Annotated in this window: 62 protein-coding genes, 13 tRNA genes and 4 rRNA genes (2 of these 79 running past the window's edge); 75 read left to right on the top strand and 4 right to left on the bottom strand. The window is 56.0% G+C overall.

Going from position 1 to position 55,086, the window contains the following annotated elements:
- From rpsL to EAV92_RS16465, 42 genes are all read left to right on the top strand, one after another.
- A protein-coding gene (rpsL, locus tag EAV92_RS16670) for a 30S ribosomal protein S12 (protein WP_123042135.1) crosses the window boundary here: on the top strand, positions 1–37 show its 3' portion. The gene continues 386 nt to the left of window position 1, outside the view; the window shows 37 of its 423 coding nt (coding positions 387–423); the start codon falls outside the window, past its left edge; it ends in the stop codon at positions 35–37.
- A 43-nt stretch (positions 38–80) separates the two neighbouring features.
- The gene (gene rpsG, locus EAV92_RS16665; RefSeq protein WP_123042134.1) at positions 81–551 is read left to right on the top strand and encodes a 30S ribosomal protein S7; all 471 of its coding nucleotides are present in this window, start codon (positions 81–83) and stop codon (positions 549–551) included.
- 17 nt (positions 552–568) lie between these two features.
- Positions 569–2,644 carry an elongation factor G gene (gene fusA, locus EAV92_RS16660; protein WP_123042133.1) on the top strand — a complete coding sequence of 692 codons (2,076 nt, stop codon included), beginning with the start codon at positions 569–571 and terminating at the stop codon, positions 2,642–2,644.
- Between the two features lie 99 nt (positions 2,645–2,743).
- Complete coding sequence (tuf, locus tag EAV92_RS16655; RefSeq protein ID WP_123042132.1) at positions 2,744–3,934, top strand: elongation factor Tu; 1,191 nt, start codon at positions 2,744–2,746, stop codon at positions 3,932–3,934.
- Positions 3,935–4,276: 342 nt separating this feature from the next.
- Entirely contained in the window at positions 4,277–4,585 is a 309-nt protein-coding gene (gene rpsJ / locus EAV92_RS16650) for a 30S ribosomal protein S10 (protein ID WP_116065558.1), read from the top strand.
- Positions 4,586–4,635: 50 nt separating this feature from the next.
- The gene (gene rplC, locus EAV92_RS16645; protein WP_123042131.1) at positions 4,636–5,262 is read left to right on the top strand and encodes a 50S ribosomal protein L3; all 627 of its coding nucleotides are present in this window, start codon (positions 4,636–4,638) and stop codon (positions 5,260–5,262) included.
- A 30-nt stretch (positions 5,263–5,292) separates the two neighbouring features.
- Complete coding sequence (gene rplD, locus EAV92_RS16640) at positions 5,293–5,916, top strand: 50S ribosomal protein L4 (RefSeq protein WP_123042130.1); 624 nt, start codon at positions 5,293–5,295, stop codon at positions 5,914–5,916.
- Entirely contained in the window at positions 5,916–6,209 is a 294-nt protein-coding gene (rplW, locus tag EAV92_RS16635) for a 50S ribosomal protein L23 (RefSeq protein ID WP_123042129.1), read from the top strand. Before rplD ends, rplW begins: the two co-directional genes overlap by 1 nt.
- A 32-nt stretch (positions 6,210–6,241) precedes the next feature.
- Positions 6,242–7,072, top strand: a complete 831-nt coding sequence (gene rplB / locus EAV92_RS16630; protein ID WP_123042128.1) for a 50S ribosomal protein L2 — start codon at positions 6,242–6,244, stop codon at positions 7,070–7,072.
- 63 nt (positions 7,073–7,135) lie between these two features.
- Entirely contained in the window at positions 7,136–7,417 is a 282-nt protein-coding gene (gene rpsS / locus EAV92_RS16625) for a 30S ribosomal protein S19 (RefSeq protein ID WP_123042127.1), read from the top strand.
- A 62-nt stretch (positions 7,418–7,479) separates the two neighbouring features.
- On the top strand, positions 7,480–7,818 hold the full coding sequence (rplV, locus tag EAV92_RS16620) for a 50S ribosomal protein L22 (RefSeq protein WP_123042126.1): 339 nt from the start codon (positions 7,480–7,482) through the stop codon (positions 7,816–7,818).
- 13 nt (positions 7,819–7,831) lie between these two features.
- Positions 7,832–8,497, top strand: coding sequence for a 30S ribosomal protein S3 (gene rpsC / locus EAV92_RS16615; protein WP_123042125.1), 666 nt, complete (start codon positions 7,832–7,834; stop codon positions 8,495–8,497).
- Between the two features lie 2 nt (positions 8,498–8,499).
- The gene (gene rplP, locus EAV92_RS16610) at positions 8,500–8,937 is read left to right on the top strand and encodes a 50S ribosomal protein L16 (protein WP_123042124.1); all 438 of its coding nucleotides are present in this window, start codon (positions 8,500–8,502) and stop codon (positions 8,935–8,937) included.
- Positions 8,924–9,121 (top strand): 50S ribosomal protein L29, encoded by a 198-nt coding sequence (gene rpmC, locus EAV92_RS16605; RefSeq protein WP_123042123.1) that lies wholly within the window; start codon positions 8,924–8,926, stop codon positions 9,119–9,121. The genes rplP and rpmC overlap by 14 nt, the downstream gene beginning before the upstream one ends.
- A 38-nt stretch (positions 9,122–9,159) precedes the next feature.
- The gene (gene rpsQ / locus EAV92_RS16600) at positions 9,160–9,423 is read left to right on the top strand and encodes a 30S ribosomal protein S17 (RefSeq protein WP_123042122.1); all 264 of its coding nucleotides are present in this window, start codon (positions 9,160–9,162) and stop codon (positions 9,421–9,423) included.
- A gap of 36 nt (positions 9,424–9,459) precedes the next feature.
- Positions 9,460–9,828, top strand: a complete 369-nt coding sequence (rplN, locus tag EAV92_RS16595; protein ID WP_123042121.1) for a 50S ribosomal protein L14 — start codon at positions 9,460–9,462, stop codon at positions 9,826–9,828.
- Positions 9,829–9,870: 42 nt separating this feature from the next.
- Positions 9,871–10,224, top strand: a complete 354-nt coding sequence (gene rplX, locus EAV92_RS16590; protein ID WP_241158293.1) for a 50S ribosomal protein L24 — start codon at positions 9,871–9,873, stop codon at positions 10,222–10,224.
- 35 nt (positions 10,225–10,259) lie between these two features.
- Entirely contained in the window at positions 10,260–10,802 is a 543-nt protein-coding gene (gene rplE, locus EAV92_RS16585) for a 50S ribosomal protein L5 (protein ID WP_123042120.1), read from the top strand.
- Between the two features lie 38 nt (positions 10,803–10,840).
- A complete protein-coding gene (locus EAV92_RS16580; RefSeq protein WP_123042119.1) occupies positions 10,841–11,026 on the top strand; it encodes a type Z 30S ribosomal protein S14 in 186 nt (61 codons plus the stop codon).
- A 30-nt stretch (positions 11,027–11,056) separates the two neighbouring features.
- Entirely contained in the window at positions 11,057–11,455 is a 399-nt protein-coding gene (gene rpsH / locus EAV92_RS16575) for a 30S ribosomal protein S8 (protein ID WP_123042118.1), read from the top strand.
- 30 nt (positions 11,456–11,485) lie between these two features.
- Positions 11,486–12,028 (top strand): 50S ribosomal protein L6, encoded by a 543-nt coding sequence (gene rplF, locus EAV92_RS16570; RefSeq protein WP_123042117.1) that lies wholly within the window; start codon positions 11,486–11,488, stop codon positions 12,026–12,028.
- A 64-nt stretch (positions 12,029–12,092) separates the two neighbouring features.
- Positions 12,093–12,461 carry a 50S ribosomal protein L18 gene (rplR, locus tag EAV92_RS16565; RefSeq protein ID WP_123042116.1) on the top strand — a complete coding sequence of 123 codons (369 nt, stop codon included), beginning with the start codon at positions 12,093–12,095 and terminating at the stop codon, positions 12,459–12,461.
- 27 nt (positions 12,462–12,488) lie between these two features.
- Positions 12,489–12,986 carry a 30S ribosomal protein S5 gene (gene rpsE / locus EAV92_RS16560; protein ID WP_123042115.1) on the top strand — a complete coding sequence of 166 codons (498 nt, stop codon included), beginning with the start codon at positions 12,489–12,491 and terminating at the stop codon, positions 12,984–12,986.
- 13 nt (positions 12,987–12,999) lie between these two features.
- The gene (gene rpmD / locus EAV92_RS16555; protein ID WP_123042114.1) at positions 13,000–13,179 is read left to right on the top strand and encodes a 50S ribosomal protein L30; all 180 of its coding nucleotides are present in this window, start codon (positions 13,000–13,002) and stop codon (positions 13,177–13,179) included.
- Positions 13,180–13,229: 50 nt separating this feature from the next.
- Positions 13,230–13,673, top strand: coding sequence for a 50S ribosomal protein L15 (gene rplO / locus EAV92_RS16550; RefSeq protein ID WP_123042113.1), 444 nt, complete (start codon positions 13,230–13,232; stop codon positions 13,671–13,673).
- The gene (gene secY, locus EAV92_RS16545; protein WP_123042112.1) at positions 13,673–14,971 is read left to right on the top strand and encodes a preprotein translocase subunit SecY; all 1,299 of its coding nucleotides are present in this window, start codon (positions 13,673–13,675) and stop codon (positions 14,969–14,971) included. Before rplO ends, secY begins: the two co-directional genes overlap by 1 nt.
- A 21-nt stretch (positions 14,972–14,992) precedes the next feature.
- Positions 14,993–15,637 (top strand): adenylate kinase, encoded by a 645-nt coding sequence (locus EAV92_RS16540; protein WP_123042111.1) that lies wholly within the window; start codon positions 14,993–14,995, stop codon positions 15,635–15,637.
- A 6-nt stretch (positions 15,638–15,643) separates the two neighbouring features.
- A complete protein-coding gene (map, locus tag EAV92_RS16535) occupies positions 15,644–16,390 on the top strand; it encodes a type I methionyl aminopeptidase (RefSeq protein ID WP_123042110.1) in 747 nt (248 codons plus the stop codon).
- 23 nt (positions 16,391–16,413) lie between these two features.
- A complete protein-coding gene (locus tag EAV92_RS16530) occupies positions 16,414–16,758 on the top strand; it encodes a KOW domain-containing RNA-binding protein (protein ID WP_241158292.1) in 345 nt (114 codons plus the stop codon).
- A 2-nt stretch (positions 16,759–16,760) separates the two neighbouring features.
- A complete protein-coding gene (gene infA / locus EAV92_RS16525) occupies positions 16,761–16,976 on the top strand; it encodes a translation initiation factor IF-1 (RefSeq protein ID WP_035121186.1) in 216 nt (71 codons plus the stop codon).
- Between the two features lie 88 nt (positions 16,977–17,064).
- Entirely contained in the window at positions 17,065–17,178 is a 114-nt protein-coding gene (rpmJ, locus tag EAV92_RS16520; protein WP_003333770.1) for a 50S ribosomal protein L36, read from the top strand.
- 19 nt (positions 17,179–17,197) lie between these two features.
- Positions 17,198–17,566, top strand: coding sequence for a 30S ribosomal protein S13 (gene rpsM, locus EAV92_RS16515; protein WP_123042109.1), 369 nt, complete (start codon positions 17,198–17,200; stop codon positions 17,564–17,566).
- Between the two features lie 18 nt (positions 17,567–17,584).
- Complete coding sequence (rpsK, locus tag EAV92_RS16510; protein ID WP_123042108.1) at positions 17,585–17,983, top strand: 30S ribosomal protein S11; 399 nt, start codon at positions 17,585–17,587, stop codon at positions 17,981–17,983.
- A gap of 194 nt (positions 17,984–18,177) precedes the next feature.
- On the top strand, positions 18,178–19,122 hold the full coding sequence (locus tag EAV92_RS16505) for a DNA-directed RNA polymerase subunit alpha (protein WP_123042107.1): 945 nt from the start codon (positions 18,178–18,180) through the stop codon (positions 19,120–19,122).
- Between the two features lie 34 nt (positions 19,123–19,156).
- Positions 19,157–19,522, top strand: coding sequence for a 50S ribosomal protein L17 (rplQ, locus tag EAV92_RS16500; protein ID WP_123042106.1), 366 nt, complete (start codon positions 19,157–19,159; stop codon positions 19,520–19,522).
- Between the two features lie 86 nt (positions 19,523–19,608).
- Positions 19,609–20,430: a tRNA pseudouridine(38-40) synthase TruA gene (gene truA / locus EAV92_RS16495; RefSeq protein WP_123042105.1), complete on the top strand. Its 822-nt coding sequence runs from the start codon at positions 19,609–19,611 to the stop codon at positions 20,428–20,430.
- Between the two features lie 194 nt (positions 20,431–20,624).
- Positions 20,625–21,062, top strand: a complete 438-nt coding sequence (gene rplM / locus EAV92_RS16490; protein ID WP_123042104.1) for a 50S ribosomal protein L13 — start codon at positions 20,625–20,627, stop codon at positions 21,060–21,062.
- A 15-nt stretch (positions 21,063–21,077) separates the two neighbouring features.
- Entirely contained in the window at positions 21,078–21,470 is a 393-nt protein-coding gene (gene rpsI / locus EAV92_RS16485; protein ID WP_123042103.1) for a 30S ribosomal protein S9, read from the top strand.
- 202 nt (positions 21,471–21,672) lie between these two features.
- Positions 21,673–22,365, top strand: a complete 693-nt coding sequence (locus EAV92_RS16480) for a phosphoadenylyl-sulfate reductase (protein WP_123042102.1) — start codon at positions 21,673–21,675, stop codon at positions 22,363–22,365.
- A gap of 47 nt (positions 22,366–22,412) precedes the next feature.
- Positions 22,413–23,591, top strand: coding sequence for a sulfate adenylyltransferase (gene sat / locus EAV92_RS16475; RefSeq protein WP_123042101.1), 1,179 nt, complete (start codon positions 22,413–22,415; stop codon positions 23,589–23,591).
- A 156-nt stretch (positions 23,592–23,747) separates the two neighbouring features.
- A complete protein-coding gene (gene cwlD, locus EAV92_RS16470; RefSeq protein ID WP_241158573.1) occupies positions 23,748–24,443 on the top strand; it encodes an N-acetylmuramoyl-L-alanine amidase CwlD in 696 nt (231 codons plus the stop codon).
- A gap of 51 nt (positions 24,444–24,494) precedes the next feature.
- The gene (locus EAV92_RS16465) at positions 24,495–25,619 is read left to right on the top strand and encodes an Mrp/NBP35 family ATP-binding protein (protein WP_123042100.1); all 1,125 of its coding nucleotides are present in this window, start codon (positions 24,495–24,497) and stop codon (positions 25,617–25,619) included.
- Between the two features lie 76 nt (positions 25,620–25,695).
- On the opposite strand, the gene gerD is transcribed toward EAV92_RS16465, so the two are convergent.
- Positions 25,696–26,391 carry a spore germination lipoprotein GerD gene (gene gerD, locus EAV92_RS16460; RefSeq protein WP_123042099.1) on the bottom strand — a complete coding sequence of 232 codons (696 nt, stop codon included), beginning with the start codon at positions 26,389–26,391 and terminating at the stop codon, positions 25,696–25,698.
- A gap of 135 nt (positions 26,392–26,526) precedes the next feature.
- Here gerD and EAV92_RS16455 point away from each other — a divergent pair, with 135 nt between their 5' ends.
- Positions 26,527–27,138, top strand: coding sequence for a KinB-signaling pathway activation protein (locus EAV92_RS16455; RefSeq protein WP_164472816.1), 612 nt, complete (start codon positions 26,527–26,529; stop codon positions 27,136–27,138).
- Between the two features lie 4 nt (positions 27,139–27,142).
- Here EAV92_RS16455 and pdaB read toward each other — a convergent pair whose 3' ends face one another.
- On the bottom strand, positions 27,143–27,928 hold the full coding sequence (gene pdaB / locus EAV92_RS16450) for a polysaccharide deacetylase family sporulation protein PdaB (protein WP_123042097.1): 786 nt from the start codon (positions 27,926–27,928) through the stop codon (positions 27,143–27,145).
- Between the two features lie 114 nt (positions 27,929–28,042).
- On the opposite strand from pdaB, the gene EAV92_RS16445 reads away from it, so the two are divergent.
- From EAV92_RS16445 to EAV92_RS16345, 21 genes are all read left to right on the top strand, one after another.
- Entirely contained in the window at positions 28,043–28,654 is a 612-nt protein-coding gene (locus EAV92_RS16445) for a stage II sporulation protein M (RefSeq protein WP_164472815.1), read from the top strand.
- A 134-nt stretch (positions 28,655–28,788) separates the two neighbouring features.
- The gene (locus EAV92_RS16440) at positions 28,789–29,010 is read left to right on the top strand and encodes a hypothetical protein (protein ID WP_123042095.1); all 222 of its coding nucleotides are present in this window, start codon (positions 28,789–28,791) and stop codon (positions 29,008–29,010) included.
- Positions 29,011–29,319: 309 nt separating this feature from the next.
- Positions 29,320–30,872 (top strand): 16S ribosomal RNA (locus EAV92_RS16435).
- A gap of 133 nt (positions 30,873–31,005) precedes the next feature.
- Positions 31,006–31,122 (top strand): 5S ribosomal RNA (gene rrf / locus EAV92_RS16430).
- 38 nt (positions 31,123–31,160) lie between these two features.
- Positions 31,161–31,237: transfer RNA gene (locus tag EAV92_RS16425), tRNA-Ile, on the top strand.
- A gap of 16 nt (positions 31,238–31,253) precedes the next feature.
- Positions 31,254–31,329, top strand: a tRNA-Ala gene (locus EAV92_RS16420).
- Positions 31,330–31,440: 111 nt separating this feature from the next.
- Positions 31,441–34,370: ribosomal RNA gene (locus EAV92_RS16415) — 23S ribosomal RNA — on the top strand.
- An 87-nt stretch (positions 34,371–34,457) separates the two neighbouring features.
- Positions 34,458–34,574: ribosomal RNA gene (gene rrf / locus EAV92_RS16410) — 5S ribosomal RNA — on the top strand.
- The 16S, 23S and 5S rRNA genes sit together here with 9 tRNA genes alongside, the layout of an rRNA operon.
- Before the next feature lie 45 nt (positions 34,575–34,619).
- A tRNA-Asn gene (locus EAV92_RS16405) sits at positions 34,620–34,695 on the top strand.
- A gap of 1 nt (position 34,696) precedes the next feature.
- Positions 34,697–34,772, top strand: a tRNA-Thr gene (locus EAV92_RS16400).
- 24 nt (positions 34,773–34,796) lie between these two features.
- Positions 34,797–34,871: transfer RNA gene (locus EAV92_RS16395), tRNA-Glu, on the top strand.
- 3 nt (positions 34,872–34,874) lie between these two features.
- Positions 34,875–34,950 (top strand) — tRNA-Val (locus EAV92_RS16390).
- A gap of 25 nt (positions 34,951–34,975) precedes the next feature.
- Positions 34,976–35,050: transfer RNA gene (locus tag EAV92_RS16385), tRNA-Gln, on the top strand.
- Positions 35,051–35,058: 8 nt separating this feature from the next.
- Positions 35,059–35,134: transfer RNA gene (locus EAV92_RS16380), tRNA-Lys, on the top strand.
- A 17-nt stretch (positions 35,135–35,151) separates the two neighbouring features.
- Positions 35,152–35,234 (top strand) — tRNA-Leu (locus EAV92_RS16375).
- Positions 35,235–35,419: 185 nt separating this feature from the next.
- Positions 35,420–36,286: a sugar phosphate isomerase/epimerase family protein gene (locus tag EAV92_RS16370; protein ID WP_123042094.1), complete on the top strand. Its 867-nt coding sequence runs from the start codon at positions 35,420–35,422 to the stop codon at positions 36,284–36,286.
- Positions 36,287–36,446: 160 nt separating this feature from the next.
- Positions 36,447–36,521 (top strand) — tRNA-Gly (locus EAV92_RS16365).
- Between the two features lie 6 nt (positions 36,522–36,527).
- Positions 36,528–36,604, top strand: a tRNA-Arg gene (locus EAV92_RS16360).
- A gap of 33 nt (positions 36,605–36,637) precedes the next feature.
- A tRNA-Pro gene (locus EAV92_RS16355) sits at positions 36,638–36,714 on the top strand.
- A 10-nt stretch (positions 36,715–36,724) separates the two neighbouring features.
- A tRNA-Gly gene (locus tag EAV92_RS16350) sits at positions 36,725–36,798 on the top strand.
- A 136-nt stretch (positions 36,799–36,934) separates the two neighbouring features.
- On the top strand, positions 36,935–38,875 hold the full coding sequence (locus EAV92_RS16345; RefSeq protein ID WP_123042093.1) for a hypothetical protein: 1,941 nt from the start codon (positions 36,935–36,937) through the stop codon (positions 38,873–38,875).
- 122 nt (positions 38,876–38,997) lie between these two features.
- On the opposite strand, the gene EAV92_RS16340 is transcribed toward EAV92_RS16345, so the two are convergent.
- Positions 38,998–39,234: a DUF2188 domain-containing protein gene (locus EAV92_RS16340; protein ID WP_123042092.1), complete on the bottom strand. Its 237-nt coding sequence runs from the start codon at positions 39,232–39,234 to the stop codon at positions 38,998–39,000.
- 326 nt (positions 39,235–39,560) lie between these two features.
- Here EAV92_RS16340 and ppc point away from each other — a divergent pair, with 326 nt between their 5' ends.
- The 7 genes from ppc (at position 39,561) to glmM (ending at position 48,361) form a co-directional block, all read left to right on the top strand.
- Positions 39,561–42,353 (top strand): phosphoenolpyruvate carboxylase, encoded by a 2,793-nt coding sequence (gene ppc, locus EAV92_RS16335; protein ID WP_123042091.1) that lies wholly within the window; start codon positions 39,561–39,563, stop codon positions 42,351–42,353.
- Between the two features lie 85 nt (positions 42,354–42,438).
- Positions 42,439–43,356 carry an EamA family transporter gene (locus EAV92_RS16330; protein WP_164472814.1) on the top strand — a complete coding sequence of 306 codons (918 nt, stop codon included), beginning with the start codon at positions 42,439–42,441 and terminating at the stop codon, positions 43,354–43,356.
- Positions 43,353–43,925: an RNA polymerase sigma factor SigW gene (sigW, locus tag EAV92_RS16325; RefSeq protein WP_420888784.1), complete on the top strand. Its 573-nt coding sequence runs from the start codon at positions 43,353–43,355 to the stop codon at positions 43,923–43,925. The genes EAV92_RS16330 and sigW overlap by 4 nt, the downstream gene beginning before the upstream one ends.
- Before the next feature lie 114 nt (positions 43,926–44,039).
- Positions 44,040–44,654: a zf-HC2 domain-containing protein gene (locus tag EAV92_RS16320; RefSeq protein WP_123042089.1), complete on the top strand. Its 615-nt coding sequence runs from the start codon at positions 44,040–44,042 to the stop codon at positions 44,652–44,654.
- Between the two features lie 150 nt (positions 44,655–44,804).
- A complete protein-coding gene (gene cdaA / locus EAV92_RS16315; RefSeq protein WP_123042088.1) occupies positions 44,805–45,653 on the top strand; it encodes a diadenylate cyclase CdaA in 849 nt (282 codons plus the stop codon).
- Complete coding sequence (locus EAV92_RS16310) at positions 45,646–47,004, top strand: CdaR family protein (protein WP_123042087.1); 1,359 nt, start codon at positions 45,646–45,648, stop codon at positions 47,002–47,004. Before cdaA ends, EAV92_RS16310 begins: the two co-directional genes overlap by 8 nt.
- Positions 47,005–47,020: 16 nt before the next feature.
- Positions 47,021–48,361 carry a phosphoglucosamine mutase gene (gene glmM / locus EAV92_RS16305; protein ID WP_123042086.1) on the top strand — a complete coding sequence of 447 codons (1,341 nt, stop codon included), beginning with the start codon at positions 47,021–47,023 and terminating at the stop codon, positions 48,359–48,361.
- Between the two features lie 68 nt (positions 48,362–48,429).
- Here the strand turns inward: glmM and EAV92_RS16300 are convergent, their stop codons facing one another.
- A complete protein-coding gene (locus EAV92_RS16300) occupies positions 48,430–48,801 on the bottom strand; it encodes a hypothetical protein (RefSeq protein WP_123042085.1) in 372 nt (123 codons plus the stop codon).
- A gap of 533 nt (positions 48,802–49,334) precedes the next feature.
- Between EAV92_RS16300 and glmS the strand changes: the two genes are divergently transcribed.
- From glmS to EAV92_RS16275, 4 genes are all read left to right on the top strand, one after another.
- Positions 49,335–51,167, top strand: a complete 1,833-nt coding sequence (gene glmS, locus EAV92_RS16295) for a glutamine--fructose-6-phosphate transaminase (isomerizing) (RefSeq protein WP_123042084.1) — start codon at positions 49,335–49,337, stop codon at positions 51,165–51,167.
- Positions 51,168–51,580: 413 nt separating this feature from the next.
- Positions 51,581–53,176: a response regulator transcription factor gene (locus EAV92_RS16285; protein WP_123042082.1), complete on the top strand. Its 1,596-nt coding sequence runs from the start codon at positions 51,581–51,583 to the stop codon at positions 53,174–53,176.
- Complete coding sequence (locus EAV92_RS16280) at positions 53,173–54,948, top strand: sensor histidine kinase (protein ID WP_123042081.1); 1,776 nt, start codon at positions 53,173–53,175, stop codon at positions 54,946–54,948. Before EAV92_RS16285 ends, EAV92_RS16280 begins: the two co-directional genes overlap by 4 nt.
- A 119-nt stretch (positions 54,949–55,067) precedes the next feature.
- Positions 55,068–55,086: the 5' end (the start) of an ABC transporter substrate-binding protein gene (locus EAV92_RS16275; protein ID WP_123042080.1), read on the top strand. Its footprint extends 1,415 nt past the window's final position; 19 of the gene's 1,434 nt are visible here — the first part of the coding sequence; its start codon is at positions 55,068–55,070; the stop codon falls past the right edge of the window.

Raw genomic sequence — 55,086 nt, 5'->3', positions numbered from 1 at the left:
ATACGGCACGAAACGTCCGAAAGCCAAGAAATCCTAATCGCCCATAGCGATTCATCACGAATGAGAAAGGAGGAGCTTAAATGCCTCGCAAAGGACCTGTTCCGAAACGGGATGTTCTCCCGGATCCGATTTATAACAGCAAGCTCGTTACCCGTCTGGTCAACCGCATCATGATCGACGGTAAGAGGGGCGTTGCGCAGCAAATTTTGTACAATGCGTTCAACCTGATTCAGGAACGCTCCGGCAAAGATCCGATGGAAGTATTCGAAGCTGCCATCAAAAACATCATGCCGGTACTGGAAGTTAAAGCCCGCCGCGTCGGCGGCGCCAACTACCAAGTTCCGATCGAAGTGAAACCGGAGCGCCGCACGTCGCTCGGACTTCGCTGGCTCGTCAACTACTCCCGCAACCGCGGCGAGAAGACGATGGAAGAACGTTTGGCCGCTGAGATCCTCGACGCTTCCAACAACACGGGAGCGGCAGTTAAGAAGCGCGAAGACACGCACAAAATGGCGGAAGCGAACAAAGCGTTCGCCCACTACCGCTGGTAATCGAAGGGAGACCAACCATGGCAAGAGAGTTCTCCTTGAAAAATACGCGTAATATCGGCATCATGGCGCATATTGACGCGGGCAAGACGACCACCACGGAACGGATCCTGTTCTACACCGGACGCGTTCATAAGATCGGCGAAGTGCACGAAGGCGCCGCTACGATGGACTGGATGGAGCAAGAACAAGAACGCGGCATCACGATCACGTCTGCCGCAACGACCGCTCAATGGAAAGGTCATCGCATCAATATTATCGACACACCGGGTCACGTTGACTTTACGGTAGAGGTCGAGCGCTCCCTTCGCGTATTGGACGGAGCCGTAGGCGTATTCAGTGCCAAAGAAGGCGTCGAGCCGCAATCCGAAACGGTATGGCGTCAAGCCGACCGTTACGGCGTACCGCGGATCGCGTACGTAAACAAAATGGACATCATCGGTGCGGACTTCTTGAACGTCGTCAGCGACATGAGAGAACGTCTCGGCGCCAATGCCGTTGCCATCCAATTGCCGATCGGCGCGGAGAACGACTTCGTGGGTATGATCGACCTGGTTGAAATGGTCGCTTACACCTACAAAGACGATCTCGGCAAAGAACCGGTACAAGGCGAAATTCCGGCCGACCTCAAGAGCAAAGCCGAAGAGCTTCGCGCGGAACTCGTGGAGAGAGTCGCCGAGCTTGACGAAGAGCTCATGATGAAGTATCTGGAAGGTGAAGAAATCACCATTCCGGAACTGAAGACGGCTCTTCGCAAAGGCGTCGTGGACGTGAAAATCTTCCCCGTCGTCTGCGGTTCCTCCTACCGCAACAAGGGCGTTCAGCCGATGCTGGATGCCGTTGTCGATTACCTGCCTGCGCCGATTGACGTTCCGGACATTAAAGGACATCTCGACGACGGTACGGAAACGACGCGCAAATCCGCCGACGACCAACCGTTCTCGGCACTTGCGTTCAAAATCATGACCGACCCGTTCGTCGGCAAGCTGACGTTCTTCCGCGTATACTCCGGTATTCTGAATTCCGGTTCTTACGTCGTGAACGCAACGAAAGGCAAGCGCGAGCGCATCGGCCGTATCCTTCAGATGCACGCCAACAGCCGTCAAGAAATCAGCGAAGTTTACGCTGGTGACATCGCGGCTGCGGTCGGCCTGAAAGATACGACGACCGGCGACACGCTGTGCGACGAGAAGAACCCGGTTATCCTCGAATCGATGAACTTCCCGGAGCCGGTTATCCAGCTCGCGGTCGAGCCGAAAACGAAAGCCGACCAAGACAAAATGGGTATCGCGCTCCAGAAGCTCTCCGAGGAAGATCCGACTTTCCGTGCCCACACGGACGAAGAAACCGGACAAACGATCATCGCCGGCATGGGCGAGCTCCATCTGGAGATTCTCGTCGACCGCATGCTTCGTGAGTTCAAGGTCGAAACGAATGTCGGTAAACCGCAGGTTGCTTACCGCGAGACCTTCAAGTCGCCTGCGCGCGTCGAAGGCAAGTTCGTTCGCCAGTCCGGCGGCCGCGGTCAATACGGCCATTGCTGGGTGGAGTTCGAACCTTTGGAACCGGGCACCGGCTACATCTTCGAGAGCAAAGTCGTCGGCGGCGCTATTCCTCGCGAATACATCGCCCCGATCGGCGCAGGTATCGAAGAGTCGATGAAGAACGGCGTTCTCGCGGGCTTCCCGCTGGTTGACGTCAAAGCGACCGTCGTCGACGGTTCGTACCATGACGTCGACTCCTCCGAGATGGCGTTCAAAATCGCCGGCTCCATGGCGCTTAAAGCAGCGAAGGACAAGTGTAACCCCGTCCTGCTCGAGCCGATCATGAAAGTCGAAGTTACCGTTCCGGAAGAGTACTTCGGTGACGTAATGGGCATGCTGAGCTCCCGTCGCGGTCGCATCGAAGGTACGGATTCGCGTTTCGGCGCGCAAATCATCCGTGCTAAGGTGCCGCTGTCCGAGATGTTCGGCTACTCCACGACTCTCCGTTCCGGTACGCAAGGACGCGGTGTCTTCTCGATGGAACTGTCGCACTACGAAGAAGTTCCGAAGTCGATTTCCGAAGAGATTATCGCCAAGTCCAAAGGTGCATAAGTTTCAAAATGAGATAGCGGATGGGCCAAGGAAGCGCGGTAACGCGCTTCCGGCCCTCCATCAATAAATCCTTTTTACTTAATAAGGAGGCAAAAACCAATGGCAAAGGCAAAGTTTGAACGTAACAAACCGCACGTTAACATCGGTACGATCGGTCACGTTGACCATGGTAAAACGACCCTGACGGCTGCCATCACGACCGTTCTTTCCAAAAAGTACGGCGGCGCTGCAGTAGCGTTCGACCAAATCGACAAAGCTCCGGAAGAGCGCGAGCGCGGAATCACGATCTCCACCGCTCACGTTGAGTATGAAACTCCGAACCGCCACTATGCTCACGTTGACTGCCCTGGACACGCCGACTATGTTAAAAACATGATCACCGGCGCTGCTCAAATGGACGGAGCCATCCTGGTCGTTTCCGCTGCTGACGGCCCGATGCCGCAAACGCGCGAGCACATCCTGCTCTCCCGCCAAGTAGGCGTTCCTTACATCGTCGTATTCCTGAACAAATGCGACATGGTTGAAGACGAAGAGCTGCTTGAACTGGTTGAAATGGAAGTACGCGACCTGCTGAACGAGTACGAGTTCCCGGGCGACGACACTCCGATCATCCGCGGCGCTGCTCGTGAAGCTCTGCAAAACCCGGAAGGTCCTTGGGCCGACAAAATCGTTGAGCTGTTCGAGCAAGTCGACAGCTACATCCCGACGCCTGAGCGCGCTACCGACAAGCCTTTCCTGATGCCTGTCGAGGACGTGTTCACGATCACGGGCCGCGGTACGGTTGCTACGGGACGCGTTGAGCGCGGTATCGTTAAAGTAGGCGACGAGGTTGAAATCGTCGGTCTGCAAGAAGAAACCCGCAAAACGGTTGTTACGGGCGTTGAAATGTTCCGCAAGCTGCTTGACCAAGCGCAAGCCGGCGACAACATCGGCGCATTGCTCCGCGGTGTTGACCGCAAAGACATCGAGCGCGGTCAAGTTATCGTTAAACCGGGTTCGGTTAAGCCGCACACCGAGTTCACTGCTCAAATCTACGTTCTGACCTCTGCTGAAGGCGGCCGTCACAAGCCTTTCTTCACGGGCTACCGTCCGCAGTTCTACTTCCGGACGACGGACGTAACGGGCATCATCAACCTGCCGGAAGGCACGGAAATGGTTATGCCGGGCGATAACATCACGGTTACCGTTTCCCTGATCTCGCCGATCGCTATCGAAGAAGGCACGCGCTTCGCTATCCGCGAAGGCGGCCGTACGGTTGGCGCTGGCGCGGTTGCTTCCATCCAGAAGTAATCGACTTGAGGCATCCCTTCGGGGATGCCTTTTTGCTTGTGCGATAAAGGCGGGATGATACCGAATCTCTTCTTTATAATAGAAGCAAAAATTCCGTGACCAGCTCGCATAACCAGAAGGCGAACCGTCAAAACACATCAGTTGAAAATAACTTAAAATTTTGTTGCATTCGCCCGGCCGGGTCGCTATAATAGTGAATGTTGGTCTGCGACTGTGCGATGATGTGAGAGGTTGCCGACACACCCGGCCCCTTTGCCATAGAGTGGTGATTCGGGGGTCGTCGGGTTTTCTCACGGAGTATGTCCGATTCCAAAATTGGACGAATGAGGAGGGAATTTTACTATGGCGAAGCAAAAAATCCGTATCCGCTTGAAAGCCTACGACCACCGCGTGCTGGATCAATCCGCGGAAAAAATCGTAGAGACGGCGAAACGTACCGGTGCTGGTGTATCGGGTCCGATTCCGCTGCCGACCGAAAAGCAGATCATCACGATCCTGCGCGCGGTGCACAAGTATAAGGATTCGCGTGAGCAATTCGAAATGCGCACGCACAAACGCCTGATTGACATCGTCAATCCTACGCCGCAAACGGTAGACGCGCTGATGCGCCTTGACCTGCCGTCCGGCGTCGACATCGAAATCAAGCTGTAATCCAATCCACAGAGACTGTGTCTCATACAGAAGGGAAAAGAGGTGTCAACATGAAAGGAATCTTGGGACGTAAACTCGGCATGACTCAAGTGTTCGCGGCAGACGGTAGCGTAGTGCCGGTCACGGTTATCGAGGCAACGCCGAGCGTCGTACTGCAAAAGAAAGACGCTGCAAACGACGGTTACGAAGCGATCCAACTCGGTTTCGCCGACAAGCGCGAAAAGCTTTCGAACAAACCGGAGCAAGGCCATGCGAAAAAAGCCAACACGGCGCCCAAGCGCTTCGTCCGCGAAATCCGCGGTGCTGACCTGAACGGTGTCGAAGTTGGCCAAGAGATCAAAGTCGACATTTTCGAAGAAGGTCAATTTGTTGACGTAACGGGTATCTCCAAAGGTAAAGGAACGGCTGGCGCGATCAAGCGTTGGGGCATGTCCCGCGGCCCGATGGCGCACGGTTCCAAATACCACCGCGGTAACGGTTCTCTCGCGACGATCCGCGACGCGAACCGCGTACCGAAAGGCAAGAAAATGCACGGCCGTATGGGCGCCGAGACGATCACGGTTCAAAACCTTGAAATCGTGAAAGTCGACGCGGAGCGCAACGTTCTGCTGATCAAAGGCTCCGTACCGGGACCGAAGAACACTTATCTTAAAATTCGCGCATCGGTGAAGAAATAATCTTTATCGTTAAAGAAAGGAGGACCACACATGCCTAAAGTGTCTGTATACAACGTGGAAGGCAGCCAAGTCGGCGAAATCGAACTGGCTGACGGTATCTTCGGCATCGAGCCGAACACCCACGTCCTGCACAGCGCAGTCGTGCTTCAGCAAGCTTCCGTTCGCCAAGGCACGCACAAAGTCAAAGGACGTTCCGAAGTGAGCGGCGGCGGCCGCAAACCGTGGAAACAGAAAGGCACCGGCCGCGCCCGTCAAGGCTCGATCCGTTCGCCTCAATGGAAAGGCGGCGGTATCGTCTTCGGACCGACCCCGCGCAGCTACGGCTTCAAATTGCCCCGCAAAGTTCGCCGTTTGGCGATCAAATCCGCTCTGTCCAGCAAAGTGGCAGGCAACGGAATTATCGTTCTCGATCAGCTGACCCTGAGCCAGCCGAAGACGAAGGATTTCGCGAAAATTTTGAACAACCTCAAGGTTGGCCGCAAGGCGCTCGTCGTCACCGCCGACTTTGACAACAACGTGGCTCTGTCCGCACGCAACATTCCGGGCGTCAAATTCGTCGCCGCAGACGGAATCAACGTGCTTGACGTGATGGTTCATGATCAACTGATCATCACGAAGGACGCGGTCGCCAAGGTAGAGGAGGTGTTCGCGTAATGAAAAACCCCCGTGATGTGATCAAGCGGCCGGTCATTACCGAACGCACCAGCGAGTTCATCGACCAGCTGAAATACGTGTTCGAAGTTGACCTCAAGGCCAACAAGACCGAAATCAAGCAAGCCGTCGAGCAGATCTTCAAAGTGAAGGTCGCCAGCGTCAATACGCTGCGCATGCCGGCTAAGCCGAAGCGTTATGGCCGCCACAGCGGTTATACGTCGGAATGGAAAAAAGCGATCGTTCAGCTCGCAGAAGGCAGCAAGCCGCTCGAGTTCTTCGAAGCTTCCGTATAATCACCAACTCTTGAAGTAAGGAGGGAATCCGAGTGCCAGTCAAAAAGTTTAAACCGACCACGCCGAGCCGTCGTCAAATGACGATGTCCACGTTCGAAGAGATCACCACTTCGACGCCGGAGAAATCGCTGCTCGCGCCGCTGTCCAAAACGGCGGGTCGCAACAACCAAGGTAAACTGACGGTTCGCCACCACGGCGGCGGTCATAAGCGCAAATACCGCATCATCGACTTCAAGCGCACGAAAGACGGCATCCCAGGCCGCGTGGCTACGATCGAATACGATCCGAACCGCACGTCTTACATCGCGCTGATCAACTACGTCGACGGAGAGAAAGCTTACATCATCGCTCCGAAAGGACTCAAAGTCGGCGACGAAATCATGTCCGGCCCCGAAGCCGACATCAAGAACGGTAACGCCCTTCCGCTGGAGAACATCCCGGTCGGTACGGTTATCCACAACATTGAGCTTAAGCCAGGCAAAGGCGGCCAGTTGGTCCGCGCTGCAGGTACTTCCGCTCAGCTGCTCGGTAAAGAAGAGCAATACGTGACGATCCGCCTGACTTCCGGCGAAATCCGCCGCGTATTGAAACAATGCCGCGCAACGATCGGTACGGTCGGCAACCAAGACCACGAGCTGATCAACATCGGTAAAGCAGGACGCAACCGGCACCTGGGCAAACGCCCTACGGTCCGCGGCGTCGTCATGAACCCGGTCGATCACCCGCACGGCGGCGGCGAAGGCCGCGCTCCGATCGGACGGAAATCCCCGATGTCTCCTTGGGGCAAACCGACGCTCGGCTACAAAACCCGCAAAAAGAAAAAAGCTTCGAGCAAATATATTGTTCGTCGCCGCAGCAAGTAATACGCATGCGCCAAGCGGCATGAACGGAAAACTTTCCAGCCGCATTGAAGGGAGGAGCATTCCATGGGTCGCAGCCTGAAGAAGGGGCCTTTCGTCGACGACTATCTGCTGAAGAAAGTAGCGGAACAAGCTGATTCTCAGAAGAAAACCGTCATCAAAACGTGGTCCCGCCGCTCGACGATTTTCCCGCAGTTCGTGGGCAACACGTTCGCCGTTTACGACGGACGCAAACACGTGCCAGTCTACGTTACGGAAGACATGGTCGGACACAAGCTCGGCGAATTCGCGCCGACTCGTACGTTCAAAGGCCATACGGACGACGACAAGAAAACCGGTAAACGATAATTGTAACCCTGCGAGTCGGCGGTCTCCGCCGACGCACGTAACGTACGGGAGGAGGTACTCAGATGTCTCAGCAAGCGAAAGCACATGTGCATAACATTCGCATTCCGGCTCGTAAAGTCCGCCTGGTCGTCGACCTGATCCGCGGCAAGAAAGTCGGAGAAGCGATCGCCATTCTGCGCCATACGCCGCGTTCGGCCTCTCCGGTATTGGAGAAGCTGCTGAACTCCGCGATTGCCAACGCTGAACACAACTACCAATTGGACGTGAACAAACTGGTCGTTTCCGAGGCGTTCGTTAACGAAGGCCCGACCATGAAACGGTTCCAGCCGCGTTCCCAGGGCCGCGCGTTCAGCATCTTCAAGCGCACCAGCCACATTACGCTGGTCGTATCCGAAAAATAAGGAGGGACAACGTGTGGGTCAAAAAGTAAATCCGGTCGGTCTTCGCATCGGCATCATCCGTGATTGGGAATCCAAATGGTATGCCGGTAAAAAGGAATTTGGCACGCTTCTGATGGAAGACGTCAAAATCCGCGAATTCCTCAAAAATAAGCTGAAAGACGCCGCTGTTTCCCGCATTGAGATCGAACGTGCGACGAACCGCGTGAACGTCACGATTCACACCGCCAAGCCGGGTATCGTTATCGGTAAAGGCGGCGCCGAAGTGGAAGTGCTTCGCAGCCAACTGGCGAAGATCACGAACGGCAAGAAAGTGCACATCAACATTTCCGAAATCAAAAACCCCGAACTGGACGCTGTCCTCGTTGCCGAAAGCATCGCGCAACAGCTGGAGCGCCGGACTTCGTTCCGCCGCGCCATGAAACAAGCGATCCAACGGACCCAGCGCGCAGGCGCTAAAGGTATCAAAACAGCCGTCAGCGGTCGTCTCGGCGGAGCGGAAATCGCTCGCGACGAGGGCTACAGCGAAGGAACGGTTCCGCTGCACACGCTGCGTGCGGACATCGACTACGGCACGGCAGAAGCACATACGACCTATGGCCGCATCGGCGTAAAAGTATGGATCTACCGTGGCGAAGTCCTTCCGGCGAAGAAAAGAGCCGCTGAGGAAGGAGGCAACTGATCATGTTGATCCCTAAACGCGTCAAACACCGCAAGCAGCATCGCGGCAAGATGAAAGGCATGGCCAAAGGCGGCACGGAAGTGCACTTCGGCGAATACGGCCTTCAAGCGATGGAACCGGCTTGGGTAACCAACCGTCAAATCGAAGCCGCGCGTATCGCGATGACCCGCTACATCAAGCGGGGCGGTAAAGTGTGGATTAAAATTTTCCCTTCGAAACCGATCACCCAGAAGCCTCTTGAAGTCCGGATGGGTAGCGGTAAAGGTAACGTAGAAGCATGGGTTGCCGTAGTTAAGCCGGGCAAAATCCTGTTCGAGCTTGCCGGTGTATCCGAGGAGATCGCGCGTGAAGCGATGCGTCTCGCAGCCCACAAGCTGCCGATCAAGACGAAATTCGTGAAGCGTGAAGAACTGGGTGGTGAAGCAAATGAAGGCCAGTGAATTCCGCAACCTGACATCGGCAGAGCTCGAGCAGAAGGTCGCCGGTTTCAAGGATGAGCTTTTCAACCTCCGTTTCCAACTGGCTACCGGCCAGCTGGACAACCCGCACCGCATCAGCGAGCTGCGGAAAGAAATCGCCCGGGCCAAGACGATTTTGCGCGAGCGTGAACTCGGCATCGGCTGATTAACCTGAACCCACATTTCAGGAAGGAGGATTTACCCTTGAGCGAACGCAACAACCGGAAGGTTCAGATCGGTAAAGTCGTCTCCGACAAGATGGACAAAACGATCGTAGTGGCTGTCGAAACGTACAAGAAGCACAGCCTGTACCATAAACGCATCAAGTACACGAAGAAATTCAAAGCGCACGACGAGAACAACGAGGCGAAAATCGGCGATACCGTGAGAATCATGGAGACCCGCCCGCTGTCGAAAGACAAAACGTGGCGTCTGGTCGAAATCACCGAGAAAGCCGTCATTCTGTAATTCGATTTCACCTGTGAGTGAAAGGAGGACCCTTCGATGATTCAACCGTTTACGCGTCTGGCCGTAGCCGACAACTCCGGTGCGAAAGAACTGATGTGCATCCGCGTGCTCGGCGGTACGGGACGCCGCGTCGGACACATCGGCGACCTGATCGTGGCTTCCGTTAAACAAGCAACACCAGGCGGCGTTGTCAAAAAGGGCGACGTAGTCAAATGCGTTATCGTCCGCACGAAGTTCTCGACGCGCCGTAAAGACGGATCCTACATCTCGTTCGACGAGAATGCGGCCGTTATCGTCAAAGAAGACAAGAGCCCCCGCGGCACCCGGATCTTCGGACCGGTCGCCCGTGAGCTTCGCGAACGCGACTTCATGAAAATCATTTCCCTGGCACCGGAAGTTCTTTAATCACCGGTACGGACTTAAGAGTAGAAGGCAGGAGGTGTACCCATGTCCCGTTTGAAAAAAGTGCTGGAATCGCACAACAATAAACTGCACGTGAAGAAAGACGATAACGTCATCGTCATCACGGGCAAAGACAAAGGGAAAAAAGGCCGCGTCATCGCCGCTTATCCCCGCGAGAACCGCGTCCTGATCGAAGGCGTCAACATGGTGAAACGCCATACGCGTCCGAACCAAGCGAACCCGCAAGGCGGCATCATCGAGCGCGAAGCCCCGATCCACGTCTCGAACGTCATGCACATCGATCCGAAGAGCGGCAAGCCGACCCGGATCGGTTACAAAGTTCTCGACAACGGCAAGAAAGTCCGGATCGCAAAGAAGTCCGGCCAAGAGATCGACTAAACGAAGTTTTGACGGAAAGGAGGTCACTGTGACAAATGGCAGCAAGAATGAAAGAACGTTTCGTTTCTGAAATCACTCCTGCTCTGATGCAGAAGTTCAATTACAAATCGGTGATGCAAGTACCGAAAATCGAGAAGGTCGTCATCAACATGGGCGTCGGCGAAGCGGTTCAGAACTCCAAAGTCCTGGACGCAGCAGTCGAAGACATGCAGAAGATCGCCGGCCAGAAGCCAGTCATCACTCGCGCGAAGAAATCGATCGCCGGTTTCCGTCTCCGCGAAAACTTGCCGATCGGCGTGAAAGTCACGCTGCGCGGCGACCGGATGTACTACTTCCTCGACAAACTGTTCAACATTTCCCTTCCGCGCGTACGCGACTTCCGCGGCGTATCGAGCAAATCGTTCGACGGACGCGGCAACTACACGCTGGGCTTGAAAGAACAGCTGATTTTCCCGGAGATCGAATACGACAAAATCGATAAAATCCGCGGGATGGACATCGTCATCGTAACGACGGCTCAATCGGACGAAGAAGCTCGCGAGCTGCTCACCCAACTGGGCATGCCGTTCACGAAGTGACGATCGCCCGCCTAATCCTTTAGGAGGTGTGAAAGCAAGTGGCAAAAACGTCGATGAAAATCAAGCAACAACGCGCGCCGAAGTTTGCAGTCCAAGCTTACACGCGTTGCGAACGCTGCGGCCGTCCGCATTCCGTTCTTCGCAAGTTCAAAATTTGCCGGATTTGTTTCCGCGAATTGGCATACAAAGGCCAGATTCCTGGCGTCAAAAAAGCGAGCTGGTAATCAGCCTAGTTCGGGAAGGAGGTTTACCCCATGGTTATGTCTGATCCCATTGCAGATATGCTGACGCGCATTCGCAACGCGAATCTCGTGCGTCATGAATCGGTTGAACTCCCTGCTTCCAGCGTGAAGCGTCAAATCGCGGATATCCTGAAGCGTGAAGGCTTCATCCGCGACGCGGAGTACGTCGAGGACAACAAGCAAGGGCTGATCCGTATTTTCCTGAAATACGGCCCTAACAACGAGCGCGTCATCACCGGGCTGAAGCGCATCAGCAAACCGGGACTGCGCGTATACACGAAGTCTAATGAAGTTCCGCGCGTTCTGGGCGGACTCGGCATCGCGATCATTTCGACTTCGAAAGGCATCGTGACCGACAAAGAAGCACGTCAAGGCAAAAACGGCGGCGAAGTTCTCGCTTACGTTTGGTAATACAACCCGCACACGATTGGAGGTGTACCCATGTCCCGTATCGGACGCAAACCGATCCAGGTGCCTAACGGCGTGAACGTGAACCTGGACAACAACGTCATTACGGTTAAAGGACCGAAAGGAACTTTGACTCGCGAACTGCATAAAGACATGAAGATCGTGTTGGAAGAAGGCGTCATCAACGTCGAGCGTCCTTCCGACAACAAGCTTCATCGTTCCCTGCACGGCACGACGCGCAGCGTCGTCGCTAACATGGTGAACGGCGTAACCGAGGGTTACGCGAAAAACCTTGAGCTCGTTGGCGTCGGCTACCGCGCAAGCAAATCCGGCGAAAAACTGGTACTGAACGTCGGCTACTCCCACCCGGTTGAATTCAACCCGGCGAGCGGCATCGAGTTCGAAGTGCCGGCTCAAAACCGCATCATCATCCGCGGCATCGACAAAGAAGTCGTCGGCGAAACGGCTGCGAAAGTCCGTTCCGTACGTCCGCCGGAACCGTACAAAGGCAAAGGCATCAAATACGAAGGCGAACGCATCCTCCGCAAAGAGGGCAAAGCCGGCAAGAAGAAGTAATTTAGGTAGTTGCGGGTGGTTAAGAGCTGCCTAGATGCAACGCCGAGAAGGGAGTTTTACTCGGATGATTACCAAAGGCGACAAGAACAAAGCGCGTCTGAAGCGTCACCTGCGCGTGCGTAAGAAAATCAGCGGTACGACGGTTCGTCCGCGCCTCTCCGTATACCGTTCCTCGAAACATATTTATGTTCAACTGATCGATGACGAAACCGGCGTTACGCTGGCAAGCGCATCTACGGTTGACAAGGAACTGGCCGGTCAAGTCAGCAACGGCGGCAACGTCGAAGCGGCTCGCAAAGTAGGCGAACTGATCGCTCAACGCGCAAAAGCCAAAGGTTTCGAGAACGTCGTGTTCGACCGCGGCGGCTACTTGTACCATGGACGCATTCAAGCTCTGGCAGACGCAGCTCGCGAAGCCGGACTTCAGTTTTAACATTAAGAAACAAGGAGGGTTAACGACTTGCGTGTAGATCCGAATTCTTTGGAACTGACGGAAAAAATGGTCCAAATCAATCGCGTCGCGAAAGTCGTCAAAGGCGGCCGCCGTTTCAGCTTCAGTGCGCTCGTCGTCGTAGGCGACGGCAAGGGCTGGGTCGGTGCAGGCATCGGTAAAGCCGGCGAAGTGCCGGACGCGATCCGCAAAGGCGTCGAAGACGCGAAGAAAAATCTCGTATACGTTCCGCTGGTCGGCACGACCATCCCGCACGCCGTTACGGGTCACTTCGGCGCCGGCAAAGTGCTGCTGAAACCGGCATCGGAAGGTACGGGCGTTATCGCGGGCGGTCCTGTCCGCGCGGTGCTCGAATTGGCCGGAGTCGGCGATATTTTGACGAAATCGCTGGGTTCCTCCAACTCCATTAACATGGTTAATGCGACGCTGGAAGGTCTTTCCCGCCTGAAACGCGCTGAAGACGTGGCGAAACTCCGCGGTAAATCCGTGGAAGAGCTGCTGGGTTAAGGAGGGGTATAAGATGGCGAAACTGCAAATCACCCTCAAGCGCAGCCTGATCGGACGTCCGGAAAACCAACGCCAGACGGTTCAATCTCTGGGCTTGCGCAAGACGAATTCCGTAGTCGTTAAAGAAGACAACGCGGCCATCCGCGGCATGGTGAACACCATCAGCCACCTGGTCGAAGTGAAAGAAGTATAATCCGCCTTTCCGAAAGATCGGCATAACTCTTATAGGAGGTGCGACGAACGATGAAATTGCATGAGCTCCAGCCTGCGGAAGGTTCCAAATCGACCCGCAAGCGCGTGGGTCGCGGTACCGGCAGCGGTCTCGGCAAAACGTCCGGTCGCGGTCACAAAGGTCAAAACGCCCGTTCCGGCGGCGGCGTCCGTCCCGGTTTCGAGGGCGGCCAGAACCCGTTGTACCGTCGACTGCCGAAGCGCGGCTTCAACAACGAACGTTTTGCTACGGTTTACGCGATCGTGAACCTGGACCAACTGAACGGATTCGCTGACGGTACGGAAGTGACGCCTGAGCTGCTGTTGTCCGAAGGGATCCTCAAGAACCCGAAAGACGGCATCAAAGTTCTCGGCAACGGCGAACTCACCGTTAAGCTGACCGTGAAAGCACATAAGTTTTCACAATCCGCTGCTGATAAAATCCAGGCCGCCGGCGGTAAAACCGAGGTGATCTAATGCTCAGGACCGTCCAGAACATTTGGAAAGTCGAGGATCTGCGCAAACGGATCCTGTTCACGCTCTTCATTCTGTTGGTTTATCGGATCGGCGCGTTCGTGCCGGTTCCGAACATCAACAAGGATGCTTTGAACGCGGCCAACCAACAAGGAAACGACCTGTTCGGCCTTCTGAACACGTTCTCCGGCGGTGCCCTGTTCCACTTCTCCATCTTCGCGCTCGGGATCATGCCGTACATCACGGCATCGATCATCGTGCAGCTGCTCTCGATGGATGTCATCCCGAAGTTTACGGAATGGCAAAAAGAAGGCGAAATCGGCAAACGCAAACTGGCACAGGTCACGCGTTACGGCACGGTCATCTTGGGGCTTATCCAAGCCTTCGCGACGACCATCGGCTTTAACCGGATTTACAATCAACAGATGATCATCGATTCCTCCGCAGCCACGATCACCATGATCACGATCGTGTTGACGGCAGGTACGTCGTTCCTGATGTGGCTCGGCGAGCAAATCAACGAGAAGGGAATCGGCAACGGGATCTCGATCCTGATGTTTGCCGCCATCGTCTCCCGCATTCCTCAGCACGCACGCGACATCTACGCGAGCGAGTTCATCAGTGCGGATCAGATGTTCCTGAACATCGTGAAGGTCGTCGTCATCCTGATCGTCATCGTGTTGATCGTCGCGGCTGTCATTTACGTCCAGCAAGGCGTTCGCAAAATCCCGGTGCAGTATGCGAAACGGGTGGTCGGCCAGAAAATGTACGGCGGCCAAACGACGCATATTCCGCTGAAAGTGAACGGCGCAGGCGTAATTCCGGTCATTTTCGCATCGTCCCTCTTGATGTTCCCGGTTACGATCGCCAACTTCTGGTCGAATCACACCTGGGCAAGATGGATCATCGACAATTTGAACTACGACAAGCCGCTCGGCATGGTTTTCTACGTTCTGCTGATCATCGGCTTCACGTTCTTCTACACGTTCGTGCAGTTCAATCCGCAGCAAATGGCGGATAACATGAAGAAGAACGGCGGTTACATTCCGGGCATCCGGCCGGGCAAACCGACCGCGGGCTACCTGATGAAGCTGATTACCCGGATCACCCTCGCGGGTGCGATCTTCCTTGCGTTGATCTCGGTGCTTCCGATGTTCTTCGCGAAATTGGCCGATCTTCCGAGAACCGTTTCGCTCGGCGGCACTTCGCTGCTGATCGTGATCGGGGTCGCGCTGGAAACGATGAAACAAATCGAAAGCCAGCTGATCAAACGGCATTACAAAGGTTTCATCAACAAGTAATGCAGGCAGGAGGTAGTCGAAGTGAACATCCTGTTTATGGGGCCTCCTGGCGCCGGTAAAGGCACGCAGGCGGAGCGGATCGTCGAACAGTTCGGCGTTCCACACATCTCCACGGGCGATGCTTTTCGTTTGGCGATGAAACAAGGCACGCCGCTGGGACTGAAGGCGAAGGAGTACGTCGACCAAGGCCTCCTGGTCCCGGACGAAGTGACCAACGGCATCGTGCGCGACCGCCTCGCGGAACCGGATTGCAGCAAGGGATTTCTCCTTGACGGCTTTCCGAGAACGCTGGCGCAAGCGGAAGCGCTGGACGGTATGCTGTCCGAAATGGGCCGCAAGATCGACCACGTCATCAATTTGAAAGTGGACCGCAGCTTGCTGCTCGCCCGCCTTACGGGCCGGCGCATCTGCAAATCCTGCGGAGCCACCTATCACGTCATATTCAACCCGCCTAAGCAGGAAGGCATCTGCGACAAATGCGGGGGCGAGCTGTACCAGCGGTCTGACGACACCGAAGAGAAAGTCGGCACCCGGCTTGACGAGTACACGAGCAAGACGGCGCCTTTGTTGGCCTACTATGGAGACAAAGGATTGCTCCGCGAAGTGGACGGGGAGAAGGACATCGACGAGGTTACGGCCGACATCGGTTCCCTTCTCAGAGGGTAATCGGCCATGATCGTCTGCAAGTCCGACTCGGAATTGAACTTGATGCGAGAGGCTGGCCGTATTGTCGCGGATACGCATCGCCTGATGAAAGAGGCGGTGGCGCCCGGCATTACAACCGCAGAGCTGGACCGTATCGCGGACTCGTACATTCGGAGTCAAGGTGCCGTTCCGTCTTTCAAAGGCTACAACGGATTCCCGTCCAGCATATGCGCTTCCGTTAACGAGGAACTCGTCCACGGGTTCCCCGGACCGCGGAAGCTCATGGAGGGCGACATCATCAGCATCGACATCGGAGCTCAGTTCCGGGGCTACCACGGCGACTCCGCCTGGACCTACGGCGTCGGATCCATCTCCGATGAGGCGCAGCGCCTTCTGGACGTAACGGAAGCTTCGCTGTACGCGGGACTTGAGCTGGTTCGTCCGGATGTCAGGCTGTTCACCGTATCCCACGGCATCCAAAAAGTGATTGAAGAGGCCGGTTTCTCGGTCGTGCGCGAGTATGTCGGGCACGGCATCGGCACTGACCTGCACGAGGAACCGCAAATTCCGAACTATGGCATTCCCGAGAGAGGCCCGAGGCTGAAACCGGGAATGACGCTCGCCATCGAGCCGATGGTCGTAGCGGGAGAGCGGTACGTCAAGACCCTCTCCGACAATTGGACAGTCGTGACGGTGGACGGCTCGCTGTGTGCGCATTTCGAGCATACTGTTGCCGTAACCGAAGACGGGTACGAAATATTGACCCGCTCTTGAAGAAGAAGCCAGGTGATTTCGCTATGACGGAATGGAAGAATTGGAACCCCGGCGATATCGCGAGAAGCCGGCGTGGCAAAGACGAAGGGCAGCTGTGCGTTGTCCTTGCGCTCGACGGCGAGCGATTCGCGCTCGTGGCCGACGGCGACAAACGCCGATTCGACCGGCCCAAACGCAAAAACGTGCTTCATCTCGAACCGCTCGGGATTCATAGCGAGGAAGTCGCGAACAGCCTTCGCGAAACCGGCCGCGTCACCAACGCGAAGCTTCGGTTCGCAGTCAGCAAAGCCGAAATGTTGGCGGCCGAAACAGGTTCGCCAAGCGACGCAATTCCGCCCGCACGGGATGCTGAAGAGAAAGGAGAATGACGGTGGCCAAAGAGGACGTTATCGAGGTAGAGGGAACGGTCATCGAGCCGCTTCCGAACGCGATGTTCAAAGTGGAGCTTGAGAACGGACACCAGATTCTGGCGCACGTTTCCGGCAAACTGCGGATGCACTTCATCCGGATCCTGACGGGAGACAAGGTGGTTATCCAGCTGTCGCCCTACGATCTGACGCGAGGTCGCATTACCTACCGCAAATAAGTTCTTTCTCCGGATTACCGAAACCGTGTTGATCGAATCGCGACGGTTCGCCGCGCCTTTCGATCCCACTCTGAGGAGGTTATAAATCATGAAGGTTAGACCTTCGGTCAAACCGATTTGCGAGAAATGCAAAGTCATTCGCCGCAAAGGCAACGTGATGGTTATCTGCGAAAATCCGAAGCACAAACAAAAACAAGGCTAAGAGGAGGTGCATCTGACACATGGCACGTATTGCTGGTGTTGACATTCCCCGCGACAAACGCGTGGAAATCGCCCTGACGTACATCTTCGGGATCGGTAAAACCACTTCCCAGAAGCTGCTCGCGCAATCCGAAGTCAATCCGAACACCCGTGTTCGCGATCTGACGGAAGATGAGCTCGCCCGTATCCGCGACGCGATCGACAAATCGCTGAAAGTGGAAGGCGACCTTCGCCGCGAAATCGCCCTGAACATCAAACGCCTGACCGAGATCGGCTGCTATCGCGGCATCCGCCATCGCCGCGGTCTCCCGGTTCGCGGACAACGCACGAAAACGAATGCCCGGACGCGCAAAGGCCCGCGCCGTACGGTAGCGAACAAGAAGAAGTAATAAGGGGGGATAACGAGAATGGCACCAAAAGGAAAGAAAGTCGTTCGTACGAAGCGTCGTGACCGGAAAAACATCGATTCGGGTGTTGCACACATCCGTTCGACGTTCAACAACACGATCGTTACGATTACGGATCCTCACGGAAACGCGGTTTCCTGGGCAAGCTCCGGCAACCTGGGCTTCAAAGGCTCCCGCAAAAGCACTCCGTTCGCCGCTCAAATGGCAGCAGAGTCCGCTGCCCGCGCCGCTATGGAGCACGGCATGCGTACGGTCGAAGTCATGGTTAAAGGTCCGGGCGCAGGCCGCGAAGCCGCGATCCGTTCCCTGCAAGCCGCAGGCCTCGAAGTCAGCATGATCAAAGACGTAACGCCGGTGCCTCACAACGGCTGCCGTCCTCCGAAACGCCGCCGCGTATAAGACGTGTCGTATGTGCTGCTCGAAACGCCGTCGCGATGCGATGCGTGTTCGGCAGCACGGTATGTGGTATCAAACAAAAACAACTTGTGAATAATGGTTGTAATGGTTAGGCATACTACATGGTTTACCCCGTTAGAGGTAGACAAACGGCAACGTCAGCTTGCATGACGACGTTTTGAAGGAGGGTATTGTTTGTGATTGTGATCGAGAAGCCGAAAATCGAATCGGTAGAGATCCAGGAAGACAAAAGGTATGGACGTTTTGTCGTAGAACCGCTGGAACGTGGTTATGGCATGACGTTGGGCAATTCCCTCCGCCGTATCCTGCTGTCGTCCTTGCCGGGCGCAGCCGCCACATCCGTCCAGATTGACGGCGTGCTTCATGAGTTCTCCACGATTCCGGGCGTGATGGAGGATGTCACTGAGATCATCCTCAATCTGAAGCGCTTGTCGCTGAAGATCCACTCGGATGAGGAGAAGATCCTTGAAATCGATGCGGAAGGCGAAGGCGTCATTACGGCGGGAGACATCCGCGCCGACAGCGACGTCGAAATCCTGAATCCGGACCTGCACATCGCGACGCTGGCTTCCGGTGCGCGCTTGCATATGCGGATCAGCGCCAAACAAGGCCGCGGATACGTTCCTGCGGACCGCAACAAGAAGGAAGATCAGCCGATCGGTGTCATTCCCATCGATTCGATCTACACACCGATTACCCGCGTGAACTACCAGGTCGAAAACACCCGTGTCGGACAAGTGACCAACTATGACAAGCTCACGTTGGAAGTTTGGACGGACGGAAGCATTTGGCCGGAAGAAGCGGTAAGCCTGGGTGCGAAGATCCTCACGGATCACCTGTCGCTGTTCGTCGGCCTGACCGACGAAGCCAAGGATACCGAGACGATGAAAGAGAAGGAAGAGGACAAGAAAGAGAAAGTGCTCGAGATGACCATCGAAGAGCTGGATCTTTCGGTCCGTTCCTATAACTGCCTGAAACGCGCCGGAATCAACACCGTGCAAGAGCTGATCACGAAAACCGAAGAAGACATGATGAAGGTCCGCAACCTCGGCCGCAAGTCTTTGGAGGAAGTCCAAGAGAAGCTCGAAGAGCTCGGATTGGGCCTGCGCATCGAAGAATAAGCTTCAAGCAACTAGCAGTAAGGGAGGGAATACAATGGCATACTCGAAACTGAGTCGCGACTCCAGCTCGCGGAAAGCTCTTTTCCGTGACCTGGTCACCGACCTGTTCCTCTACGAGCGCATCCAAACGACCGAAGCGAAAGCCAAGGAAGTGCGTTCGATCGCGGAAAAGCTGATCACCCTCGCCAAGCGCGGCGACCTGCACGCTCGTCGTCAGGTAGCGGCATTCGTGCGCCGCGAGTCCTTGAACGGCGAACAAGACGCCATCCAAAAGCTGTTCTCCGATCTGGCGGGACGCTATGCGGAACGTGCGGGCGGTTATACCCGTATCCTGAAGCTGGGTCCCCGTCGCGGCGACTCCGCTCCAATGGTATATCTTGAGCTCGTAGACCGCGCGTAAGCGAACGGAGCAAAGAAGGATGGACCGAATCGCCGATTCGGATCATCCTTCTATTTTTTTAGGCAGCCGTTGCAGGAGGAATCAGGATGCGGCGCAACATTTGTCTTGTCATCAGTTACGACGGCACGGACTATTTCGGTTTCCAGAGCCAGCCTGGAGGCAATACCGTGCAGGACAAGCTGGAAGAAGCCGTCCGGATCCTGACAGGCGAGCCGCATCACATGCTGGGCGCCGGAAGGACGGATGCTGGCGTACACGCCAGGGGCATGTTCGTGAACTTCCACACGGATTCGACAATCCCGATCGACCGATGGGCCGTCGCGTTGAACACCAGGCTGCCGGAGGATATCGTCGTCCACTCGGCCCGGGAAATGCCGGACGAATTCAATGCCAGACGGCACGCCGTTCGCAAGACGTACCGTTACGCGATCAACTGTTGCAAGTTTCCGGATCCGTTTCGACGTCGTTTCGAATTCCACCATCCGACGCCGCTGAATGTCGGGGCGATGCAGGCAGGTTTGCAGCATCTCATCGGGGAACATGATTTCACCTCCTTCACGAGCCCTCTGTCTACGAAACCTCACCATGTGAGGACGGTCTATGAGGCGAGGCTGGAATCGGTTGCGCTGCCAGACGACATCCCCACGCTGCTGGAAGAGAGGGATCGGATCCGCTTCCCCGGCAAAACGAGAGGGCTGTTCCATCTGTACGTTTCCGGCAACGGCTTCCTTTATAACATGGTCCGCATCATTGCCGGTACGATCCTGCAGGTAGGGGAAGGCAAACGGCAGCCGGACGATATGGCGGCCATTCTGGCCGCGCGAAGCCGGGCGAAGGCGGGGCCTACCGCGATGGCTCACGGATTGACCTTATGGAAGATCGAATACGATGAAAAATATACTTGCTAATGGCGCCCGGTTCCTGTACAATAATTTTTGTGCCTTCTTCACGGCTTCCCACGGCCCCCAATGAAGAAGCGTCACATTTTTTCGTATGTTTAATACCTAACAAGAAATCTAGACGAGCTCATCCGATCCATCCGGAGCGAGCCGTAACGGAACCATAAAACACGGACTGCGAGAATCAAGAAGGAGGATCATTCATGCGCACCACTTACATGGCGAAGACGAACGAAGTCGAACGCAAATGGCTTCTGATCGACGCTGAAGGCAAAACCCTCGGCCGTCTGGCCAGCGAAGCCGCCGCTCTGATCCGCGGCAAACACAAGCCGGAATTCACTCCGCACATCGACACGGGTGATTTCGTGATCATCATCAACGCCGACAAGGTGAAGCTGACCGGCAAAAAGCTGACGCAAAAGAAATACTACACGCACTCCCACTATCCGGGCGGTTTGAAAACGACGACGGCGGGCGAAATGCTGCAAAAGAAACCTGCGCGTATTATCGAACTTGCCGTTTACGGCATGCTTCCGCATAACAAGCTCGGTCACCAACAGCAATCCAAGCTCAAAGTATACGCAGGTGCGGAGCATCCGCATCAAGCCCAACAACCTGAAGTTTACGAACTTCGCGGATAATAGGAGGACGAACGAATGGCTCAAGTGCAATATATCGGAACGGGTCGTCGGAAACAATCCGTCGCGCGAGTTCGTCTCGTGCCGGGTGAAGGACGCATCGTGATCAACACTCGCGATATCAACGAATATTTCGGTCTCGATACGCTCAAACTGATCGTAAAGCAACCGCTGGTTCTCACGGAAACTGCGGGCAAATACGACATCATCGTACTCGCTAACGGCGGCGGTACGTCCGGCCAAGCCGGCGCGATCCGCCACGGCATTTCCCGCGCGCTGCTCAAAGCCGATCCGGAACTGCGCCCTGCGCTGAAGAAAGCCGGCTTCCTGACTCGCGACCCGCGGATGAAAGAACGTAAGAAATACGGGCTTAAAGCGGCTCGCCGCGCTCCTCAATTCTCGAAACGCTAATCCTTGCATCGAATGCCTCTCCAGCCGACCGTTCGGCCGGGGGGGCATTTTCCGTTCCGCGGAATAGAATGATTTGGTTGTGTTTGCAGGCTTTTGTCCCGGAAAGTTTGCCCCCATGCATTGAACTCGAGGGGACGAAGGCGTATAATGAGTGTTAATTCATACGAAAGCACTAGGATTTTAAAAACGGAGGTCAACATTCATGAACTTCTTCGAAAAAGAGGCGCTCATCCGCCAGAAGGCGGAAGAGTTCGAGAACGCATCTCCCGAGACGGTGATCCGCTGGGCGGTCGACACGTTCCCGAACATCACGTTCGCTTGCAGCTTCGGGGCGGAAGATGTCGTGCTCGTCGATATGCTGCAAAAAATCAGTCCGAAGACGGACATTTTCTACCTGGATACGGATTTTCATTTCAAGGAAACCTATGAAACCCGCGACCGCATGGTCGAGAAATACGGCCTCGAATTCGTCCAGGTGAAACCGAAGATTACGCCGGAAGAGCAAGCCGCTGAGCATGGCGCAGAGCTGTGGAAAAGCGATCCGAACGCTTGCTGCAACATCCGCAAAGTCGAGCCGCTGACTCGGATTTTGGGCCAGTATGAAGCTTGGATCACGGGCATTCGCCGCGACCAAGCGCCGACTCGGGCTAACGCCAAGAAAGTGGAATACGACACGAAGTTCGGTTTGGTGAAATTCAACCCGCTTGCGGCATGGACTTCCGAGGACGTGTGGAATTACATCCGCGAGAACGACGTCATTTACAATCCGCTTCACGACCGGAACTATCCGAGCATCGGCTGCGAGTACTGCACGCGCCAGGTCATGCCTGGCGAAGACCCGCGCGCTGGACGTTGGGCAGGCAGCGACAAGACCGAGTGCGGTTTGCATAAGTAATCGGATTCCCAGCTTTACGGACTACGGAGAGAAGGAGCTACTCTGAAATGAGCGCTATTCAACCGCATGGCGGAACGTTGATCAACCGGCTTGCCGAAGGCCAGGAACGGGAAGAACTGCTGGCCAAAGCTGCCGGCTTGACGGCGATTCCGGTCAACAACTGGACGATATCCGATCTGGATTTGATCGGCGTCGGAGCTTTCAGCCCGCTTACGGGCTTCATGAATCAGGATGACTATCTGTCCGTCGTCGATACGATGAGACTGAAAAACGGCCTTGTCTGGAGCATCCCGATTACGCTCGCCGTGACCGCAGACCAAGCCGCTTCGCTGTCCGTCGGCCAACAGGCTGCGCTGGTAGGCGAAAACGACGGCGTCGTCTACGCGATCATCGACATTGAGAGCATCTACAAGGTCGATAAAAAGCAGGAAGCCGTTAAGGTGTTCAAAACGGACGACACGGAACATCCGGGCGTCGTGAAGCTGTTCGACCGTCCGGACACCTACGTCGGCGGTCCGATCCGAGTGCTCAACCGTCCGAAACCGGAGAAATTCAACGAGTTTTATTTCGATCCTTCGGAAACGCGCCGCATCTTCGCCGAGAAGGGCTGGCGGACCGTTGTCGGATTCCAGACGCGCAATCCGGTCCACCGGGCGCATGAATACATCCAGAAATCGGCGATGGAAATCGTGGATGGCCTGTTCCTGAACCCGCTCGTCGGTGAGACGAAGTCGGATGACGTTCCGGCAAACGTGCGCATGAAGAGCTACTTGGCGCTGCTGGAGAACTACTATCCGGAAGACCGGGTCTTCCTCGGCGTTTTCCCGGCGGCCATGCGCTATGCGGGTCCCCGTGAAGCGATCTTCCACGCCATGGTCCGCAAAAACTACGGCTGCACGCACTTTATCGTCGGCCGCGACCATGCGGGCGTAGGCGATTACTATGGCACCTACGAAGCGCAAGACCTGCTTCGTTCGTTCCCGGCCGAAGACCTCGGCATTACGCCGCTGTTCTTCGAACACAGCTTCTTCTGCACCAAGTGCGGGAACATGGCTTCGAGCAAAACGTGCCCGCACGGCAAGGAAGACCATCTGACGCTGTCCGGTACGAAGGTGCGCGCGCTGCTGCGCGACGGCATTTGCCCGCCGCCGGAATTCTCCCGTCCCGAGGTCGCGAAGATCCTGATCGAGGGTATGTCCGAAGCAAGCAAAGCCTATAGCATTTAATGATCATAAAGATCCGCCTTGTCCCATAGAATGTAGGGAATTTATTCCCGGGACGGGGTGGATTTTTTGTTTTCGACCGGTAATCGTAAAGGATGGAGCAGACTCGACTTCCGGCGGCGGATTGTCGTCTGGCTGACGGGGCGCGGGTGGTTCAGGCTGGGGATCGCCGCGGGCTTGGTGGCGCTGACGGCCGCCGTATTTCTGACGGAAATCCCGTCATCGCGCACCTGGTCGTATTGGTCCCTTCCGCTGTCGGGCAAAGTCATCGTCCTAGACGCGGGGCACGGGGGAGCGGACGGCGGAGCGGTAAGCCGGGAAGGGACGATCGAGAAGGACATCAATCTCGCGATCGTGCTGCACCTGCGCGATTATCTTCAGCAGGCGGGTGCCTTGGTCACGTTGACCCGCGAAGGCGACTACGATTTGGCCAAGCCGGGGACTAAAGGTTATTCGAAGCGGAAAACCCAGGATCTGCTGGAGAGAGTCGGTCTCATTAACGGTCGGAAAGCCGACATGGTGCTCAGCGTTCACATGAACAGCATCCCGTCGCCGAAGTGGTCGGGTGCCCAGACGTTTTATTTTTCGGGGAACGTAGAGGGAAGCCGCCTTGCGGCAGACATTCAAGCGGAAATTCGGACCGCGCTTGGCAACACGGAACGCGTAGCCAAGCCTAACGATACGGTCTATCTGCTGAAAACGCTTGAAATGCCGGCGGCGCTCGTGGAAGTGGGGTTTCTGTCCCATCCGGAGGAGGCCAGGCTGCTGGCGGACGAAAATTACCAGAAGAAGGTTGCGGCGGCCATATACCGCGGCGTTCTGAGGTTTTCGACCGGCAAAAGCGACCAGCCTTAGTCCTATGCTATAATGGGGGCATAGGAAGTCCAACAGTGGAGGTTGCCAAGGATGCTAACGAGAGAATCGATATTGGAAGCGGTAAAAGCGGTCCAGGAGCCGACGCTGCGCAAAGGATTGACGGATCTCGGGCTGATCCGCGACGTCGTGGCGAGGGAAGGGTCCGCCTCTTTGACCGTGGTCCTCCATCCCGACAGCACGGAGCGGGCACCGGAATTGGAACGCGAGCTGACGGCGGCATTGGCGGCGGTTGGGGCCGCTTCGCCGCATTTCCGTTTTCGGCCGATGACCGAGCATGAGAAGGCGGAGACGTTATCCAAGCTTCATCCCGAAGACGCAGCGGGGACCGTGAAGGAAGGGAAACCGGCCGCGCCGGTAAAGGGACATGGCGCGGGACTGGAACGGAATGCGCTCCTTCATCCGGAAAGCGGCGTGGAGTTCATCGCGATCGCGAGCGGCAAAGGAGGCGTCGGCAAATCGACCGTGACCGTGAACCTGGCGGCCGCGCTCGCCCGCAAAGGCAAGCGCGTGGGGCTTATCGACGCAGACATATACGGCTTTAGCGTGCCGGACATGATGGGTATCGAAGAGCGTCCGGAGCAGGTCGGCGAGAAAATCATGCCCGTCGAGCGGTTTGGCGTAAGGGTCATTTCGATGGGGTTCTTCGTCGAGGATAACAGCCCAATCGTATGGCGCGGTCCGATGCTCGGCAAAATGCTGCGGAACTTTTTCGCCGAAATCGAGTGGGGCGAGTTGGACTACTTGCTTCTGGACCTTCCGCCGGGAACGGGGGACGTCGCACTTGACGTGCATCAGATGATCCCGCAAAGCAAAGAGATCATCGTGACGACTCCGCACGCCACGGCCGCCTTCGTAGCGGCGAGGGCCGGTTCCATGGCGATCAAAACGAACCATGAAATCCTGGGCGTCGTCGAGAACATGGCGTATTACGAATGCAGCGGCTGCGGCAAGCGGGATTACGTGTTCGGACGGGGAGGCGGCGGCAAGCTGGCGGAAACGCTGCATACCGATTTGCTGGCTCAATTCCCGCTGGGCGCGCCGGAGAACCATCCTTCCGAGCCTGACTTCTCGCCATCCATCTATAAAGCCGATACGGCGACAGGTGAAGCTTACGACCGATTGGCGGAAGCCGTTATCGAGCGCTGCGGCAAATAAACGCATAACGACACAACGACACAACGACAAAGGCTGTTCCGTGAAGGAACAGCCTTTTATTTTGCAACGTTAACCTTTAACCGCCGGAGCTTCCGCCGCCGCCACTGCCGCTTTCTCCGCTGCTGCCTCCGCTTTGGCCGCCTTGGCCTTCGCCTTTACTCTGCTGGCCGCCTTGACTCGAGGCTTCTTTAGGCGTCAGTTCATCCTTCACGACCGTTTGCAGCATTTTCATGATTTCGAGCTTGAACAATGGATTTTGAATGGCTTCGGTCACTCCGGCCATCATCTGTTTGCGGAACTCCGTGGTTTTCATCGAATCGGACAGAACCCGCTGCGCTTCCGGATTTTTGAGCATGTCGATCATGTCTTTCTGGTAACCCGGATCCTTCATGAGGTCTTTGTGGATCTGCTTATTGTCTTTGCTGACGGCTTTGGCGAATTCCCCCGCGAATTTCGGATCTTTCATGATCGTCTCTATCACCCGGCTGTAATCCGGGGACGTGAGGACGTCCTTCACCGCCAGTTTCACTTGTTCATGGTCTTGAGCCGTCATGCCCTTCATGAGCAGAGTGCTCCCGCCTTCGGCGGTCGAGGAGGAGGCTTTCACGATCGCTTTCTGCGCTTCCTCCGAGCCGAGAATGTCGATGACCATGCTTTTGACTTCTTTGTAGCTCATTTGACCGCCGCCGCTGTCGCTGGATTCCTGGCCGCAGGAGGCGAGCACGAGCATAAGCGCGGCAGCCGCCCCGGCGAACCGCAGCCTTCGAAGCATACCGACCTCTCCCTTCGGATGGGGATTCTGGCTCTAGTATGCGTAGCGCCGCGGGCGATTATCAGGGTGGATTCATGGCTTTTTGGCAGGATCGTTGGTAAAATGGGAAGAACAAATGGCAGGAGGAGTTCAACCTTGAATTTGCGCAAATGGATGAAGCTATTCGGAACCACCATTTTGATCGGCGGAGCTGTTTCCTTGATCATAGGCGTGTGCATGCAGCTCAGCGATCCGACGTTCCGGAATATAGTAGCCGACGGTTGGCTCTATAACATGTTCCAAATGGCGATGATCGGATTTACATTCGGCGCCTTCGCGCATATGGGATTTTTCGCCTATCTCATGCTGAATTACATTGCCAGAAGCATTTTCAAAAGACCCCAGCTGTGGGTGGCGCTGCAAGGCTTTACGACCGCATTCGTGCTGGTCGAAGTGGCCTACGGAGTATACGGAACCAACTTTCCGGAAGCGACGTTCTGGGCGGTTCCCCTTGCGTTGACGGCGGCTGCGCTTCTCGTGGCCTGGCGTAAGGTTCACGAAACGACATCCGGCGCATGGGTGCCTACCGTGTTTTTCCTCGTCACGGTGACCGTACTGGAAGGAGTGCCTGCCTTTCGTACGGGAAGCCTTTCTTCGCTCGTGTTCCAGCTGGTACCGCTATTCGTGTGCAACAGTTACCAGATCATGAGGCTGCACCGGATCCTGGATACGAAAGTCGCAGTATCGGAAACCGCGAAGGCCGGTTGATCGCTTATACGAGTTCGTTCCAAGCGGAACGGTCTTCCACCGTTTTGTCCCTCGTCTCGGCTTGGCCCAGCAATTGGCCGACGGTCACGAAGTCGTAGCCTTGGGCGCGGAGCTGATCGATGATGATCGGAAGCGCTTCATGCGTCTGTTTGCAGGAATCGCTGGCATGAAGCAGGATGATGTCTCCCGGATGGGCTTTGCCGACCACGCGGTTCACGATCGTGTCCACGCCGGGGTTTTTCCAATCCAGCGAATCGGTATCCCATTGGATGACCTTATAGCCGAGATCGTCCGCGACGCTCAGCACCCGCTTGTCGAAGTCTCCGTTCGGCATGCGGATCAATTTCGGGGATTTGCCCGTCAGTTCCGTCAGCATGCTGTGAGCGGTCGAGATTTGCTTGCGGATTTCGTCTTCTCCATATGAGCTGTAATTATCGTGTTTGTGGCCGTGGCTGCCCACTTCGTACCCGGAATCCACGATGCGTTTGACCAGCTCGGGATGCGTTTTGCTCCAGGGGGAGGACAGGAAGAACGTGACGTTCTTCACGCCTTTGTTCTCCAGGATGTCCAAAATCGGAGCGGCCCGCTTTTCGCCCCAACTGATGTCGAACGTGAGGGCGACGACTTTGCGTTCGGTCGGCACGCTGTACACGGCTGCGGGCGGGTGCGGGGCGAACACGCTGAGGTTGTCCTTTTCCACCCAAATGACGGCCAGGGACAGCAGTACGGCTAAAGTCAGGAATAACGTTTGCCGGATCTTTTTGGCGTTCAGTACGTAAAAAAAGTTCATAGGGGTTCACAGGGCTCCTTTCGGTCGACGGAAATAAGTTTCCGGGCTTGGCTACTATCAATGTATGGCTTGACTCTCGGACTTATTCTATTTCCTCAAAGGGAGGAGATTCGTATGTTCACGCGCCGGGCGCTAGCCCTGTCTTGGCGGGAAATCCGGCCATACGTCGTGTTTTCCGCGCTTTTGTTTTTCGCCGGCATCATCGTAGGCGGAGCGCCTAACGGCTCTATGGATTGGCTTCGAGATCAGTTGAAGGGAATCGGCGATCTGGCCGATAAGGCCCGTCAAGCCGACAACCCCCAGCTCGCGTTTTTCCGAATTATCTTTATCAATAACCTGAGCAAATCCGTCATGGCCATGTACATCGGCATCGTGGCGGGCATTTTTCCGTTTATCATGCTGTTGACCAACGGAATGATCATCGGATATCTTTTCGGAGGGATGGCCGACCAGGGAGAGAACGTCTGGCTGCTCGTCGCCAAAGGGATTTTGCCGCACGGCATTTTAGAACTGCCCGCCTTGTTCTTGGCTTGCGGTTTCGGGATGCGGCTGGGTTTTACGCTGATCAAGGGGATCTTCCGTTCCGCTTTAGGCAAACCCGAACCGTGGGGAGCCTTCGTCCGGACGGCAGCGGGCACGATTCCGGCGCTCGTTCTCATTGCGCTCATGCTGCTTGTCGCAGCGGGGATTGAAAGCACGGTCACGTATTGGCTCATGGGATCCTGATGCGTATCACGGATTGCCGGTTTCCGGTCATAAACCGGGGCAGTTTGGTGCATAACACTAAAACATGCCGGAAGCGGGAACATCCGCCTCATCGCCGGCGATCCGTCCATACGCGACAGGAGGAACGAACGATCATGCTCGGGATGATGTTCACGGACAAAGAGTGCAGGGAATTCGGCTATTTGCTGCGCAAGGAATTGGACGAAATGCTTCTGGATATCGGGGACCGCCGGCTGGACGGGCCCGTGAAGGAAGCCATCACGAAACGGTACAAAATCATTTTCCGCATGTACGCGCGTCTCGCCTCTCCGAAGGAACTATCCCGGTATGCCGTTGGACTGCGTTCCCAGCGCTAGAGGACTTGACTCCCCCGCGGACCCTGTGATAAATTATCTATCGCCCCTCGTTGAGAGGCAAAGCGGTAGATGGCGAACGAGCCGCGGCTGGGATGAAAGAAAATACCAGTTGCGAATGCCTAGCCTGCTGTGATATATTATAAAAGTCGCCGTTAGCGCGGCGGACGAAAAAGCGAAGCGCCGATATCACTGGATGCCGAGCTGAATTGCTCCTTGAAAACTGAACATCGAGCGTAATACGGTTGAGCTTCGGCTCAACAAACCAGCTTTAACTTTTGAGCCTTCAAGGTTCTTCAATAAGGTTTTACCTTTATGGAGAGTTTGATCCTGGCTCAGGACGAACGCTGGCGGCGTGCCTAATACATGCAAGTCGAGCGGATCTCTGAGGGAGCTTGCTCCCGAAGAGGTTAGCGGCGGACGGGTGAGTAACACGTAGGCAACCTGCCCATAAGACCGGGATAACATTCGGAAACGAATGCTAAGACCGGATACGCAGCGAGGTCGCATGATCTTGCTGGGAAACACGGCGCAAGCTGTGGCTTATGGATGGGCCTGCGGCGCATTAGCTAGTTGGTGAGGTAACGGCCCACCAAGGCGACGATGCGTAGCCGACCTGAGAGGGTGAACGGCCACACTGGGACTGAGACACGGCCCAGACTCCTACGGGAGGCAGCAGTAGGGAATCTTCCACAATGGACGCAAGTCTGATGGAGCAACGCCGCGTGAGTGAGGAAGGCCTTCGGGTCGTAAAGCTCTGTTGCCAGGGAAGAACGCCAGGGAGAGTAACTGCTCCCTGGGTGACGGTACCTGAGAAGAAAGCCCCGGCTAACTACGTGCCAGCAGCCGCGGTAATACGTAGGGGGCAAGCGTTGTCCGGAATTATTGGGCGTAAAGCGCGCGCAGGCGGTTTCTTAAGTCTGGTGTCTAAGTGCGGGGCTCAACCCCGTGATGCACTGGAAACTGGGAGACTTGAGTGCAGAAGAGGAGAGCGGAATTCCACGTGTAGCGGTGAAATGCGTAGAGATGTGGAGGAACACCAGTGGCGAAGGCGGCTCTCTGGACTGTAACTGACGCTGAGGCGCGAAAGCGTGGGGAGCAAACAGGATTAGATACCCTGGTAGTCCACGCCGTAAACGATGAGTGCTAGGTGTCGGGGGGGTCCACCCCTCGGTGCCGAAGTTAACACATTAAGCACTCCGCCTGGGGAGTACGGTCGCAAGACTGAAACTCAAAGGAATTGACGGGGACCCGCACAAGCAGTGGAGTATGTGGTTTAATTCGAAGCAACGCGAAGAACCTTACCAGGTCTTGACATCCCCCTGAATCCTCTAGAGATAGAGGCGGCCTTCGGGACAGGGGAGACAGGTGGTGCATGGTTGTCGTCAGCTCGTGTCGTGAGATGTTGGGTTAAGTCCCGCAACGAGCGCAACCCTTGAGCTTAGTTGCCAGCACGTTATGGTGGGCACTCTAGGCTGACTGCCGGTGACAAACCGGAGGAAGGCGGGGATGACGTCAAATCATCATGCCCCTTATGACCTGGGCTACACACGTACTACAATGGCCGGTACAACGGGTCGCGAAGCCGCGAGGCGGAGCCAATCCCAGCAAAGCCGGTCTCAGTTCGGATTGCAGGCTGCAACTCGCCTGCATGAAGTCGGAATTGCTAGTAATCGCGGATCAGCATGCCGCGGTGAATACGTTCCCGGGTCTTGTACACACCGCCCGTCACACCACGAGAGTTTACAACACCCGAAGCCGGTGGGGTAACCGCAAGGAGCCAGCCGTCGAAGGTGGGGTAGATGATTGGGGTGAAGTCGTAACAAGGTAGCCGTATCGGAAGGTGCGGCTGGATCACCTCCTTTCTAAGGAGCCCTTCGGGGCAATAAAGTCCACATCCGCTTGCGGAGTGGCACGTATTACGCTCGAGTTCAGTTTTGGGGGAGCAAGCCTCCTTCAATTGAATACCGCGCATCGTTTGGCGACATGCGCAACCTGTCTGGTGGTAATGGCGGAGGGGTTCCACGCGTACCCATCCCGAACACGACCGTTAAGCCCTCCAGCGCCAATGGTACTTGGACCGAAGGGTCCTGGGAGAGTAGGACGCCGCCAGGCAGGCCCATTATGGGTCTTTTTCATGGCCTGATCAATATTGGCCTTTAGCTCAGCTGGTTAGAGCGCACCCCTGATAAGGGTGAGGTCGGTGGTTCGAGTCCACTAAGGCCAACCAATTTGATAATTCCCATGGGGACGTAGCTCAGCTGGGAGAGCACCTGCCTTGCACGCAGGGGGTCAGGAGTTCGATCCTCCTCGTCTCCACCATTTGTACCCTTGCACCTTGAAAACTGGATAGCGAAACGAAAGCAATGCGCTGAAGAAAACATCAAGCACCTTGTGTCTTGACTGCAACTGTGATCCTTGTGATTGCAGCAAGGTTAAGCTAATAAGGGCGCACGGTGGATGCCTAGGCGCCAGGAGCCGACGAAGGACGCGACGAACAGCGATATGCCTCGGGGAGCCGTAAGTGGGCGTTGATCCGGGGATCTCCGAATGGGGAAACCCAGCTGCGGTAATGCGCAGTTACCCTCTGCTGAATCCATAGGCAGAGTGGAGGCACACCCAGGGAACTGAAACATCTAAGTACCTGGAGGAGAAGAAAACAAGAGTGATTCCGTCAGTAGCGGCGAGCGAAAGCGGATTAGCCCAAACCAGGGAGCTTGCTCCCTGGGGTTGTGGGACGTCTCACATGGAGTGATAAAAGAGCAGGTTAGGCGAAGAGGACTGGAAAGTCCCGCTATAGAAGGTAAGAGCCCTGTAGCCAAAAGCCTGCTCTCTCCGAGACGGATCCCGAGTACCGCGGGACACGTGAAACCCCGTGGGAATCCGGCAGGACCATCTGCCAAGGCTAAATACTCCCTGGCGACCGATAGTGAAGCAGTACCGTGAGGGAAAGGTGAAAAGCACCGCGGGAGCGGAGTGAAAAAGAACCTGAAACCGTGCGCTTACAAGAAGTCAGAGCCCGATTAATGGGTGATGGCGTGCCTTTTGTAGAATGAACCGGCGAGTTACGTTCACGTGCAAGGTTAAGCTGTAGAGGCGGAGCCGAAGGGAAACCGAGTCTGAATAGGGCGCTTAAGTACGTGGTCGTAGACCCGAAACCGTGTGATCTACCCCTGTGCAGGGTGAAGGTGCGGTAATACGCACTGGAGGCCCGAACTCGTGAGCGTTGAAAAGCTCTGGGATGACGTGGGGGTAGGGGAGAAATTCCAATCGAACTCGGAGATAGCTGGTTCTCCCCGAAATAGCTTTAGGGCTAGCCTCGAGGTTTAGCATCATGGAGGTAGAGCACTGATTGGGTGCGGGGCCCGCCAAGGGTTACCAAGTCCAGTCAAACTCCGAATGCCATGGATGTGTACTCGGGAGTCAGACGGCGAGTGCTAAGATCCGTCGTCAAGAGGGAAAGAGCCCAGATCATCAGCTAAGGTCCCCAAGTGTGTGTTAAGTGGGAAAGGATGTGGAGTTGCGAAGACAACCAGGATGTTGGCTTAGAAGCAGCCACCATTTAAAGAGTGCGTAATAGCTCACTGGTCGAGTGACTCTGCGCCGAAAATGTAACGGGGCTAAACACACCACCGAAGCTATGGCATGACACTAGGTGTCTTGGGTAGGGGAGCGTTGTATGCGGGTTGAAGTCAGACCGGAAGGACTGGTGGACTGCATACAAGTGAGAATGCCGGTATGAGTAACGAAAAGACAAGTGAGAATCTTGTCCGCCGAAAGCCTAAGGGTTCCTGGGGAAGGTTCGTCCGCCCAGGGTAAGTCGGGACCTAAGGCGAGGCCGAAAGGCGTAGTCGAAGGACAACAGGTTGAAATTCCTGTACCACCGTAAGCCGTTACGAGCGATGGGGGGACGCAGGAGGGCAAGGACGCGAGCTGATGGAATAGCTCGTCCAAGCAGTGAGGGGTGTGTGCAGGCAAATCCGCACACTATAACCTTGAGCTGTGATGGGGAGGGAAAATTGCAGTACCGAAGGTCTTGTGCTCACGCTGCCGAGAAAAGCCTCTAGCCAGGCGAAGGTGCCCGTACCGTAAACCGACACAGGTAGGCGAGATGAAAATTCTAAGGCGCGCGGAAGAACTCTCGTTAAGGAACTCGGCAAAATGACCCCGTAACTTCGGGAGAAGGGGTGCCCCGGTAGCGTGAATAGCGCGAGGGGGCCGCAGTGAAGAGGCCCAAGCGACTGTTTAGCAAAAACACAGGTCTGTGCGAAGCCGTAAGGCGAAGTATACGGGCTGACGCCTGCCCGGTGCTGGAAGGTTAAGGGGAGCGGTTAGGGGCAACCCGAAGCTGTGAACCGAAGCCCCAGTAAACGGCGGCCGTAACTATAACGGTCCTAAGGTAGCGAAATTCCTTGTCAGGTAAATTCTGACCCGCACGAATGGCGTAACGATCTTGGGCGCTGTCTCAACGAGAGATCCGGTGAAATTTTAGTACCTGTGAAGATGCAGGTTACCCGCGACGTGACGGAAAGACCCCATGGAGCTTTACTGCAGCTTGATATTGGACTTTGGTACGGTCTGTACAGGATAGGTGGGAGCCTTGGAAGCCGGAGCGCCAGCTTCGGTGGAGGCGACGTTGGGATACCACCCTGATCGTATCGGAGTTCTAACCTGTCACCGTGAATCCGGTGAAGGGACCGTGTCAGGCGGGCAGTTTGACTGGGGCGGTCGCCTCCTAAAAAGTAACGGAGGCGCCCCAAGGTTCCCTCAGCGCGGTTGGAAATCGCGCGAAGAGTGCAAAGGCATAAGGGAGCTTGACTGCGAGACCAACAAGTCGAGCAGGGACGAAAGTCGGGCTTAGTGATCCGGTGGTACCGAATGGAAGGGCCATCGCTCAACGGATAAAAGCTACCCTGGGGATAACAGGCTTATCTCCCCCAAGAGTCCACATCGACGGGGAGGTTTGGCACCTCGATGTCGGCTCATCGCATCCTGGGGCTGAAGTAGGTCCCAAGGGTTGGGCTGTTCGCCCATTAAAGCGGTACGCGAGCTGGGTTCAGAACGTCGTGAGACAGTTCGGTCCCTATCTGTCGCGGGCGTAGGAAATTTGAGAGGGGCTGTCCTTAGTACGAGAGGACCGGGATGGACGCACCGCTGGTGTACCAGTTGTTCCGCCAGGAGCACCGCTGGGTAGCCAAGTGCGGGAGGGATAAGCGCTGAAAGCATCTAAGCGCGAAGCCCGCCTCAAGATGAGATTTCCCAATTCGTAAGACCCCTGGAAGAACACCAGGTTGATAGGCCCGGGGTGGAAGCGCGGCAACGCGTGCAGCTGACGGGTACTAATCGGTCGAGGGCTTATCCTACGCAGTTAACACAGGTGATTGTTTCTTTAGCACTGCTTTCACGTTTCGCTATCCGGTTTTCAGGGCGCAAGCCTTGAACAAATCCGATCTGGTGGCAATGGCGGAGGGGTTCCACGCGTACCCATCCCGAACACGACCGTTAAGCCCTCCAGCGCCAATGGTACTTGGACCGAAGGGTCCTGGGAGAGTAGGACGCCGCCAGGCCGGACTTGCATTAACCTTCAGGCCTTCCTTTGAAGGTCCTTATATTCCCTGATAGCTCAGCTGGTAGAGCACACGACTGTTAATCGTGTTGTCACAGGTTCGAGTCCTGTTCGGGGAGCCATGCTCTCATAGCTCAGTAGGTAGAGTGCATCCATGGTAAGGATGAGGTCACCGGTTCGATCCCGGTTGAGAGCTCCACTTTCTTTCTCTTCATTTACATAAGGCCCGTTGGTCAAGGGGTTAAGACACCTCCCTTTCACGGAGGTAACAGGGGTTCGAATCCCCTACGGGTCACCATATGGAGGCTTAGCTCAGCCGGGAGAGCATCTGCCTTACAAGCAGAGGGTCGGGGGTTCGATCCCCTCAGCCTCCACCATTCTTTACAACCGATCCCTTCCTGATGGGGATTAGCCAAGCGGTAAGGCAACGGACTTTGACTCCGTCACTCCTAGGTTCGAATCCTAGATCCCCAGCCATTTTTCAAGAGCCATTAGCTCAGTTGGTAGAGCACCTGACTTTTAATCAGGGTGTCGAAGGTTCGAGTCCTTCATGGCTCACCACCTTCCGCACCGAACATGCGCGTGTGGCGGAATTGGCAGACGCACCAGACTTAGGATCTGGCGGGCAACCGTGGGGGTTCAAGTCCCTCCACGCGCACCACATTCACAATCAACAACGAAGGCCTTCGAATCCTGGATTCGAAGGTTTTTTAGTTTTTCATCGTCGTTCTGGAGAATGAATCCGAAAATCCCACATGCAGTGGTGTTATCATCCAGAAAGCATGTTACAATGAGTTTTGGAAACGGAAACGCGAACGCCGCTAACCTGGAGAGGAGAAACGGAACATGAAATTCGGTGTCAGCAGCTATAGTCTTTACCAAGCGATGCGCAAAGGCGAGATGGATATTCTGGGCGCGATCGCCTATATTGCCGAGATCGGAGGCGAGCACGTCGAAATCGTTCCGCTCGGATTCGATTTGACGGAAAAACCGGAGCTGGTGGAACAGATCCGGCAAAAAGCATCCGATTGCGGTCTCGAGATCTCGAACTATGCGATTGGCGCGAATTTCTCCGATTTGACCGACGAGCAGTTCGAAGCGGAAATCGCGCGCGTCCGGAAAGAGGTCGACGTGGCGAAAGCGCTCGGCGTCAAGAAAATGAGGCACGACGTCGCCTCCTCTCCCGATGCCTCGATCCGGCACTTCCTGCAGGAGCTCCCTAGGCTCGCCGAGGCTTGCAGAAGGATTGCCGACTATGCCGCCCCGTACGGCATCACCACTAGCGTAGAGAACCACGGCTTCTACATCCAAGCCAGCGATCGCGTCCAAGCGCTCATCCACGAAACCGGGCGAGAGAATTTCAGGACCACGCTGGACATCGGCAACTTCCTTTGCGTGGACGAAGAATCCATCGTGGGAGTCCGAAACAACCTGCCGTACGCCTCTATGGTGCACATTAAGGACTTCTACAGGCGCCCGGCCCATCAGAATCCCGGAGAGGGCTGGTTCCGTTCCTCCGCAGGCAGCTACCTGAGAGGCGCTGTAGCCGGCCAAGGCGACATTTCCATGCGCGAGGTGTTCAAACTCATTCGTGCCTCAGGATACGACGGCTATCTGTCCCTGGAGTTCGAAGGAATCGAGGATTGCAAATGGGGAGCACGCGTGGGGCTGGAGAACATCAAGCGGCTATGGAGTGAAACGGAGAACGCCTAATGAATGCCTTGCCGAAGGGGAGGAAAGGCCGTTTTTCTTCCTCCCCGTACTTTTTCCGCAAAACCACAAAAAACCATTTGCATTCTGTTTTGATCTTTGGTATATTACTTATTGTCGCCTTCGGGAAACCGGTTAGCAAAGCGGTGACAATAACAGATATGCGGAAATAGCTCAGTGGTAGAGCATCTCGTTGCCAACGAGAAGGTCGCGGGTTCGAATCCCGTTTTCCGCTCCATAATTTGCGCCCTTAGCTCAGCTGGATAGAGCGTTAGACTACGAATCTAAAGGCCGGGAGTTCGAATCTCTCAGGGCGCGCCAATTCGTAGCAACATGGAAGCAACACCTTAGTAACGGGACGTAGCTCAGCTTGGTAGAGCACCTGGTTTGGGACCAGGGGGTCGCATGTTCGAATCGTGTCGTCCCGACCACTTCCATTACGCGGGTGTAGTTCAATGGTAGAACTCCAGCCTTCCAAGCTGGTAGCGTGGGTTCGATTCCCATCACCCGCTCCATACTTAAGAGCGTGAAACCCTTGTGAAAACAAGGGTTTTTTTGTTGTTCCCGAAAAGGGTGCGATGTGGCAAGACAACCTCATGGGGGTATATAAAATTACGAAAATGAAGTAACACACCCAGAGGAGGCCTGACGATGCACTCGAATGAGTTGGGGCAAACGCAGCAAGAATCGGAGAAAAGCACGCCGCAAAAAATCATCCACCTCGTGCAGAAAATGCCCAACCTGCCTAATCCGTTCGAGATCCGGGATTGGCATCGGACCGCTTTGGAATTCGACCGCTTCGTTTTCGATTTCAATCTGGAAGGGGACTATCTGCCGCTTATATGGCGGGACAGAACGCACTACAATATGGACGAGGATACGTTCGGCTTGATGTCGTATGTGGGCAAGCACATTCAAGGCGGAGACGGCACCCAGGAAGCGATCACGTGCATGGGCGCGGTGCTCGGCGCCACGCTGGCCGGTATCGACAAGAGCAACCAGGACGGCAACAACTTCGTTAAAATGCTTCAGACCTTTTACAACAAGCAGGACAAGGTGTTCGTGTGGTTTCCCAACGTTCCTGCCGGCGATTCGTTCTGGTACGAAATTCAATCGCACGCGCTTTATTATGCTCTCGCTTATTTCTATCCGAACGAACCGGAAATGGAAAGGATCATGCGCGAGTCCGCCGACCGCTGGGTCGAAGCCGTGGATATCCTCAAAGACGAGACCGGGCGGCCGAATTTCGGGTATGCGTCTTTCGATTTCAGAAACATGGAACCCATCGACAACGGCAAATGGAAAGAGCCCGATGCGGCATCGGGAGTCGCGATGTTGATGTATATGGCATACTCCCGTTTCGGCGACCCCGTTTACTTGAAAACGGCCGAACAGTGCATGGAATTTCTCGAGCGTCAGACGGACAGTCCTTACTATGAGCTGTTGATGTATTATTCCCCCTATTTGGCTGCCAGAATGGATGTTGAGCAGGGGAAGTGTTACGACGTCGGCAAGTTCTTGAATTGGATCTTCGAGGGCGGAACGCAGATCCGTCCGGATTGGGGAATGTGCACGGAGCGGTGGGCCAACTACGACATGCACGGTCTCGTGGGCAACCTGAAGGATTACGGAGGATATATCTTTTTGATGAACGGTTTTCACCTCTTCAGCACGCTGGCCCCGTTCGTCCGCTACGATCCCCGATATGCTCGGGACGTCGCGAAATGGATGCTCAACTTCGCCAACCAAGCGAAGCTGTTTTACGTGGACGGGCTTCCGGCAGAAAACCAATCGGGTGCGGATTGGAAAGGCGATCCGAACCATGTCATTCCCTATGAAGGTCTCCGGAAGGAGTATGAAGGCAAATCGCCTTATGCCAGCGGCGATCCGACGGTATTAGGCTGGGGGAAGACGGATTTCTCCCTATACAGCGGCAGCCATGTCGGCTTCATGGGCGGATTGGTCGAGAAAACGAATGTCGAGGGCATTATGAAGATCGATTGCCTGAAAACCGATTACTATCATCGCGAAGCCTACCCGACCTATTTGTACTTTAATCCGTTCGGCTCGGAGGAAACGGTGGAGGTGACCGGTCTCGGCGACGAAAAGGTGGACTTGTACGATACGGTGAAAGGTACATTCGTCGCGAGGGGAGCGGTGCGCCATGCTTCGTTCGTTTTGCCGAGCCATCATGCTGCGGTCATCGTGGTCGTTCCCGCGGGCGGCGAAATGGAACGCAGGAACGGCCAATTATGGATCGACGGGGTGTTCGTGGCTCCGGCTCCGAAACCGGCCGTCAATCTTCGCGGAGGGCTGGTCGAACGACAAAAGATCAGAGGAGTGCTGAAGTTGGACATCGAAGCGCTCGTTCCGGAAGGGGAACAAATCGAAAATATTAAGGTTACTTTCGGCAGGACGGAATTGTTCAGTGGAAAGGAACTTCCCCGGCCGTTTTACCTCGATACCGATCGTTTCCATAACGGCTTATATCACCTCCGCGCCGAATTGCAATCGTCGGGAGGAAGCAAAGACGCGACGGAAATCGGCCTGATCGTCGAGAACCCAACCAGCGAGCTTTCAGCGCCCAATTAATCGCGGAACATGCAGGAAGGACGGCCCTTACCCAGGGCCGTCCTTCTTCAAACGTAAGGCATCAAGTCGGGGCATTGATCCGGAAAAAGCAAAACCGCCCCGCTTCATACTTGGGGGCGGTTTTATCCGCGGGGCGGAAACGGGTCATGGCCGTAGCTGTCGCTGCCTGAAATGCGTCCGTCCCGGTTATGGATGACATGTTCCGTTCGGTCCCGCTTCGCGGCCTCGCGTCCGGCGGCTGCCGCTTCGCTTTTCGTATCTTCATGATGAATGGTCTTGCCTCCCTGCTTGTTGTCCCATCCGCCCTCTCGGTTCGGAACGGTATGGACGGAGGCGGGTTTGCGATCGGATCGCGCCATCGGACCTCCTCCTCTCTATGCGACGTCGCTTTCGTTTTCTTTTTTCATGATGGCGGCGATAACGAGCATGGTCAGGTACCTTCTGAGCGAGCGCTGTCTCTTGGTCATCCTGCATCCCTCCCGTCAAAGGAAATAGGGTCTCCTATCCACCTTTACCCGGTTTTGGACAGGAAACAACAATTTCGCGCAAAATCGGGTGAAGATTTTCGGGAATGAATGTAGTATCATAGCAAGAAGGGTAATACATGTGGAATCCTACTAAAAAGATGGACGACTGACCGCAATCGACGTTGTGTGCCAGCAGTCGGAATTTTGAGGTGAAAGCAATGACGGAATTGGCTTCGACGGGGCGTACTCCGTCCAACCATCTGCTTCGGCGCGACGTGCGTTTCCTCGGCAACATTCTTGGGGAAGTGCTTGTCCACCAAGGCGGACGGGAGCTATTGGATCATGTCGAGAAAATCCGGGAAATGAGCAAAGCGCTTCGCGCCGAGTTTTTGCCGGAGCTTTACCACGAATTCGTGAATACGATTCAAACGCTGGAGCCGGGAATCCGGCATCAAGTCATTCGGGCGTTCGCTATTTACTTCCAATTGGTCAACATCGCCGAACAAAACCACCGCATCCGCCGCAAGCGCGATTACGAGCGTTCCGCGGGCGAGGCGGTGCAGCCGGGTTCGATCGAGAGCGTTGTCCAGGATTTGAAGAGCAAGAACATTCCGGTCGAGGAAATCCGGGACATGCTCGGCGATATTTCCCTCGAGCTGGTCATGACCGCGCATCCGACGGAAGCGACGCGCCGGGCGGTTCTTGACATCCACAAGCGGATTGCCGACCAAGTGATGGAGCTGGACAATCCTACGCTGACCTACCGCGAGCGGGAGAAGCTCCGCGAACAATTGCTGAACGAGGTATTGACCCTCTGGCAAACGGATGAGCTTCGCGAACGCAAGCCGACCGTCATCGACGAAGTGCGTAACGGCATGTACTTCTTCCACGAAACGCTGTTCGACGTGCTGCCGGACGTGTACGATGAGCTCGAGCGCTGCCTGGCCAAGCATTATTCCGAGGAATCCTGGCACGCGCCGACGTATCTGCGTTTCGGCTCATGGATCGGCGGCGACCGCGACGGCAACCCTTCCGTAACGGCCGCGGTGACGTGGAGGACGCTGCAAATGCAGCGGAATCTCGCGATCCATAAGTATGAAGAGGTCATTCGCGAACTGAAGGGCCAAATGAGCTTCAGCACGACGATCGTGAACGTGACGGATGAGCTGCTCTCTTCGATCGAAACGGACCGCGCGAACGTGGAGCTCACGTCGGTGGACCCTTGGACGAACGACAAGGAACCGTACAGGGTCAAATTGACCTACATGCGCCAGAAGCTTGCCAACATGCGCGACGAAGCCACTCTGGGTACGGCCAAGCGCTACCATAATCCTTCCGAGCTGATCCGCGACCTCGAACTGATCGACCGGAGCCTCCGGCATCATTTCGCCGACTACGTTGCGGATACGCTGATCAAGAAGATGATCCGCCAAGTGGAGCTGTTCGGCTTCCATCTGGCGCAGCTCGACGTTCGCCAGCACAGCAAGGAACACGAGAACGCCATGGTCGAGATTCTCGCCAAAGCCGGCGTCACCGACAATTACGCGGCGCTCGGCGAGGATGAGAAGGTCGAACTGCTGCACGGCCTGTTGGGAGACCAGCGCCCGCTCGTGAACGAGACGGTGGAATTGTCCGACGCGAGCAAGGAAATCCTGGAGGTGTACCGGACGATTCACCGGGCCCAGCAGGAAATCGGCGAAGGCTGCACCGGCACTTATCTGATCAGCATGACGGAATCCGCGAGCGACATGCTCGAAGTGATGGTGTTCGCGAAGGAAGCGGGCTTGTACCGCCGCCGCGAAGACGGCACCGTCGCTTCCTCGATCCAGTCGGTACCGTTGTTCGAGACGATCGACGACCTGCATGCGGCGCCGGCGATCATGCGCAGGCTGTTCGAGCTGCCTCTCTACCGGGAATGCCTGGCGAACGCCGGCAACCTGCACGAGATCATGCTCGGCTACTCCGACAGCAACAAGGACGGCGGCATGGTGACCGCCAACTGGGAGCTGCGCATCGCGCTGAAGGAACTGACCCGCACGGCCAAGGAACACGGCGTGAAGCTGAAATTCTTCCACGGACGCGGAGGAGCGCTCGGACGCGGCGGCATGCCGCTGAACCGCAGCATTCTCGCCCAACCGCCGCACACGATCGGCGGGGGCATCAAGATCACGGAGCAGGGCGAAGTCCTCTCCTCCCGGTATTCGATGAAAGGCATCGCGTATCGCAGCCTCGAGCAAGCGACGAGCGCATTGCTCACCGGCGCCTACCTCTCCCGCCATCCGGCGCAGGAAGACACGGCCGAGTCGCAATGGGAAGGCATCATGCGCGAAATTTCGGAGAAGGCCCAGACGAAGTACCAGGACCTCATTTTCCGCGATCCGGACTTCATGACGTTCTTCAAAGAATCGACGCCGCTGCCGGAGATCGGCGAGCTTAACATCGGCTCCCGTCCTTCCAAGCGCAAAAACAGTGAACGCTTCGAAGATCTTCGGGCGATCCCGTGGGTGTTCTCCTGGACGCAGAGCCGTTACTTGCTCCCTGCTTGGTATGCCGCCGGCACGTCGTTCCAATCGTACGTGCAAGGGGATGCGGGCAAGCTCGAGACGCTTCGCACGATGTACCGCGAATACTCGTTCTTCCGCACGCTGATCGACAACCTGCAGATGGCGCTCGGCAAGGCGGACCTGCTCATCGCCCGGGAATATGCCGGCATGATCAAGGAAGAGTCGGTTCGCACGCGTATCTTCAACCTCATCGAGGAAGAATACGGACGCACGCGGGAACTGATCCTGGCCATTACCGGCCAAGAGGACATTCTCGACAACGTACCGGTCATTCAGGAATCGATCCGTTTGCGCAACCCGTACGTCGATCCCCTGAGCTACCTCCAGGTTCAGCTGTTGAACGAACTGCGCGATTTGCGCCAACAGGGCCAGGACGACGCCGAGCTGCTCCGCGAGGTGCTTCTCACCATCAACGGAATCGCCGCCGGCCTCCGCAATACGGGCTGATTCGGCTGAAGCTTCATCGTTAAACACACATCCAGAAGGCCCGGGTTCCGATCCGGGCCTTTCGTTTATGAAAGTGAGCCGCAACATGAATAAACGGAATTTCGCCGGCGTCCTTCTGGTATTGTCGGGCGCGGCAAGCTACGGATTCGTATCGCCGGTGTTCAAGTCCGCCGAACAGGACGGATGGGAAGGGTACGCCTTAACGTTCATGCAGGTGCTTTCGGGAGCTATTCTGCTCTGGCTGCTGCTATTATTCAAATCGCGTTTCCGTCCGACCTTCCGCATGAGCGCCAAGGTTTGGCTTCAGGTCATCGTCGTCGGAGCGTGCGGCTTGGCGCTCACGACGCTGCTGTACAACCGGACACTGTCGCGGCTGGACGCGTCGCTCTCGATCGTCTTGCTTTTTCAATATGCCTGGATTACCATTTTGCTAGAAAGCCTTCGAGCGAAACGATGGCCCAAACGGCATGAATGGCTGGCGGTGCTCCTCATTTTCGCGGGCACGATCTTGTCCGTGGGCTTGCTTGAGAGGGGGCTCGGCGACGTGAACCCGGAAGGGGTGATGTACGGTCTGCTCTCCGCGGCCGCGTACAGCCTGTTTTTCTTCCTATCGGGTTTCCTGCCGGAGAACTTGGAGTCTTTCGCGAAATCGGCGGTCATGGGAACCGTCTCCCTGGTCCTGATCTTGGCGGTGCAAGGGACGGGATCGTTCGCGGGAGACGGAGCGGTTCCGCTGCCGGTCTGGGGTCTGCTGCTGGGTATATTGGGTACGGCGCTGCCGACCGTCTGCTTTAACGCCGGCATTCCGAAAATCGGATCCGGTTTGTCCGCGCTCCTCGGTTCCTTCGAACTGCCGGTCGCCGTGCTGGCGGCCGCGGTCATGCTGGGAGAACCGTTGTCGGTGTGGCAAGGGGCGGGCGTCGCGCTGATTTTGGCGGGTATTATGGCGGCCCAGGGCCGCCGCCGGGAGCCGCAAGGCCGCCGGACGGGAAGTGAGGAATGACGTTGAAGCCAATGGACACGCGATTGGCCAAGCTGGCCCGCAAAGGGGACCAGAGGGCGTTCGCGGAAATCGTCAGTCTCTATAAGGACAAGCTGTTCCACCTGGCCTACCGGATGACCGGCAACCGCCAGGAAGCGGAAGACGTCGTTCAGGACACGTTTCTCCGGGTGTTCAAAAACCTGGAACGCTATGACGAAAACCAGAAGTTCTCCACGTGGATTTACCGGATCGCCACCAATTTGTGCATCGACCGTCTCCGGAAGCGGCGCAGCGTCTATTCGCTGGATGCGGAGTCTTCGGACCATGAAGGCCTGGACGGATACGCGATGCTGCCGAGCGACGATCGAACGCCGGAAAGCGAGCTGCTGCTGTCCGAAACGCAGAGGGTCATCCATCAGGCGATGGAGACGCTGCCGGCCAAGTACAAGTCGGTGATGGTTCTTCGGTACTTACAGGACATGTCGCTTCAGGAAATATCCGAGGTGCTGGATATGCCGGTGACGACGATCAAAACGCGGGTTCATCGCGGCCGCGAGTTTCTCCGGAAAAAGTTGGAGAACAAATTGTAGCCCGTTCCGCGCGCTTCCGTGAAACCACGTCCGGGTAACGAACGTATGGTATAGGAGCAACTCGCAACGGCGCTTACGAACGGAGCGTCTTCAACGCAGAAAGGGATGGCAGAGATGGATTGCAAGGTTGCCGTCGCAATGATGCATGATTATTTGGACGGGGATCTCGACCGCGACGATGCGGCGAGCCTGAGCAAGCATATGGACGAGTGCTCGGCCTGCCAGAGCCGCTACGATGCCCTGGCGCGGACGGAAGCGCTCGTCAGGGCGGTGCCCTTCGCGCAGGCTCCGGCGGGGCTGGAGGAGCGCATCTTGGGCGCTCTCCCGAAGACGCGCCGAAGACCCGCGGCATGGACCGGCTGGGTGCGCCGGCATCCCGCGGTGTCCGCCGCCGCTCTGTTCCTGATCGTGATGCTGTCCAGCTTCGTCACCATGTGGAACCAAGACCGGCAGCTGTCGGTCGCGGGGCCGGATCTGGAGAACGTCATTATCCAGGGATCGACCGTCATCGTGCCGGAGGGCAAGGAAGTGTCCGGCGACTTGACCGTCGTGAACGGAAGCGCGGAAGTGCTCGGCAACGTCAAAGGAGATTTGACGGTGATCGACGGGAATGTTACGCTGGCGTCGACGGCCCATATCGCGGGGCATGTGCAAGAGATCGACCGCGCGGTCGATTGGGCCTGGTACAAAGTGAGATCCTGGTTCGGAACGTTGGCGTACGGTTCATGACGGTGAGCCTCCCTGGTTTCGCGGGGAGGTTTTTTTATTCGCCAGACAGGATTTCGGGAGAAGAGTAGAGAAATGGTTCTAGATCAATCCTATGCGTAATCCGACATTTTTCAGCAGACACGATACGGCGCCGGGACGGGGGGTCGCGTCTTGGACTATTTTACCGGGCTGACATGGCAAAGTTCGATTAAAGACATCGCGGACATCCTGATCGTCAGTTATCTGGTTTACAGGATGATTCTGCTCGTCAGAGGCACCCGCGCGGTGCAGCTGCTCAAAGGCATTTTATTGCTGGTCGTCACCTGGGCGCTCAGCACCTGGCTGAACCTGTACACGCTCAAATGGCTCATGAACCAGGTGTTTACGTTCGGGGTCGTCACCGTTCTGATCATCTTCCAGCCCGAACTTCGTCGCGCGCTTGAGCAGCTCGGCCGAGGCAAGCTTTTCACGAGAAGCTCGGCGGAAGACCAAGACGTCAGCCAACGGATCAACGAAGTCATTAAGTCCGTTAATTATTTGGCCCGTCGAAAGATCGGGGCGTTAATCGTTTTCGAGCGTAATACCGGCTTGAACGATTACATCGAATCCGGCATCAAAATGGAATCGTCGCTCAGTTCGGAGCTGCTCATTAACGTGTTCATTCCGAATACACCGCTGCATGACGGAGCCGTGATTTTACGGGCCAACCAGATCATGGCGGCGGGGTGCTATTTGCCGCTGTCCGAAAATCCGTTCATCAGCAAAGAACTGGGAACGCGGCACCGCGCCGGGATCGGCGTGAGCGAAGTGTCCGACGCCATTTCGGTCATCGTATCGGAAGAAACGGGACAAGTCTCGCTCGCGATTAACGGGCAAGTGGTGCGCGACATCAAAGAGGAATCGCTCATTTCCAAGCTGTTCGAGGAGCTTCGGCCGCAATTCCGCAAATCCTCGGGCACGGATTCCAAGTGGAATTGGAAATCGCTCTGGAAACGGAAAGAGGGTGAACGCCATGGATAAATGGCTCAACCACCCGACGGCGATCAAAATCATGGCGCTGGCCATCGGCATCATCATGTGGGCGGTCGTGCATTTCGATCCCGAGTCGTCGCCGAACAGCGTCGCTTCCTTAATGGAGACGCGCAAAATCGACGGCGTCAAAATCGAGGCCTACGGCTTGGACGAACGGAGTTACGTGCTGAACGGCCTCGACCCGCAAACCGTGAAGCTCACGGTACGCGGAACGCGCAGCGATCTGCTGGCAGCCCGCAAGGAAGATTACCGGCTGCAGGTCGATTTAAGGCAAGTTACGGAGGGCGTGCATACGCTCTCGCTGCAATTGGACTTGCCCAGAGGCATCCAACTGGTGGAGATGACGCCGGGCGCGGTATCGGTCACCGTAGAGGCTTTGCAAACCAAGGAATTCGAAATCGAAATCGGAACGCGGGGAACGCCGGCGGAAGGCTATATCGCCGGAACGCCAATCCTGAAGCCGACGAACCGGGTACACGTCACGCTGCCCAAGAATACATTGGCACAAGTAAGCAAAGTCGGAGCGACGGTCACGATCGACGGCGAAACGAAAGCGATCAAGTACAAATCGGTGAAGCTTGCCGCATACGACCAAGACGGCAAGGTCATCGAAGGAGCGATCATCGATCCCGCCGTCGTGGAAGTGGAAGTCCCGATTACGAATCCGTTCAAAACGGTGCCGCTGCAGTTCGTGATGGTGGGCAAAATGCCGCCGGGACTGAGTATCGATACGTTCGAGCCGAACACGGAACAAGTGACGATTTACGGCCCGAAAGAGGCGCTCGACAAGATCGAATCGGTGGAAGCCGATCTGCAGCTTGCCGAATTGACCAAGTCGGGCAAGGTCACCGTTCCGCTGAAGGCCGAATCGCCGATTACGGAGATATCGCCGGCGGAGGTCGTCGTCAACGTGGAGGTAGTGCTGTCCGATACGCGTTCGCTCGAAGGCCTGCCGATCAACGTCAAGGGCCTCGGGGAGGGCATGTCGGTGAAATTCGTCGACCCGGCCACGGGCAAGGCGGACATCGTCATGAAAGGTTCCCCGTCCAGGCTGGGCAAGCTGCAGCCGGGCGACGTCACGGTCGACGCCGATCTGAGCGGCAAAGGGCCGGGAACGCACACGGTGCCTTTGATCGTGAATTCTCCACGCTTTATCGAGCAATCGGGAGGCACGAGCACGGCGACGATCGAGATCACGGCGGACGTTCCGGCGAACGCGACTCCGGGCAGCGGAGACGCGGCTGCCGGGGGAGCCGGAGCGGGCGAAAGCCCGTCACCGTCGCAGACCGATGGAACAAGTTCAAGCACTCCCGATCAGCAGCAGGGAAGTACACCATAAAGGGGCTTAAGGAAAGATGGGGAAATATTTCGGTACGGACGGGGTCCGCGGGGTTGCTAACCGCGAGTTGACGCCGGAGCTGGCTTATCGGATCGGTCGCTGCGGAGGCGTCGTCTTGGCGGGACGCTCGGAGCGTCCAAAGGTGGTCATCGGGATGGATACCCGAATTTCCGGCGCGATGCTGGAAAGCGCGCTGATCGCCGGGCTGCTCTCGATCGGAGCGGACGTCGTCCGGCTGGGCGTCGTCAGCACGCCGGCCGTCGCTTATTTGACGAGGCAGCTGAGGGCGGACGCCGGGGTCATGATCTCGGCTTCTCACAATCCGGTTGACGATAACGGCATTAAATTTTTCGGCGGCGACGGCTTCAAGCTGCTGGATGAGACGGAAGCGGAAATCGAGCGCCTGATGGATGCCGAGACCGACACGCTGCCGCGCCCGACGGGCGGGGATATCGGCACGGTAGCCACCGACGAGTCCGCCAAGCAGCATTATATCGATTACTTGAAAACGACCGTCGGCAATCGCTTCGACGGGCTGAAAATCGTGCTGGACTGCGCCCACGGTGCCGCTTACGAGCTGGCGCCGGCGATCTTCCGCGAGCTGGGGGCGGAAGTGATCGAGTACGGTACGGATCCGACCGGCTTGAACATCAACGACGGGGTCGGCTCCACGCATCCGGAGCAGCTGGCCAAGAAAGTCGTCGAGCATGGCGCGAACCTCGGACTGGCATTCGACGGAGACGCGGACCGCCTGATCGCGATCGACGAGAACGGGGAAGAGACGGACGGCGACTACGTGCTCTGCATTTGCGGCGAAGCGATGAAGCGGGCCGGCAAGCTGAAGAACGACACGGTCGTCACGACCGTCATGGCGAACATCGGCTTCTTCCAAGCGGCGAAAAAGCTCGGCCTGCAGACGGTGCAAACGGCCGTCGGCGACCGTTACGTGATGGAGGAAATGGTGAGAGGCGGCTTCAACCTCGGCGGGGAACAGTCGGGGCACGTCATTTTCCTGGATTACAATACGACCGGCGACGGCATTCTTACTGGCATCCAGCTGGTGGATACGATCATCGAATCCGGCAAAACGCTCGGCGAGCTGAAACAGTCCATGCGCAAATTCCCGCAGACGCTCGTGAACGTGCGGGTAACGGATAAGTCGCTGTACCCGGGCAACCAAGCGATCCAAGCCGCCGTCGCGGCTGCGGAAGCGGCGCTGGGCGAGAACGGCCGGATCTTGGTCCGTCCTTCCGGAACGGAAGCGCTCATTCGCGTCATGGCGGAAGGGCCGGAGATCGAGGAAATCGAACGGCATGTCGAAACGATCGCAGCCGTCATTCGCTCGGAATTAGGATAAGCAGATCTATGGAAGACGCCTCTCGAGCCCTGGAATCGGGCTTGAGAGGCGTCTTTTTCGTTTCCGTTTTAGAGGGCTCCGGCTTCGTGCACGATGTTGTAAGCCCGTTCGTAGTCCTGCTCGTCCACGATGGCCGTGAGCAGCACGTCGCGTCCGGTTACGCGGTTTTCCAGCCCGCCGGAGCTGTAGCCGCTGGCGCTAACGCTGGCAGCGGCGAGAATGCCGGCTGACCTGTTTTCGAACTCGCCGTTCAGGGTAAGTTCTCCCAAGCTGTCAAAATCGCTTCGAATGGGGTTCATCATGACGTCGACGCCGTCACCCGGCATGCCGTCGAACCGTTCGATCCTCGATTCGATCAGCTTCAGCTGTTTCAATTGATCGAGTGCTTTGTGCGCTTGATCAGGCGTATTGAAATAGGCAAGTATCGCTCTCTCGGTCATCGCTTTGCCTCCGTTTCTTCGCGTATGCCTTGTTAGCGTCCTCGGAATCCGGGTGATCTATGCAGGGGGCAGGAGTCTTGCCGGAGTGAGCGAACGTGTCATTTCCTGGGGAATGATGGCGATCTGTTGCAAATGGTGCGCAAAACGAATATGATGAGGGATAGACTTTAGAAGGAAAGGCAGGGCAGAGGTTACAGAGGCAACACTAAGCGCCAGAACTTGGCCGGTCATGACACGGGAGATTTTCGATGACCGCAAGTTGACGAGGTGGAGGCGTTCGGGTTTTCGGCGGGGACCTCCCGGTTTCGCATCGGAGCCGACAAATCGGAAGACAAAACGCGGCGGGTGACCGTGCGTACAATATTCCGATATGATGCAACCTAATAAGAATTCGGAATGGGAAGTCCGAGTTGGCCGGAATCGGCTGCACGGCGGACACTTCCTGTGTTTGCATATGGGTCGTGACGCTTTGGCAGGCTGGGTTTCGGTCGCTCATGGACGGACGGAGAACCGAAACGGAGGTCTATTTTAATATGTGTGGAATCGTTGGATATATCGGCAATCGCGAGTCGCAGCCGATTTTGCTGGAAGGTCTTAAGAAGCTGGAATACCGCGGATACGACTCTGCGGGCATCGCCGTGTTCACGGAGCAAGGCTTGGAAATCACCAAAACGGTCGGGCGCCTCGCTAACCTCGAGGGCCGCCTGTCGGACGATCCGCTGCGCGGAACGGTCGGCATCGGGCATACCCGCTGGGCAACGCACGGCAAGCCGTCGGACGTGAACTCGCATCCTCATGTGGACAACACGCTGAAGTTCTCGGTCGTGCACAACGGGATCATCGAGAACTATTTGGAACTGAAAGAAGAACTGATGCACCAAGGGCATCGGTTCCTGTCGGAGACCGACACCGAAGTCATTTCGCACTTGATCTCGGTCGAGTACGAAGGGGATATCGTCAAGGCGGTACAGCGCGCGGTCAGCAAAATGCGAGGCGCGTTCGCGCTCGGCGTCCTGACCGAATACGAGCCGGATAAGCTCGTGGCCGTTCGTTATGCAAGCCCGCTTATCATCGGCATCGGGGAAGGCGAGAAATACATCGCGTCGGACATTCCGGCGATTTTGGAGCATACGCGCGACATCTATATCCTGAACGACGGCGAAATGGCCGTGCTGACGCGCGATTCCGTCGAGCTGATGACGATCGAAGGCAACCTGATCTCCAAGGACGTTTTCCACGTCGATTGGGATCTGATGACCGCCGAGAAGGGCGGCTTCGATCACTTCATGCTTAAGGAAATCCACGAGCAGCCGAAAGCGTACCGCGACACGATGCGCGGACGCATCAGCGAAGACGGCCGTTCGGTGACGCTGCCCGAGTTGAAAATGTCGGCGGAAATGCTGCGCGGCTTCAACCGCGTGCATATCGTCGCTTGCGGCACCGCGATGCATGCCGGCATGGTCGGCAAGACGGTTATCGAACAACTGGCTCGCGTCCCGGTCGAAACGGACGTGGCGTCCGAGTACCGCTACCGCTCGCCGATCATCACCAAGGATACGCTGGTCATCGTCGTCAGCCAATCCGGCGAAACCGCCGACACCCTGGCCGCTCTGCGTGAAGCTCAGCGCTGCGGAGCCCGCGTGCTCGCCATCACGAACGTGGTCGGCAGCTCGGTCGCCCGTGAAGCGGACGACGTCATCATCACGCTGGCCGGCCCGGAAATCGCCGTCGCTTCGACGAAGGCTTACACGTCCCAGTTGATTGCGTTCTACCTGTTCGGTCTTTACTGGGCACAAGCGAACGGCACCAAGTCGGAGGACGAAGTGGCCCACATCCTGGCCGCGATGGATTCGCTGCCGGATCAGGTCGAGAAGATCCTCGCGCAAGCGGAAACGATCAAGGGCGTAGCCGAGTCCATGTCCCGTCACAGCAGCCTGTTCTTCATCGGCCGCGGCATCGACTATGCCGTCGCGCTGGAGGGCTCGCTGAAGCTGAAGGAAATATCGTACATCCACTCCGAGGCGTACGCGGCCGGCGAACTGAAACATGGCACGCTGGCACTGATCGAAGAAGGGATTCCGGTCATCGCGCTGCTTACGCAAGAAGACCTGTACGAGAAAATGCTTAGCAACATTAAAGAAACGAAAGCCCGCGGCGCGAACGTGCTCGGCATCATCAACGAAGGGTTCGAGGCTGAAACCGCCAAGTCGGTCGACCGCCAGTTCGCGATCCCGCGCACGCTGCCGATCCTCACGCCGGCCCTGTCGGTCGTGCCGCTGCAGCTGCTGTCCTACTACGCGTCGCTGGCGCTCGGCCACGATGTCGACAAGCCGCGTAACCTGGCGAAGAGCGTTACGGTGGAATAAAATGAATGAACGGTCCCGATGGTTGCATAACCATCTGGGACCGTTTTTTTAGTGGATTAAGAATGGATATTCTGGCCAATTGATCCCAGAGTATGCCGAGGAGGGCGAGGAGAGACTTTCTCTCCACCTCAACGTTGACCATGCCCGAGAATTGTATTTTCACTATGAGCTTTCCTTCTTCCCGGCTGACGTGCGGAAAGCGGGAAATTACCAATCATAATCCACCTATCTAATAATATTCAACTTTTTTCAATGCCGATTAACCTTCTATAATAAAGGTACGTTGGATGCTTCACACCGGCACGTTAACGAAATGAGAAATTCAAGCGCCTGTCCATAAGAAGGGGCTTTTTTCTGTTAATCTAAATAGATAGCGGAGACAAATAAAAGCACAGACGAGAGGGCTGAGCGGGATGAAAATATTAGTCGTGGACGATGAGCCGAGGCACCGCAGAGGAATGGCGAGTATGATTCATGTCCTGCGGCCTGAAGATCAAGTTCTTGTCGCCAAAGACGGGGCAAGCGCGCTTGAACTCGTCAGGTCTGAAAAGCCCGATGCCGTGTTAACCGATATTCGAATGCCGAGTATGGATGGTCTTTCCTTTTTGAAAAAGCTGGAGGATGAAAGCCTCCGGACCAAGGTTGTCATGGTTTCGGCTTATAATCTGTTCGAATATGCCCAGGCTGCGATTCGTCACGGGGCTTATGATTATCTCTTGAAACCGGTAGAAGCCGGGAAGGTAGAAGACGTATTGCGCCGCATTGAAAGCCAGCTTGTCGAGGAATCCCGGCAGCATTCCGAATCGGAAGCGTTAAAGCATCGGCTAAGCCTCACTTCCTCTGCCTATCGAAACCGCCTTCTTCTGTCATGGTTGAATGGAAGCTTGACGGATATGGAGCGTAAAGAGCTCGAAACGTTAGAGTGGATGCAGGGGAGCGGAACGGTTATTTTCTCTGAAATCCGGATCGGACCGGGCAATAAGGCAGGTTTTGATGCCGGAGCATGGTTGAAGCACTTGGAACAGGCGTGGGCTGAATTCGGCAAAGCGTGTACTTTCTCCTTACATGTTCTTCAGGAGGAAGTCTTCCAAGCGGTTACCATCATTCAAACAGCTCAGCCTGCCCAAGAAAGAAAGCCTGAAATACGCCGAACGGTTTCATCTTTAGAGGCAGAGTGGGCAAAGCACGGACGGCTTACCCATGGGATCGGTCCGGATTGCCGATGCTTATGGACGGATGCGTTTCAGGCTTACCGGGCAGCCCAAACCGCCAATCTGTACAACTTTCATGAGAGTTGGAGCGGCATTTTGTTCCATGATGAACTTCTTCCCACCCGCAACCCCATCCTTCTTGACGGAGAGAAGCTGTTCGAAGCGGTGCAAGGAAGGGATGCGGAAGCTGCCATAGCGATGTGCCGGGCTGCTTTCGTTCAACTTGCCGCGAATGGCCATACGAATCCGAATCTGATCAAAGAATGTGCCTCGCTCACCCTCATGAGGATGAAAAGCAGAATTCGCGATTACGTTGATCGGCAGATTGGAAGCGCTCTCACGGATTCGGCTTTGAACGTGATTCCGCTTTGCCATACCTATGCGGAACTCATGGCGGTTCTAGAGATTCGGCTCCGGGATGTACACGATGCTTTGAGACAAGCCCGGTTAGATAAAAGCGAGATTATCGTGGCCGAGTGTTTGAGATGGATTCAAGAGAACGTCAAGGAAGAATTGACGCTGGAACGGGCCGCAGAGCATTTTTTCTTTAATCCTTCCTACTTCAGCACCCTGATCAAAAGCAGGACGGGCAGAACGTTCTCCGATCATGTGACGGAGACCAGAATGCGGCGGGCCAAGGAATTGCTTGCGGAGAACCGGTTGAAAATATATGAAATAGCCGCCGAGTGCGGGTATCAGGATACGAAGTATTTCTGCAGGGTGTTCAAGAAACAGAACGGCATGTCGCCGGAAGCTTATAAGCACGCATCCTTCCCGCAAAGGAGCAGAGAAGGATGAAGATCACATTCCGCTACCGGTTGCTCGCCAGCTTTATATTTCTGATTGCGGTCCCGCTGATCGTGCTCGGGACTCTCTTCTATCGTACAAGCCTGCAAGTCGTGACGGAACAAGCGCAGAAAAACGTATACGAGATCGTAAAGAAAAACAACGAGATTATGGACACCAAGCTGCGGATCATAGACCAGAACAGCATGGCATTGTTCGTAGACAAGGAATTGTTTCGGGTTTTCAATCACTTGAAACCGGAGAATAAGGCGGACCTGCTCGCCGCCGATCGTCTCGTGTCCGACGCTTTAAGAAGTTATTTCTCGCAAATCGATGAAGTGTACGCTTACCAGCTGTGGACGTCTTATTTTACTTTCGGCCAGCCGCTGCCCCAAGGCGATCCGACGAATACGGATATTTACCGCGCGGCCCGGCAGGCTGGAGGCAAGATGGTTTGGTATCCCACCTACGATTTCGTGGATATGTTCAATCAACCGTATTTGGCAGATGGAAAGATCGATTTCCGCTATTTGTTCTCCGCGACGCGCGTCCTTGATTTTTCCTATTTAAACAATACGACCTTGGAGAAACTGGATCCCGGAATAGAACGGCCTGTTCTGACGATCAGCTTCAAATCGGACACGTTGAAATCCCTGTACGAGAAAAGCATTCCCGACGGTTCCCGTTTTTTGGTCCTGGATCCGGACAATCGCATCGTGGCCAACAGCGAGCCCGGCAGAATCACGCAAGTTTATAAGGACAATTGGGTGGAACAGCTTCAACAGGCTGGCAGCGGCACGCGAAGAATAACGTTGGACGGCGTGAACACGATCGTCTGCTTCGACCGTTCTCAAGTCACGGGTTGGATGTCCATTGTCATGACGCCCGAATCCGCGCTCGTGGGCAGTCTGGTTCCGGTCATTCGCGCTTCTACCACCCTTCTGGCCGTCATTATGGGAATCGTTGCGCTTATTTTCGCTTATTTCATTTCAGGTAAAATCACGAATCCGATCAAGAAGCTGCTCGGCGCGATGAGATCCGTGGGCGAAGGGGATTTCCAAACCCGGGTTGTGGTCAGCACCAACGATGAATTCGGCATATTACTTCAGCGTTTTAATCTGATGAACGATCGGATCCGTTTATTGGTTTCGGAAAATTACGAGATCAAATTAAAAGAACAGGAAGCGGAAATCCAAGCGCTGAACATGCAGATGAACCCTCACTTTCTGTACAACACATTAAACGTAATGAATTGGATGGCCATCGAGAACGATCAGAAGGAACTCAGTAAAACGCTTGTCTGCTTGTCGAACATGCTGCACTATACTTCGCGTAAGGAATGGGGAGCCGTTCATCTGTCCGAGGAAATCGAATGGATGAAAAACTACTTCTATATCATGTCCGTTCGATTCGAAGGGAAATTTACGGTCAGCTACGAGATCGATTCGATGCTCTACGACTACAAGATGCCCAGACTTCTTTTCCAGCCGTTTGTCGAGAACGCCATCCTGCACGGTTTCGATCAAACCGAAGCGGGGGGGCTTATTCGAATACGCGGTTGGATCGAGCACGGTACCCGGTATTTTGAGATTGAGGATAACGGGCGGGGAATGAGCAGCGACGCGGTTCATGCGATTTTATACCGGGAATCGTCTTCCGTCGGCATCAAGAACACGATCGCCCGTATTCGGATGACGTACGGCGAAGAGTACGGGGTCATGATCTCTTCCGATCCGGGTTTCGGTACGAAAGTGACCATCACGCTTCCGTTGCAGACCCAATAATAATCCACCATTCCAAACAGGTTCGGGTTATGTAAGCGCTGTATACGGTCTTATAATGAGAGCATCATAGACTGCAGCTATGAACCAATAAGGGTTGAAACTCGAAAGGGGTCCGGAAGATGTCACGACCAAGGAAAT

This window comes from Cohnella candidum (genome assembly GCF_003713065.1).
Classification (GTDB): Bacteria; Bacillota; Bacilli; order Paenibacillales; family Paenibacillaceae; genus Cohnella; species Cohnella candidum.
The sequence above is the reverse complement of the archived record's forward strand: the minus strand, read 5'-3'. Positions and strand labels throughout refer to the sequence as shown.

Excerpts from the sequence above, each read along its gene's own strand:
- rpsG (WP_123042134.1), top strand. The coding sequence starts at position 81 with ATGCCTCGCAAAGGACCTGTTCCGAAACGGGATGTTCTCCCGGATCCG.
- fusA (WP_123042133.1), top strand. The coding sequence starts at position 569 with ATGGCAAGAGAGTTCTCCTTGAAAAATACGCGTAATATCGGCATCATG.
- tuf (WP_123042132.1), top strand. The coding sequence starts at position 2,744 with ATGGCAAAGGCAAAGTTTGAACGTAACAAACCGCACGTTAACATCGGT.
- rpsJ (WP_116065558.1), top strand. The coding sequence starts at position 4,277 with ATGGCGAAGCAAAAAATCCGTATCCGCTTGAAAGCCTACGACCACCGC.
- rplC (WP_123042131.1), top strand. The coding sequence starts at position 4,636 with ATGAAAGGAATCTTGGGACGTAAACTCGGCATGACTCAAGTGTTCGCG.
- rplD (WP_123042130.1), top strand. The coding sequence starts at position 5,293 with ATGCCTAAAGTGTCTGTATACAACGTGGAAGGCAGCCAAGTCGGCGAA.
- rplW (WP_123042129.1), top strand. The coding sequence starts at position 5,916 with ATGAAAAACCCCCGTGATGTGATCAAGCGGCCGGTCATTACCGAACGC.
- rpsS (WP_123042127.1), top strand. The coding sequence starts at position 7,136 with ATGGGTCGCAGCCTGAAGAAGGGGCCTTTCGTCGACGACTATCTGCTG.
- rplV (WP_123042126.1), top strand. The coding sequence starts at position 7,480 with ATGTCTCAGCAAGCGAAAGCACATGTGCATAACATTCGCATTCCGGCT.
- rplP (WP_123042124.1), top strand. The coding sequence starts at position 8,500 with ATGTTGATCCCTAAACGCGTCAAACACCGCAAGCAGCATCGCGGCAAG.
- rpmC (WP_123042123.1), top strand. The coding sequence starts at position 8,924 with ATGAAGGCCAGTGAATTCCGCAACCTGACATCGGCAGAGCTCGAGCAG.
- rplN (WP_123042121.1), top strand. The coding sequence starts at position 9,460 with ATGATTCAACCGTTTACGCGTCTGGCCGTAGCCGACAACTCCGGTGCG.
- rplX (WP_241158293.1), top strand. The coding sequence starts at position 9,871 with ATGTCCCGTTTGAAAAAAGTGCTGGAATCGCACAACAATAAACTGCAC.
- rplE (WP_123042120.1), top strand. The coding sequence starts at position 10,260 with ATGGCAGCAAGAATGAAAGAACGTTTCGTTTCTGAAATCACTCCTGCT.
- rpsH (WP_123042118.1), top strand. The coding sequence starts at position 11,057 with ATGGTTATGTCTGATCCCATTGCAGATATGCTGACGCGCATTCGCAAC.
- rplF (WP_123042117.1), top strand. The coding sequence starts at position 11,486 with ATGTCCCGTATCGGACGCAAACCGATCCAGGTGCCTAACGGCGTGAAC.
- rplR (WP_123042116.1), top strand. The coding sequence starts at position 12,093 with ATGATTACCAAAGGCGACAAGAACAAAGCGCGTCTGAAGCGTCACCTG.
- rpmD (WP_123042114.1), top strand. The coding sequence starts at position 13,000 with ATGGCGAAACTGCAAATCACCCTCAAGCGCAGCCTGATCGGACGTCCG.
- rplO (WP_123042113.1), top strand. The coding sequence starts at position 13,230 with ATGAAATTGCATGAGCTCCAGCCTGCGGAAGGTTCCAAATCGACCCGC.
- secY (WP_123042112.1), top strand. The coding sequence starts at position 13,673 with ATGCTCAGGACCGTCCAGAACATTTGGAAAGTCGAGGATCTGCGCAAA.
- map (WP_123042110.1), top strand. The coding sequence starts at position 15,644 with ATGATCGTCTGCAAGTCCGACTCGGAATTGAACTTGATGCGAGAGGCT.
- EAV92_RS16530 (WP_241158292.1), top strand. The coding sequence starts at position 16,414 with ATGACGGAATGGAAGAATTGGAACCCCGGCGATATCGCGAGAAGCCGG.
- rpmJ (WP_003333770.1), top strand. The coding sequence starts at position 17,065 with ATGAAGGTTAGACCTTCGGTCAAACCGATTTGCGAGAAATGCAAAGTC.
- rpsM (WP_123042109.1), top strand. The coding sequence starts at position 17,198 with ATGGCACGTATTGCTGGTGTTGACATTCCCCGCGACAAACGCGTGGAA.
- rpsK (WP_123042108.1), top strand. The coding sequence starts at position 17,585 with ATGGCACCAAAAGGAAAGAAAGTCGTTCGTACGAAGCGTCGTGACCGG.
- rplQ (WP_123042106.1), top strand. The coding sequence starts at position 19,157 with ATGGCATACTCGAAACTGAGTCGCGACTCCAGCTCGCGGAAAGCTCTT.
- truA (WP_123042105.1), top strand. The coding sequence starts at position 19,609 with ATGCGGCGCAACATTTGTCTTGTCATCAGTTACGACGGCACGGACTAT.
- rplM (WP_123042104.1), top strand. The coding sequence starts at position 20,625 with ATGCGCACCACTTACATGGCGAAGACGAACGAAGTCGAACGCAAATGG.
- rpsI (WP_123042103.1), top strand. The coding sequence starts at position 21,078 with ATGGCTCAAGTGCAATATATCGGAACGGGTCGTCGGAAACAATCCGTC.
- EAV92_RS16480 (WP_123042102.1), top strand. The coding sequence starts at position 21,673 with ATGAACTTCTTCGAAAAAGAGGCGCTCATCCGCCAGAAGGCGGAAGAG.
- sat (WP_123042101.1), top strand. The coding sequence starts at position 22,413 with ATGAGCGCTATTCAACCGCATGGCGGAACGTTGATCAACCGGCTTGCC.
- EAV92_RS16465 (WP_123042100.1), top strand. The coding sequence starts at position 24,495 with ATGCTAACGAGAGAATCGATATTGGAAGCGGTAAAAGCGGTCCAGGAG.
- gerD (WP_123042099.1), bottom strand. The coding sequence starts at position 26,391 with ATGCTTCGAAGGCTGCGGTTCGCCGGGGCGGCTGCCGCGCTTATGCTC.
- pdaB (WP_123042097.1), bottom strand. The coding sequence starts at position 27,928 with ATGAACTTTTTTTACGTACTGAACGCCAAAAAGATCCGGCAAACGTTA.
- EAV92_RS16445 (WP_164472815.1), top strand. The coding sequence starts at position 28,043 with ATGTTCACGCGCCGGGCGCTAGCCCTGTCTTGGCGGGAAATCCGGCCA.
- EAV92_RS16440 (WP_123042095.1), top strand. The coding sequence starts at position 28,789 with ATGCTCGGGATGATGTTCACGGACAAAGAGTGCAGGGAATTCGGCTAT.
- EAV92_RS16370 (WP_123042094.1), top strand. The coding sequence starts at position 35,420 with ATGAAATTCGGTGTCAGCAGCTATAGTCTTTACCAAGCGATGCGCAAA.
- EAV92_RS16345 (WP_123042093.1), top strand. The coding sequence starts at position 36,935 with ATGCACTCGAATGAGTTGGGGCAAACGCAGCAAGAATCGGAGAAAAGC.
- EAV92_RS16340 (WP_123042092.1), bottom strand. The coding sequence starts at position 39,234 with ATGGCGCGATCCGATCGCAAACCCGCCTCCGTCCATACCGTTCCGAAC.
- ppc (WP_123042091.1), top strand. The coding sequence starts at position 39,561 with ATGACGGAATTGGCTTCGACGGGGCGTACTCCGTCCAACCATCTGCTT.
- EAV92_RS16330 (WP_164472814.1), top strand. The coding sequence starts at position 42,439 with ATGAATAAACGGAATTTCGCCGGCGTCCTTCTGGTATTGTCGGGCGCG.
- sigW (WP_420888784.1), top strand. The coding sequence starts at position 43,353 with ATGACGTTGAAGCCAATGGACACGCGATTGGCCAAGCTGGCCCGCAAA.
- EAV92_RS16320 (WP_123042089.1), top strand. The coding sequence starts at position 44,040 with ATGGATTGCAAGGTTGCCGTCGCAATGATGCATGATTATTTGGACGGG.
- EAV92_RS16310 (WP_123042087.1), top strand. The coding sequence starts at position 45,646 with ATGGATAAATGGCTCAACCACCCGACGGCGATCAAAATCATGGCGCTG.
- glmM (WP_123042086.1), top strand. The coding sequence starts at position 47,021 with ATGGGGAAATATTTCGGTACGGACGGGGTCCGCGGGGTTGCTAACCGC.
- EAV92_RS16300 (WP_123042085.1), bottom strand. The coding sequence starts at position 48,801 with ATGACCGAGAGAGCGATACTTGCCTATTTCAATACGCCTGATCAAGCG.
- glmS (WP_123042084.1), top strand. The coding sequence starts at position 49,335 with ATGTGTGGAATCGTTGGATATATCGGCAATCGCGAGTCGCAGCCGATT.
- EAV92_RS16285 (WP_123042082.1), top strand. The coding sequence starts at position 51,581 with ATGAAAATATTAGTCGTGGACGATGAGCCGAGGCACCGCAGAGGAATG.
- EAV92_RS16280 (WP_123042081.1), top strand. The coding sequence starts at position 53,173 with ATGAAGATCACATTCCGCTACCGGTTGCTCGCCAGCTTTATATTTCTG.